This is a genomic window from Pseudomonas sp. Tof1 (assembly GCF_055390395.1).
This window is the reverse complement of record NZ_AP024344.1, coordinates 4,086,809-4,144,479: the sequence shown is the minus strand read 5'-3', so window position 1 is coordinate 4,144,479 and position 57,671 is coordinate 4,086,809. Positions and strand designations below refer to the sequence as shown.

Genomic DNA, 57,671 nt, shown 5'->3' with positions numbered 1-57,671 from the left:
GGTGGTGGTGATCGACCACAACACGCGCAACCGCCTGTTCGGTCCGAATGTCGACCCGCTGGGCCAGGTGATCCTGCTGGACAACCTGCCCTGCACGGTGATCGGGGTCACGGCCGACAACAAGAACATCTTCACCTCCAGCAAGCAGTTGAACGTCTGGGTACCCTACGAGACCGCGGCGGGCCGCCTGCTCGGGCAACGCTACCTGGACAGCATCATGGTGCGGATCAAGGACGGGCAGCCGAGCAAGGTGGTCGAGGACAACGTGATCAAGCTGATGCAGCAGCGCCACGGCACCAAGGACTTCTTCACCAACAACCTCGACAACATCATGCAGACGGTGGACAAGACCAGCCGCTCGCTGGCGCTGCTGCTGTCGCTGATCGCGGTGATTTCCCTGGCGGTGGGCGGCATCGGCGTGATGAACATCATGCTGGTGTCGGTCACCGAGCGTACCCGCGAGATCGGCATCCGCATGGCGGTCGGTGCGCGCCAGTCGGACATTCGCCAGCAGTTCCTGGTGGAAGCGGTGATGGTCTGCCTGATTGGCGGGATGATCGGCATCTCGCTGTCATTCGGGATCGGCTACCTGTTCTCGCTGTTCATCAAGGAATGGCAGATGGTGTTCTCCCTGGGGGCGATCGCCACGGCGGTGATCTGTTCGACGCTGATCGGCATCGTGTTCGGCTTCGTACCGGCGCGCAACGCCTCGCGGCTCGACCCGATCGAGGCGCTGGCGCGCGATTGAGAGAGGCGGGGGGATCGCACGCTGCAATCCCCCGCCGGTCCACTGGCGGGAGACGGTTACACGGGCGCTGCCGGCACCACCGGCGCCGGCGCTTCCTCCGCCGCGTACATCCAGCGCATCAGCGAGTGGCGTCCGCTGATGCCCAGCTTGATGGACGCGCGCTTGAGGTAGCTCTCCACGGTATTGACCTTCAGCTGGAGCATTTCGGCCAGCACCGGTGCCGTGCGCCCGGACAGCAGGCCGACGCAGACGTCCGTTTCACGGTTGGACAGTGTCAGCCCCGACTGCGCCAGGCGGTCGACAAAACGCAGGCGCAAGGCCTGCAGCCCCTGCCTCTCCATGTCGTCGAGTTGGCCGGGCTGGCTGTCCAGCGGGGGCGACAGGGGTTGCAGGGCGCTGATGTGCTTTTCAACCATCGGCAGCAGCAGCGGGGAGAAGTCCTGCAGGATGCTCCTTTCCTGTGCGGAGAACTGCTGCGACTGGTTCGAACGGTACACCGAGAGGGTATAGCTGCAGTCATCCTTGCGCCGGGTCAGGTGCAGGGCCGATTCCTTGGCGTTGGACGCCGGGGAGATCGGTTCGCCATGGGTGATGACCTGGCTGCCGGCATGGGCCGATAGGGGGGTGGTTTGCGGGTGTATCGGCAGCTTGCGGATATGGGTGGCGTCGACTGACAACTGGGTGAGAATGAGGTCGTGCAACATCCGCGGAAAACGGCGACTGCCAGTGCTGGCGATGACCTTGCCAATTTGCGGGAAAAGCTGTTGTGAGTTCATCGATTCATCCATGAGTTTCAAAATCCGGAACATTCGCTTACCAGGAAACGAGCCTGGAGCAGCGGCCTTTACCATAGCCCAATTCCCAGTATTCCGCTCGGGAATACGCCCATGAAAATCGTTGATTTCATTTGTCCGGGCAGATCCCGTAGCGTGTCGCTCTCATTCCAAGGAGAGTCTGCCGTGAACGATGCCCGTCTGCGTTTGTATGTCGATGCCCAGTACACCAGTCCCTATGCCCTGTCGGTATTTGTCGCGCTGCGGGAAAAGGCCCTCGAATTCGATCTTCACCCCCTCGACCTGGACGCCCATGAGCAGCAGTCGCAGGCGTACGCCGGCTTGTCCCTGACCCAGCGGGTGCCGACCCTGGAGCAGGGTGGCTTCGCGCTCTCCGAGTCCTCGGCGATCACCGAGTACCTGGACGAACTGTTCCCGCAGGCACCGCTCTATCCACGCGATACCCAGCAGCGGGCCCGGGCGCGGCAGGTGCAGGCCTGGTTGCGCAGCGACCTGCAGGCGCTGCGCCAGGAGCGTTCGACCCTGGTGATCTTCTATGGGCGCAAGGCTGGCCCGTTGTCGGCCGCCGGCGAGGCGGCGGCGCGCAAGCTGATCGAGGCGGCGCAGGTTCTGCTGGGGGATGGCAGAGAGTACCTGTGCGGCCAATGGTCGATTGCCGATGTCGACCTGGCGCTGATGCTCAACCGGCTGATCCTCAATGGCGACCCGGTGCCCGCCGGGCTGGCCGACTATGCCCGCCGCCAGTGGCAGCACCCGGCGGTGCAGGCGTGGGTGGCGCTGGAACGTCCGGCCCTGGGGTGATACGGGGGCCTCCTGGCTCAACGGCTGGATGGCGCCAGCAGGGTTCTGACGACCTCGATCTCGGGGGCCACATGGCGGGCGCCTGGAAGCGCCAGCAAGGGGTGCTCCGGTCGGCTGGCAGCGGCACGGCCGACGATCAGCGTTTCGCCCCGCCATTGTCGGAACAGTTCGAACAGCGGTATCGATGCACAGGTCTTCGCTGAACGAAATGATGCTGCCGGATAACCGGTCGCCGTTTTTCAGCAGCAGCGTGTCGGCCAGTGCCGGCAGGGTTTCGTAGAGATAGAAAAAGATCACACCGATGCCGCAGAGCAACTTCAGCGGGCTGATCATGCTGGTGTCCTTGCCCCAGGCCGAGGCGGTAGCCAGCCACGCTCAGGGAGCGTGGCCTGGTGAGTGGCCGCGAGGCGATCAGGACAGCGCGATGCCGAGCCGGCCGACATACTCGGCCATCTTCGGATCATTTCTTATGCCTTCGAGGAACTCCTGATGGAGCTTTTCGTTCATCGAGCGGGAGTTGAGGGCGGCGTAGGTGGACTCCTCGTCGACAAGACCGTTTCGTTCGTACAGGGCATCCATGTGGGATTGCAGCAGGTTGAAGTATTCATCTCTTTCCCCAGACGAAAGATTCGAAAACTTTCCATCCATGAACATTGATGTTCCATCTGGCCGGGTTATGACTTGGATCGCGAATTCACCCGACCATCCTGGCATCGCACCCACAGGAACAGGCGGATCCATCGCATCGGACATCTCGGCGCCAGCGGCGCTGATGCTGACCGGGTCAGAAGTGTTTTTCGTATTGCCGGGAGTTTCCAGTGAGAAGCCTTTCTGGCCTTGTTCTTGATGTGTCACTGATTTGGCCGTGGATGGATTGTATGTAGAGAGTGATAAACGGCTGTTGATGTTCATGAGGGTACCTTGCGTAAGAGGTTTTGTGTTCTTTCGGTTTAGGTTGTGCGGTTTTAACTCCAGATGCGGTTTGGCGTCAGGATAAAGAGCGCCCTATCTGCCTGCCGTATTGGGCTGGCGATGGCGTCGCTCTCTCGGTTGCAAGAAAGTTGGTGCTGCTCTTTTGTAAGCGGATATTTAATATCTTTTGCTGGGACTTAATAACTGGCCGAATGGATGGGTTCTTTATTATTTTGAAGTAATAAAGGTTGTTCTGAGGTTGTGCGGGAATATGTGTGGGAAGTGGCTGTAGTCTTGATATTACAAAAGAAGGTTGCACACTGGACGCAGTGGAGGTTTGGCCTGTTTTCCAGGATTGAGGACCTATTCGCGGGCAAGCCCGGCTCCTACGGGAAGGTGTCGTAGGCAAGCTCCGTGAACGACGCCACCTTGGCGCCGGGCATGCTTGTCTTTGATCTACCGGCCCCGTTTCTGACAGGGCCGCGGCGAGAGCCTATGGAGGGGGCCGCCAGACCCGGAAGCAGCGGCCTTGTTGAAAGTCGCTCAAGCCCTGCGCGTGGAGCAATATTCCACAATCAGCCGAGTGACCGCCGCCACGATCGCCTGATCCGCTTCAGGTGAGGTGAACAGCCGAAATTGCACATCCGGCAAATCCGGCAGCCCCTGCTCGGCTCCAAGCACCGCCAGCCCTTGCCCTACCTGGCTGAGTGTCATGGGGGCGATTGCGAAGCCTGCGAGCGCCGCCGCCCGCAACCCGGCAGCGCTGCTGCATAACAGCGCCGTGCGTTGGGCGATGCCCGCCTGGGCCAGCCGCGTCAGTGCGGCCTCTCGATAAGGGCACGGCTCCGGGAACAGCGCCAGCGGCAACGGTGTCGGTAAGGCGGTGGCGGCCTGCGCTGGCCAAGCCCACACCAGTGGTTCCTGCCACAGCAGCAGCCCCGCTTCGCCGGTTTCGCACAGAGAACCGATGACCAGTTCCAGATGGCCTTGTTTCATCAGGCTCAGCAACGTGCCCGGAATGCCCACCTGCACATCGATCTCCAGGCCCGGGTACTGCGCCGCGAAATCCTGAAAGGTGCGCAATAACCGCGATTCGACAAAATCCTCGGACACCCCGATCCGCAGCCGTCCGTGAAACGGCGTACGCGTCAGTTCTGCCCAGGCATCACGGTTCAACACCAGGATCGTACGCGCATAGGAAACCAGGCGTTCGCCATCGGGAGTCAATTGCTGGGAGCGGGTGGTACGCGTCAACAGCGGTTTGCCAATCTGTTCTTCCAGCCGCCGCACGTGGCCACTGACTGCCGACTGCGTGAGGTGCAGCTTCTGGGCGGCACGGCTGAAACCTTCTTCATCGACGACCGTGACAAATGTCTTGAGCAGCAGCGTATCGAACATAGTTGTATTCGTGATGAATGTCGTATTTATTTACGATTTATATTTTAAATCAAGCTATGTTGCAATGCGCGTATCGGTTCTGTTCACCCCCAACCCCCGAGGCGCGCCATGACGACTCTTCTGCATATTGAATGTTCTCCCCGCAAGCAACGTTCGGCTTCCCTTGAGGTGGCCCGCAGGTTCATTGCGCGTTATCAGGAACATGCCCCGGATACCGAACTCATCACGCTCGACCTTTGGCAGATGGCGTTACCGGAGTTCGACGACCTGGCCATGCAGGCCAAATACGCCGGGCTCAGTGGCACGCCCTTGACCCCCGCGCAACAGGACGCCTGGGACACCTTGAAAGCGTTGGCCAGTCACCTGCACCGCGCGGATGTGCTGGTGATGTCCGTGCCGCTGTGGAATTTCAGTATCCCGTACAAACTCAAGCACTTCATCGACCTGGTGTCGCAGAAAGACATCCTGTTCAGTTTTGACGCGGAGCGCGGCCTGCAAGGCATGCTGTTCAACAAGACCGCTGTGGTGATGTACGCCCGAGGCCTGGATTTTTCGGCGCAGTCGATCACGCCGGCCACACGCTTCGATTTTCAGAAGCCTTATGTGGAAGCCTGGCTGAAGTTTGTCGGCGTGATGGATGTGCATTCGGTGATTGTGGAGAAAACCATCCTGGGCGAAGAGGTTGATCGCAGCGCACGCGAAGCCGCGGTCCAGCAGGCCAGGGGTTTGGCAGACAGTCTGTGTCGCTGACGTTTCAGGAGCTTGATGGGCTTCAATTGAAAAAATCCCACTAGGCTGTGTACGAAATTGTTTGAAACGCAGGTTAGGCAAGGCAAAAACCGGCGAGGAAGCGCAGTTGACTGGTTGTCAATGAGCATTCCGAGCCGGTTTTTAACGCCGCATAACCAAGTTTCAAGCGATTTCGTACATAGCCTAGACTCTTTCGTGCGCCTTAACCCGTGCATCCATCTTGTGTCGGACGATTCGTCTGTTGTGACCGGTACGGCTGCGCCGGTCGGTGGTGGCGCCTCGATTGCGCGTATGTGAACCCGTTGGCGGCATCCCGTTGTTCAAGACTCGGTGCCGTCCTGTCTACTTCACCCACGAAAAAGGAGTCACCGATGGACCTGAATCTGAAAGGCAAACTCGCGCTGGTCAGCGGGAGCACGGCCGGCATTGGCCTGGCGATCGCCAGCACGTTGGCGCAGGAGGGCGCCCGTGTCATCGTCAACGGCCGCTCCCAGTCGTCTGTGGACGATGTGGTTGCGCAACTGAAAGCGCAGACCGGTGGCGATGTGCAGGGGTTCGCGGGCGATCTGAGCACGGCCGCCGCAGCCGAAGAGGTCGCACGACGCTATCCGCAGGTGGACATTCTGGTCAACAACCTGGGCATCTTCGAGCCCAAGCTGTTTGAAGAGATCCCTGACGCGGACTGGCAACGTTTCTTCGATGTCAACGTGCTGAGTGGTGTACGCCTGGCTCGCCTGTTTCTGCCGGCGATGAGGCGGGCCGACTGGGGGCGTATTATTTTCATCTCGAGCGAAAGCGGGGTGCAGATTCCGGTCGAAATGATCCACTACGGGGTGACGAAAACGGCGCAGCTTGCCGTCTCGCGTGGCTTGGCCGAGGCCGTTGCCGGCACGGGCATTACCGTCAACAGCGTCCTGCCGGGGCCGACGAAATCGCGCGGAGTGGGCGAATTCGTCGAGACCCTTGCCAAAGCCGAGGGGCAATCGTTCGAAGCGTTCGAAAAGGCCTTTTTCGAGAAGGTTCGCCCCACCTCGCTCATCAAGCGATTTGGCTCACCGCAGGAGATTGCCTCCCTCGTGGCCTATCTGGCCAGTCCGCTTTCGTCGGCCACGACGGGCGCTGCGTTGCGAGCCGATGGGGGCGTGATAAAGAGCGCTTTCTAGACCCACGCCGGCGTTGAGCCGGCGTCTTGCTCCTTGGCTTCGGGACGAGGCGGGCCACGGACTGTTACCCAACCGCCAACCTGCACACTCGCGGTGCACTCCGTGAGCCATTCGGTAGCACTCACCTCTGTTCCCCCTCAACCGTCCATCTCCCATTTGCGAAGCTCTTTCCCTTCCCTATCAGTCCCTTAAACCTCCGCCCTGCAACCTGGCACACAGTTTGCTGTTTTACATCCATGGATAATTGGATACAAAAATACAAAAGGTGCCGTCATGCAATTCGCTCCCGCCTATGTAGACCGTCAGCCCCAGACCGCCGAGGAGGAGGCCTACAACTTCCTGCTGCAGGCCATCTGTAACGGCCGCTACCGCCAGGGTGACCGCCTGATTGCCGAGGACATCGCCACGGAAATCGGCATGAGCCGCATGCCGGTGCGCGAGGCCTTTCGCCGCCTCGATGCCCAGGGCCTGGTGACCCTGCGCCCCAACCGCGGCGCGGTGGTCAGTGGCCTGGATATCGATGAGCTGCATGAGGTATTCGAGATGCGCAGCGCCCTTGAGGGCCTGGCGGTGCGGATCGCTGTCGGCCGTATCGGCGAGCGTCAACTGGCGGCGCTGGAGCGCATGCTCGACGAGATGGACGACTATCGCGATGACGGTGCGCAGTGGGTCAGTCGCCATCGCGCTTTCCACGAACATTTGTGCAGCTTCAGTGGTCGCCCGCGGCTGATGAAGCAGATTTTCGCGCTGTACTCGCTGATCGAGGCGCCCATGCGCCTGTGGCTGCAGCACGGCGAGAAACCCCTCAGCGCCCGCGATGAACACGCGGTGATTCTCGATGCGATCCGCTCCGGTGATGCGGCGAAGGTCGAAGCCGTGGTTCGCGAGCACATCGAGGGCACCGTGCCGGCGCTGATCCAGTTCCTGCAATCGGAAAAATAGAGGCGGGTCCGAACCCGCCCGTGTGTTGACTTTGAATCCTGCCGTTTTCCAACGAAGTGGAGTGTCTGGTCATGCATTTACGCCGTGCCTTGCTGCTGGCTGTTTCCCTCGGGCTGTCCGCGCAATGGGCCGCCGCCGCGCCCCAGGTGCCGGAGCGCCTGAAGTCGGTCGAAAAACTCACTTATTGCTCGGGGATGGATTCGCCACCCCTGGTGTCCTTCGACGAAGCGCAGAAGCCCCGCGGGCTGACCGTCGACCTCGGCCTGGAGATCGCCAGGCGCCTGGGCAATAAACCGGTGCAGTGGCGGGTGATTCCGTTCTCCGGCCTGGTGCCGGCGCTGCTCGCCGGGCAGTGCGACATGATCGTCGACCAACTGTTCGACAAGCCCGAACGGCGCCAGGTGATCGATATCGTCAACTACATGTACTCCAGCCAGGCGGTGGTGGTACCCAAGGGCAATCCCAAGGGGCTCAAGACCCTGGACAGCCTGTCCGGGCACAAGGTTGCGGTGCTCAACGGTTCCACCATCAAGACCCTGCTCGACGCCCAGAACGACAGCCTGACCAAGGCCGGCAAGGCGCCCATGAAGGTGGTGGTCTACAACACCGACACCGACGCCTTCCAGGCCCTGCGCATCAACCAGGTGGATGCCTACGGCACCACGGTCGAGACCGCCGGCTACTACGCCGCGATGGCGCCGGACCTGTTCGAGGAGGGCGTGCCGGCCTTCAGCCGCATCCTTACCGGCCTGGGCATCCGCAAGGACGACGCGCAACTGAGCGCCGCGGTGCAGCAGATCGTCAACGACATGCGCAGCGATGGCAGCTACGCCAAATTGCTGGGCACCTGGCATGTCAGCAGCGACACCCTCGACTGAGGAACAGCATCGATGAACTTCAACTGGGATGTGTTCTGGCAGTACCTGTTGCAGCCCAGCGGGGTGTACCTCACGGGGCTGTGGCTGACCTGCCTGATCGCCGTGCTGGCCATGCTGCTGGGCTGCGTGCTGGGTCTGGCGGCGGCGCTGATGCGCCTGTCCGGCAACCCGCTGCTGCAATGGCCGGTACGCTTTTACGTGTGGCTGATGCGCGGCACGCCGTTGCTGGTGCAGATCGTCTTTCTCTACACGGCACTGGCTGCGGGGGGCGTCTTTCGTTTCGAGGATATCTCGCTGTTCGGCCTGGTGGTGCCCGGCAATATCCAGGCGGCGATCATCGCCCTGGGCCTGAATGAAGGCGCCTACATGGCCGAGATCATCCGCGCCGGCATCGGCGCGGTGGACAAGGGCCAGTACGAGGCCGGGCGGTCCCTGGGCATGACCTTCGGCAAGCTGATGCGCCGCATCGTGTTGCCCCAGGCCTTTCGGGTGATCGTGCCGCCGATCGGCAACGAGTTCAACGTGATGCTGAAGAACACCACCCTGGTCAGCGTGATCGGCGTGCAGGAGCTGTTGCTGAGCACGCAGATGGTCACTTCGGCGACCTTCCGCGTGTTCGAGCTGTACCTGGTGGTGGCCGTCTACTTCCTGCTGCTGACGACCTTGTGGGGCTTCTTCCAGCGCTGGCTGGAAAGCCGTTCCGGTCGCTCCGACCGGCCGGACTCGTCGCCACCGGCCGCCAGCCGGATGTTCGGCCGCGGCTCCCTGAAACTGCTGAGAGGACGTTGAGCATGGCGCACAAAAGCGAAGAGCTGGTGATCGAGGCGCTGGACATTCACAAGTCCTTTGGCAATCTGCCGATTCTCAAGGGCGTGTCGCTGCAGGTCCGGCGCGGTGAAGTGGTGGTGCTGATCGGCGCCTCGGGCTCGGGCAAGACCACCTTCATCCGCTGCATCAACCTGCTCGAAGACATCCAGGGCGGACGCATCCGCGTCAACGGCCATGCCATGGGCTATCGCGAGCGTCCCGACGGCAGCCGGGTGCGCGACTCCGAGCGCAATATCGCTCGCCAGCGCCGGGACATCGGCATGGTCTTCCAGCGCTTCAACCTGTTCCCGCACATGACCGCGCTGGAAAACATCATCGAGGCGCCGATCCAGGTGCTCGGCGTGCCCAAGGCCGAGGCCCTGGAGCAGGCCAGGCAACTGCTGGCCCGGGTCGGCCTGGCGGACAAGGGCGGGCATTACCCGTCGATGCTTTCCGGGGGCCAGCAACAGCGGGTGGCGATTGCACGGGCCCTGGCGATGAAACCCCAGGCGATGCTCTTCGACGAGCCCACCAGCGCCCTCGATCCGGAAATCGTCGGCGAGGTGCTGCAGGTGATGAAGGAGCTGGCCGAGGAGGGCATGACCATGGTCGTGGTCACTCATGAAATGGGTTTTGCCCGGGAAGTCGCCGACCGCGTGGTGGTGCTCGACCAGGGCGAACTGATCGAGCAGGGCCCGCCGGAACAGATCTTCAACCATCCGACCCATGCCCGTACCCGGGCCTTTCTCAGCCGCGTGCTCTGAGTCTGTTCGTCGAATTTGTCCGCGGTGCGTTGCCGCGGCCCATGAATGCCCCTATTTCAAGAGCCTTTGTCATGTTGAATCTCTCTGCCCATGAATATCCCTATCCGTCGCAGCGCCAGAGCGTCTTCGCCCGCCGAGGCATGGTTGCCGCCTCCCAGCCTTTGGCAGCCCAGGCTGGCATTGAAATGCTGCACAAGGGTGGCAATGCGATTGATGCCGCAATCGCCACGGCTGCTGCACTGACCGTGGTCGAACCGACGGGCTGCGGGATTGGCGGCGATGCCTTCGCCCTGGTCTGGACCCGGGGTCAACTGCATGGTCTCAACGCGAACGGCCAGGCGCCTGCCGCGCTCGACAGGGCGTCGGTCAAGGCGGCCGGCCACGCCGAGATGCCGCTCTACGGCTGGACCCCGGTCACCGTCCCCGGCTGCCCCTCGGCCTGGGCGCAGTTGTCGCAGCGCTTCGGCAAGCTGCCGTTTGCCGAGCTGCTGCAACCGGCCATCAGCCTGGCCCGCGACGGCTTTCCGGTGTCGCCGGTGGTCGCCCATCAATGGCAGATCGCGCTGAACGAATTCACCCCGCACCGCGACGGCGTGCTGCAGGCCTGGTTCGACACCTTCCTGATCGACGGCCGCGCCCCCAGGGCCGGTGAGCTGTTCAGCAATCCGGCCCAGGCCGATACCCTGGCGGAACTGGCCGCCACCCGCTGTGAAAGCTTCTACCGCGGGCCGCTGGCCCAGCGCCTCGACGCCCACTCACGCGCCACCGGCGGCTACCTGCGCGCCAGTGACCTGGACGGTTACCGCGCTCAGTGGGTCGACCCGATCCATATCAACTACCGGGGCGTCGACGTCTGGGAAATCCCGCCCAGTGGTCAGGGCCTGGTGGCGCTGATGGCGCTGAAGATCCTCGAAGGCTTCGACTTCGACCATCGCGACAGTCAGCAGACCTGGCACCGGCAGTTGGAGGCGATGAAGCTTGCCTACAGCGACGGCCTGCACTACATCACCGACCCGCAGCACATGCGCGTGGCGGTGCAGCAATTGCTCAGCGACGACTATGCCCGGCGCCGGCGCGGACAGATCACCGAACGGGCCCAGTCGCCCAAACCGGGCGACCCTCATGCCAGCGGCACGGTCTACCTGGCGACAGCGGATGCCGAGGGCAACATGGTCTCGTTCATCCAGAGCAACTATCACGGCTTCGGCTCGGGGGTGGTGCTGCCGGACAGCGGGATCGCCCTGCAGAACCGCGGGCAGGAGTTCAGCCTCGACCCCGCGCACGCGAACTGCCTGGTACCGGGCAAGAAAACCTTTCACACCATCATTCCCGGATTCCTCACCAGGAACGGGCAGGCGCTGGGACCGTTTGGCGTGATGGGCGGCTACATGCAGCCGCAGGGGCATGTGCAGATGGTGATGAACCTGGTGGACTTCGGGCTCAATCCGCAGGCGGCCCTGGATGCTCCACGCTGGCAGTGGCTGGGCGGTAACAAGGTCGGGATCGAGCAGGGCGCGTCGCGGGATCTGATCAATGCCCTGGCGCGCCGGGGGCATGAGGTGGTGGTGGCCAGTGACCTGACCGACTATGGGCGCGGGCAGATCATCTTGCGCGACCCGGTGAGCGGAGTGCTGTGGGGCGGGACGGAGCCGCGGGCGGATTCGGTGGTGGGGGTTTGGTAGAGGCGTCCTCGTTGCCATGGTTCGGGGCATCGTCTGCAGTCTTGCGCCTGGCCATGGGCAACCCCCAGGACCTCATCCTGGGCAGCAGCCATCAGCCGATCGGGAGCGCAAGCCAGCAGATCCCGGGGGCGCTTGCCACCGAGCATGCTGTTGTCGGAGCGGAACCAGTAGGCCATACCCCAGCTGTCCTTATGACCGGCAAACACCTCGAAATACGGCCCGCACAGGGCTGCTTGAGTGGCTGGTCAGCGTTTGCAGCCAAGCCATCAGGCGATGTAGGCGACGGGCGGTAGCAAACCCCTTCGGAAAAAATTCGACAGAGTAATGGCGCTTGGCTATACCCAATCGGCGGGTTGAGCCTTCGCCCCTCGAGGCCGCTTTCAGGCACGTCAGTGTGGGGAGAAATCTTCCTGATCACCAAGCATTTCAGCGTCAAGCAATCGAGCTCTTCAATCGCAACGGTTCCCTGCCAACCGTGCCGGGAATCTGGTTCGTAGCCCCAGGCCATGGAGGCCAATGATGCGTTTGCCAATGACCCGTGTGGACTCGCTCCACTTATTGCCGAATCTGCCAAAAACCGACCGACACCTGCCTGGTGTGCTGGCTGAGCGACACCCCGTCCCCCTGTCCCCTAGATCGGCATGCGTTACTTGCCGTGAGGCTGCGTCGCTAAGCCGCTGCCTTCGCGGATGTCGTGATGACTTCAACTATCACTCGTTCAAAGTGTGAGGACTTCTTATGGCTGTCAAAAATGATTTTCTCGTTCGAAACAATCTGAGTGACACAGGGAAACTGCCGCGTTCGGGGAGCTGGACCGGAAGCCCGGATATTCTGGTCGCCGGCCAGAGTGCCTTGTCGACTCAGGAGATGATTTCCAAGTACGGCCAGGCTTTCGACCAGGACGTGAAGGAGTATTTCACCAACAACTTTTATGTCCGGGCAAAGAACGTCAGCGCTGCAAAAGCCACGCAGAACGTGTACCTGTTCCGGGTGCCGCAGAATCTGTTCCTGGCACCGAACGTCTGGTACAACGAAGACAACCTGATGGTCTACACCTCCGTTGTCCCCGACCCCAACGATCCGACCAAAACCATAGAAGTCCGACAGGACTACCAGACCCTCAGCGCCGCCCCCAACGAGATCGTCGCCACCAATGCCTTCACCTGGAAGCCGCAGACCACCGAACATCATTGCCTGGTCGCGGTGATTGCCGACAGCTTCGATGCGGTCAACGCGCAGTTTCCCTCCGGCGTCAATTCCAGCGTCGACCAGTATGCGGCGTGGATCTATGCCAACCGCAACCTGGGCTGGCACAACGTGAACATCCAGGCGGTCACGGCCTCGGATGTCTATGAGCAGCAGATCAGCCTGAACCAGACCTGGGACGATGCCTTGTTCACCTGCTCGATCCAGGTCACCAATGTTCCGGTGGGGGCGGTGGTGGGGTTCACCTCGAACAACAACACCAAATGGGGCGACTCCATCGCGGTAGGAGACACCACCGTTCCGGAGAAACCGGGGGCCAAGGACCCGAACATCAACCCCAACTTTGTCGTCGGCACCAATGTGAAGATCCAGGGCGGCTATGCCGGGAAAGTCACCTTCTATATCAATTTCAAGGGCAAGCCCAAGCCGGCGAACTTCTCCATGCAGTTCGTGGTCACCAACGCCCCTGAACTGTCTGCCGCCGCGCGCGCCAGCGTGAGCCATCTGCTGGAGCAGGACTCGAATCTGGAAAATCACTACCGGCGTTGCAACTTCGATGAGCACAGCATTTTCGTGGACCCGAAAAACGGTGAGCACTACCTGGGCTATGAGGGCTACAGGACGCTTTTGAGCGTACAGCCGACGCTGGTGACCATCGTCGGCTCCAACGGTGTCATTCCCAACGGCGGTTTCCGCTAGGGCTCAGGTCAATCCAAGGAGGAATGCAAAATGTCCAATGACTACAACTGGCTGTTCATCCGCAACAACCTGGCCCAGACCGCGCCGGGCAAGACACCGCCGACCGATGAGTCGCCCGATTTGATCACTCGCCTTACGCCTGCCAGTGCTGCCGATCTCAGCAGTTTCGTCGAGTGCTACGACCAGAAGTTCTCGCAGGATGTCGACTACCACGCTACCAACTACGTTTATGTCCGGGCCAGGAACCTGGGCAAGGATACGACCAAAACCGCAGTGGGCAGTGTTCAACTGTGGTACTGCAGCGCCAATAACATCAACAGCAAGCCACAGTGGGTCCGGTTGAATACACAGGACCAGAGCAACGTGGTCACCATCAGTGCGCCGGGGCAGGGGGTTGCCGTCACAGAGACGCCTTTTCTGTTCAGCAACGTCTCGCCACCGGCGCAGGGCGCGCCCTACAACCTGATCGCCTTCATCACCGATGCCAACCATCCCGCACCTTCAGGCAGCGCGTTCGTGCCGCTGCAAGAGGCAATCGTGGAAGCCGGCAACGCGGCCTACGTGGCCCTGGCGGTTCCGCCCAAGCCTCCGACTCCCGCCACGGGCTTCGGCTGGTCCAGCACGGTGGCCTTGAACAATGCCCATTCCGTGGATGTGTCCGTGACCCTATCGGCTTCCAGGTTCGATCCGGGTGCCGAAATGTATTTCATATTCGACAAGCCCGATGCCAATGGCGAGGTCATTTCGATCGGCAAGGTGCCGGTGGTCAGCGGTCAGGTCTACAGCACCAACGTGACCTTGCCGGCCAACTACGTCAGCCAGGTGACGGTCTTCTACAACGCCAAGGTGCCTGCCGGTGGACAGCTCGCTTCTGACTTCCAGCTGCAGGTGATTCAGCTTCCACCCCAGCAGGGGGGGGGACTATCCAGCCATCGAAGCTGCTCGAACAGTTCAAGGTGTCGCTGACTCAGGTCCTTTCGGTTGCCAAGTAAGGTCTGGCTCAACGCGGGAGGCCACGCAGGTGGTCTCCCGCCACAGCACTTCCCTCGACGAGCGGCCCGGAGTTCCCATGGCGATATCCTTGAAGGTGAAAAGCAACTATGGCGGCAACCTGGTCAGCCAGAAGTATCAGCCGGTCGAAACGCCGGCGTTGGAGGTGGCCGACAAGGACGATTGCCTGGCCCTGGCCAATGAGCGCATCAATGTACTGAGTGAGTTTTGCAAGCTGCCCAGGGTGCTGGATTTTTTTACCGGTGGCACCGCTGCGGCGATCCTGCACGCAGAAGACCAAGCAACCTCCCTGCCGCCCCTGGTGGTCATTTCAAGCAATCGCAGCAGTTGGATCGCCTGCGGCTTTGCACGCGGTGCCGATCGCTTGAGCGAACTGGGGCTGAACGAATTCACCGATGTCACCGACCTTCGTGCACTGGACCCCAGACCCGGGCCTGATACTCGCCCGGTCCCGGCCTGGTATTACCCCCGCGGGTCAACAGCCCGGGCCGACGCATCTACGTCATGGTTCACGTTCTTGAATACAAGAAGTACCGCAAGGCATTGGGAGCCGTCCCCAACCTGCATGTCATCGGCTGGTCGTTTCATGCCGATGGCACTGATTGGTGGCTGAGCGGCGACTACCCCTATGTCGGTTTCGGCGCCAGCCGCTATGCGGCCATCGAGTTCTGCAAATGGCTGCGCCGCAACTCCAACCACCGCTGGGACTATGCCTGGCTCGTGGATGACAACGTTTACTACCTCAACAGTTTTCGTGGCCTGGCGGAAGCCGAGGCGGCAATGCTGGCGCGAGGCTATGTCGGCCTGGGTTTTGGCAGTGAAACGGCAACGGACACCACCGATGCCATTCTTGCCGATCGCAAGGCCAAGCGCCGTTTCGTGAGCAACCCGGGTGGCACCTACGCAGGTTCCACATTCAGGAAGGACCGGGTCCTGCAGCAGGCCGTGCTGTGGAATATCGACTGGTTGGACCAGCATAACCTGAACTTCAGTCCGTATTTCATCGCCTCGGCCGAAGACACCAGCATCACCAACTACCTGGACACCCACGGACATGCCTTCGGTATCACCACCGAGTCGACGATCCTCAAACAGACCAACAGTTATTTCGATGACGACAAGCTGGGCAAGACCCTCAACAGCATCCGTTACAACTATGAGCGTTGGTATGCGATTACCGAGGGCGCCAGGCGCGTGATCAACAAGGAGGGGGCTGCCACACCGGTCCCGCTCAAGGACTTGATCGTCAACAGTGTCTTTCCGGTTTCACTGATCAAGGACCAGGCCACAAAGAATGAAGCGCGCAATCGTGCCATTTGCCAGCCACGGAGTCGATCCTTGCCGTCGGTGTGAAGCACGACGGTTTTACGCCCGACCAGTTGTTCCAGCCCAACGGTAATCAGCAGCAAGTGACCAGCATCACTTGAGCAGGAGTCAGCAGTGGATATCAACCAACTGGCAAGCGATCTGCGCAAGCAGGCAACGGATGACGGCAAGCTGGTGCTCGACAAGCGCCTGCTCAGCGATGAACAGGTAGCGCAGATTGCCGTCGCCTTCCTGCTCGACAAGGACGCGGCGCTGATCGTGGAGGGCGTCCAGGGCAGTGACATCATTGGTCCGGATGCCGGAGTGGTGCGGGTTACGTCAGGCACTGGCGCCCTGTTCAAGGTCAAGGATGTCGGCCTGCAACTGAGCTTTAGCATCGACGGTGACAAGGTGGCGGTGCTGATCGAGGCGAGCCTGCCTTCGGGTTGGGACTTTGCCTCAAGCTGGCCGGCGATGACGTTCTTTCCCTTCAACCTGCTCAAGCCGGCCAACCCGCGCCTGGTTTACACCTCGCTGGCGCAGGCGGCGTTTCGCTGGTCGAAGGAGGATGCAAGCACCATCGGCCTGGCCCAGGGGCAGAACTTCCTGTCCACGATCGGGCTGCAGAACATTGCCGGTGTCGGGGCGATTCTGGGGGACCTGGTAGGGACTTCGGCCTACAAGTTCTACGGCCCGTTTGCGCCAGTCAGCGATGCCCCGTACCCGGTTGGCCGGATCAGTGCCCCGGTCTCCGATGCGGTGTTTGCCATCGGGATCGGGGACTGGGCATTGAGCTTGTCCGCACCGGCGGTTGGCGTGAGCATCAGCGCCCCGGACGACAGCCCGCAGCAGATCGGTTTCGCGGTGTCCTCGCTGTTCAATGGCAAGCTCGATTGCGGCGTGGAGATCTCCCAGGGCCTCGATTCGCTGGTGATCTTTGCGCAGCCGGCACCCGGCGCGCAGTTCAATGCATCGGACATGATCAGGAGCCTGCCCGGCGGCCAGCATTACGACGACTACATTCCCCAGGCACTCAGCCAGGTGTTTGAAAACATCAGCCTGACGCGGTATCGCATGGTGCTGGTGAACAAGTCCGCGCCGGTCAGTTCGGTGACCCTGGGCATCCATACCCGGAACCCATGGACGCTGATTTCCAATGTCCTGACCCTGGAGTCCCTGACGCTCCTGATCCGGCTGATTGCACCCACCGGGCCAAAGGCCGAGACCAGCGTCGAGATCACCGCGACGGCGCAGTTTCTACCGACGCTGTTCAACACGTCATTCGACTTCACGCTTTCGCTGGCCAAACAGGCCAATGCCTGGAACATCGAGCAGATCAGCGGGCAGATGACCGAGAGTGTATCCCTGGAACACATCGTCAAGGGGTGGTGGGAGCATCCGTACCGGTGCCCGCGGCACTGGGCGAAATCGTCTTCGACAGCTTCGGCATGACCGTGACCGGCGACCAGGGGACCTACGCCTACACGGTGTTCGGATCGGTGCGTACGGCGTTCACCTTGCTGGACACCAGCGTCGATGCGCAACTGTCGGTGTTGTTCAAGAAAACCGGTGCGGATGCCAGTGTGGCCTTGAGCGGCAGTTTCCTGGTCGGGCAGCAGAACTTCAGCTTCGAGCTCAAGTTCGATGCGGCACCCAGCCCGGCGTGAAGCTCCAGGCGCACTGGCAGGCCGAGGACAACGACTATCTGCAGTTCGCGGATATCGCCTCGGCGCTGGGCTTTTCCATCCCCGCCATTCCTCCCGAACTCGACCTGGCCCTGTCACAGGCCAGTTTCGTCTATGACATGGGCAATAACACCGTGTTGCTCTCGGCCACCTCGGCCCATTACGGCACCGGTACCTTCGTCGCGTTGAAGACCCTGGACCCGAAAACCCAGGCAAGCACCTCCAATTATGTGTTTCAGATGTTACTCGGCTTTGAGGTGTCGCTGGCCGATCTGCCCTGGTGGGCAAGATCTTCACCGATGACCGCCTGGGCAGTATCAGGAACGTCCAGGCACTGTTCGCCGCTTCGCCTCTGAGTGCCGACGAGGTGAAGACGCTCAACGCCATGCTGACCCAGGCCAAGGTCCCGGCGCAGTTGCCGCTGCCCAAGGATGCCAAGGGAACGACGATAGCGATCGCCGCGGGCTTCAACTTCTCGGCCGACATCGAGCTGGGAGGCGTGGCGTTGCCGCTCGCCGCGGGGGCGATACCGCCCGGTCAACACCCAGACCGCACCGGCCGTGGCGGCCAGGCCACCGACCGGCAATGCGGCCTGGCTGACAGTGGGCAAATCGATCGGCCCGGTATCGTTGGCGCGTATAGGCGTGCGCTATGAGGACGGCCGGGTCTGGTTGCTGATCGACGCCGGCTTCAGCCTGGCGATGCTGTCGTTCGACCTGCAGGGGCTGGGGCTCGGCTTCAGGATTCCGGACAGCAAAGGCGGTGACCTGGGCGTGGCGGCGCAGTTGGACGGCATGAGCCTGGCGCTGCAGGCCGGCCCCTTGAGCATCGCCGGTGGCTTCCTGCGCTTTGACAATGACTTTCTCGGCGAGGCGCGGGTGAGCGTGGCGACGTTCTCGCTCACAGCCATTGGCGGTTATGCCCCGGATGAAAGCTCGTTCTTCATTTTCGTGCGCCTGCAGCAACCGCTGGGGGGCCTCCCTTCTTCTTCGTCACCGGCCTGGCTGGCGGTTTTGGTATCAACCGCAGCCTGCTGCTGCCCACTATCGATCAATTGACCAGCTACCCGCTGTTGCCACAGAACAACAAGCGCCCGGAGAACAGCTTTCCCACAACGCTGGGCACCAGCAACCCGGGGCAGGTGCTGCAGCAGACCCTGGTCAAGACCCAGTCCTACATCCACCCCAGGCCGGCGAGTACTGGGTGGCCGCCGGTATCGACTTCACGTCGTTCGAAATGGTCGATGCCACGGCCTTGTTGACCGTGTCGTTTGGTGTATCGCTGGAGGTGGCCCTCCTGGGGATCTGCCGGGTGACCGTCCCCAAGGGCGCCCCCAAGCCCATCGTCTACCTGGAGGTGGCGCTGGAGGCCCGCTTCGAGTCGAGCAGCGGGCTGATCGCCGTCGATGGCCGGTTGACCCCGGCGTCGTTCATCTACGCCGGGCTCTGCCATGTCAGTGGCGGCTTTGCGTTCTACACCTGGTATGCCGGCGAGCATGCCGGCGAGTTCCTGGTGTCGATCGGCGGCTACAGCCCGCGATTCAAGAAGCCGGACTATTTCCCGACTGTCCCGCGTCTGCAGATGGTCTACGAGACCGGCCCCCTGGTCCTCAAGGGCGAGTGCTATTTCGCGTTGCTCTCGCACACCCTGATGGCCGGCTTCAACGTCCAAGCTACCTGGGAGTCGGGGCCGATCAGTGCCTGGTTCAGCGTCGGGGTCGATTTCCTGCTGGGCTGGCGACCGTTCCACTACGAGGCCGATGCCTATATCCACCTGGGCGCCTCGTTCAAGGCCAACCTGCTGTTCGTCACCGTGAGGATCACCATTCACGTCGGCGTCGAGCTGAGCGTCTGGGGCCCGAGTTCGGCGGCGTGGCGACGGTCGACCTGGATATCATCAGCTTCAGTGTGCGTTTCGGCAGCGACAGGGCCCAACCGGACCCGGTGAGCTGGGAGGACTTCAAGACCTCCTTCCTGCCTGCAGCCAACGGCGCCACCCGCCAGCAGGGGCTGCAGGCCCGCAGCAATGCCGACAAGGCCGCAGGCGCACAACCGGCCCAACTGGTCATGGGCATGGTTCAACAGGGACTGATCAGCGACCTGAAAGCCAAGGACAGCGCGGCATTCTTTGACTGGGTGCTGGACCCAACCATTTCGCCCTGGCCTCGAGCCTGGTGATCCCAGCAAGACCGCACGGTTCAACGACTTCAAGGTCAACACGCCGTTCACTCCGACCGGTGCGTTCACCTATGTCGGCAGCGGCACGGCCCCGGATGGCCCCAGCGCCTATGGTGCCAGGGATGACGCGGGCTGGGCCGATGACTTTGGCGTTCTGCCCATGGCCCTGGACTCGGCGGATTTCAGTGTCGATCACCAGTTGCAACTGACCCGCCTGCCGGCCGGCGAGGATTACACCAAGCCTGAGAATTATCGGCTGCCGGTCAATGAAGTCGCCGTGGGCATCGTGTTGCAGAACGCCCAGGCGGCGCTCTGGGCGGGAACGGATCCGGGGCTCAACGGTACCCGCATGATCGCCGACACCCTGAGCGGCCTGCAGTTGCTGCCGATGATTCGCCACCCCGCGATAACGGCGGATGCGGACCTCTGGGCGCTGTTGTTCGACACCACGAAGAAGATGCTCTGGCTGCTCGACACCCCGACCATCGCCACCGAAGACAATTTCGCCGCCACCCTCAGCGAGCAGGGCACCGTGCTCAGCTACGAGCGGGCCGGTAACCCTGTGCGCAATGTCGATTTCGAGCTGGCCGACCTGGCCGCTGCGGCGGTCGTTGCCGAGCGCGGCAAGATGGTCGATAGCCTCAATGCCCTGGGCTTCAGCTTTGACAGTGCAGCCCTTGATGTCAGCCGCCTGGCCAGCTTCCCGCTTTGGGACTGGCCGATGATTCGCGTGCTGGGTGAAGAAACCAGCGCAATCTGATCACGACGTGTTGGAGACAAGCAGTGGCGGATAATCGGGAACATCCCATTCAGGGAACGGTGAAATTCATCCAGCACAACCTGCCCGGGCTGGAGGCTGGCGAGTACCAGTTCACGGTCTCCCAGCGTGTCTCGCAGGAGCGGCAGAACTACGCCAGCCAGTATCACTTCGCGGTGCAGGCCCCGCGTTTCAGCCTCGACAGGAATGATATCCAGGCGGTGTTTCCGCCTGACCAGACCCAGGGCGAGTACACCAACACGCTGGCCCATGTGGTGTTCACCAAGCAGACCCTGCCGTGGATGCGTCGCCCCGGCCTGGCTGAGCCCGTGGTGGCTTTTCCCGACCAGGAGCATGACCACGATGTGCCGACCTGGATGGCCGTGTTGATCTTCGATGAAGACGATGAACTGGCGTTCAAGGATCAGGGGTTCAGTGCCAGTCCCCGTGCCGGCAAGTTGCGCGACCTGTTCTTCAAGCGCCCGCAGGGGCAGGGCAGCCAGGGCTATTCGTATTTCTATGCGGCTGCGGACCTGGACAGCTCCAGCGATGCGGCCCAGCTGGAGAAGTACCTGGACCATGGTCAGCAGGCCGAAGACGCCTGCAACTACATCGACATCCCCTGGGCTGTTCTGGAACGTGGCACCATCCCTGGACGACCTGAAGATGATGGCCCATGTCCGTAACGTGGAGATTATCCGCAAGGCGACGCAGAACGGTGTACCGGCCTCGCGTAACGACCTGTCCAGGGTCCCCGGCACTTCCAATTTCGCGATCGTCACCGGCAGTCGCCTGCCGCAGACCGGCAAGCGTTGCATTGCCCACCTGGTGTCGCTGGAGGCCCTGGAACCCTTCCTGCCGATTGACCCGGCCACCAGCGACAACGCCGCCGAGATCACTCGCCCGCGTTCGGTACAGGCGCCGGGTGAGTCGGCATTTGCCATCGACGACCAGGGGTTCATGCGCCTGGTTTCGCTCACCAGCTGGTCTTTCACTTCCACCGGCACGGGCAAGCGTTTCGAGCAACTGTTGCTCGAGCTCAAACCGAAGAACCCACTGCCCGAGCCGGACACGCCTTCGACCGTGGCCGCCAACTTTGCCATGGGCCTGCCGGTGACGGCGGTGCAGGCGGGTGATTCGACGCAAACCCGGCAGGCCAAGAACGCCCTGCAGATGGGCTACACGGCGCTCAGGCATCAAACCCGCGATGCCGGCAACACGGTTTCGTGGTATCGCGGCCCGCTGACGCCCTACCAGATCAAGACTCATACCGTTCCACCCACCTGGACCTCGGCGGACGCGGCAACCCATTACAATCCCGATACCGGGCTGTTTGACATCTCCTACGCGGCGGCCTGGCAGTTGGGCCAGTTGCTGGCGTTGCAGAACAAGCACTTTTCGGTACTGCTCTACAACTGGCGACGGGACAACCTGCGCGATGTGGTCGCGCAGATGGAGGCGATCGTGCTGCAGCAGTCGTTCGATGAAATCCGGCAGCAATTGCACAGTGATCCGCTGATCTACCCGTTGCTCAGGCCCTTCCTGCCGACCCCCGAAGCCACACTCGATACGGGCAACCTGGCGGTGGCCCGCTCGCACCGGGTCCGGCACCAGCGTGAAGTGCTGTCGGACGCCTCGCAGTTTCTGACCGTTGGCGACTCCCGATTGAGCGTGCCGCTGGAGATCTATACCTGGCTGGGCAAGCTCAAGCTGCTCGACGGCGTACCGTTCAATTACCTGGTGCCGGATGAACGGATGCTGCCATCGGAGTCGATACGTTTCTTCTACCTGGATGAGAACTGGATCCAGAGCCTGCTCGACGGCGCGTTGAGTATCGGCCGGGCTGTCACCGGCAATGCCGCCGATCCGTCGTTGGCCCACGATGTGGCGATCAGGGCCAAGGTCAACCGGCGAGCCACTGGCCATGCCTCGACCCTGCGCCGGGTCGCCCTGGGGCTGGAGGATCAGGCCGAGGAAAAAGTCGAAATGGACGTGGTCAGTGGCTTCGTTCTGCGTTCGCAGGTGGTGCAGGGATGGCCGGGGCTTGAGGTCAATGCCTACACCCCCGACGGCAAGGCCATGGACATCGTGCGCTTTGAGCGCCTGGCGCCAGACGTGCTGTTGTGCCTGTTCGAGCTCGATGGGCAGACCCTGGGGTCGCTGGACATTCACGAGCCTGCCGAGGGCTTGCATTTCGGCGTGGCGGACACCGAGCCGAAAAGCATCAACCTTCGCTACAACTTCACCAATGCCACCCAGACCCATACCGCCGGTGAACAGGTGCCGGATGTGTTCCAGAGCGTGCCCTTCCGCGATCAGGCACAGCGGTTGCTGCGACTGTATCGCCTGTCCAGGAACCTGCATGACCCCCGGTACGGTGACTACATCCAGGGTATCTACAGTGGCTTCGACCACCTGCCGTCTTCCGAATTCGCCTTGCAGATGGTCAAGGGCGTGGGCCTTGTTTCGTTCGATCTCAGCGCAGGAACCGACCAATGACCTTGATAATCCCTGTGAACGTACAAGCCCTGCGGGTCAGCACGAATGATGCGAGCCTGGTGACCAAGAGCACCGAGCTGTTCTGCGGTGCCACCACGAACTACGGCGGGTTGCCCTGGCGCGAGCCGGATCCCAATGGGGCCATCGTGCATTCCGGCACCTGGACCAAGGCCAATGTCAGTACCAACACCTACAACCCGATGAACCAGAATGTGATCGAGCAGCTCAAGGCGGGCATTCACCTGCATTGGGCCTTGCCCGATAGCATCGCCCAGGGACGCCAGGCGCCTGATGGTACGGTCGATTACCCGCCGGCGCCCAATCGTTGGCTGGTGACGCGCATCATCCAGCAATCACAGGGCACCCAAGTGAAGCAGTGGGTGGTCGAGAGCGATTATCTGATGACGCCCGAGCAGTACCGCTCGGAGTACTACCCGGCCAGTCAGCGCAACAGCATCTCGCTGCCGGTGGGTTGGGACGTGCCACCCGGCTATGACGTCGAGGGTAATGGCGGGGCGGCCTACTACCCGCCTTCACGGCGCATGGGGCGGGTCTTTGAACTCAGGAACTGGCAGCCCACGCCTGACGCACCGGGGGCGGCGCTGACCGATGTACGCCATCTGCCGGCGTTCGTGCTGTCGCCCGGCAACTTCATGGCCGCCGGGCAGAACCTGGGCTCGATCAGCGCCCTGGGCAACAGTGGGCCGACGTTCAGCGCCTACTATCCCGATTGCGCCAGCGCATTCGGTTTTCACGACACCTTCCTGGACCTGGAGCAAGACAAGCCACAGAAATGGCATCTGGACAATGTACAGTTCCAGGTGTCGTACCAGGTCAGCGGCTGGCACAGCAGCGCGGCCGATGACCCCCTGCAGGGCCAGGCCTTCAGGCAGGCGCTGGCTGTGGCCGAGGCTGACAACGCCAACAGGCCGGCCGATCGGCGACTGACCCCGCGCAAGTGTTCGCCCAGGTGGTGCAGGGCTTCCATGGCTGGCAGTACCAGCCGACAGTTGATGAGCGGCCTTCACGCTGTCTGTACAGCGCACAGGTGGCGGGCATTCCCTGGAACACCACCGGGCAGAATCCGCTGCAGCCCAACACCCGGCCCGGGTTTCCCAAGTGCTACCTGGCGCCTTTGACCACCCGCGACGAGACGGTGCGCGCGGCCATGGGCAGCTCCAGTTCCTCCGCCCTGGCTGCCTTGATCAAGGAGCAGTGGAGTGGCTGGAAACCGCAGGAACCCCAGGGCGACCTGCCGCCGGCGAGTGACGAAATCGAGCACAACCTGGAGTTTCTGCTCGATGCCCTGCAGATGGGCCTTCTGGAGCGGCTGGGCCGCTCCCTGACCCTGGTCCAGCTGGAGCAGGAGGTGCATCAGAATGGCTTTGGCGCGCTGCAGTCCGGGCGTATCTGGATGATTCGCCAGAAACAGACGGGGAGCGGTTCGCCCTACGCTGCGCCGCAGGTGGTGCTGCCTGACGACAGCAACCAACTGGCGGAGAAACTCAACTCACTGAACCTGTACCAGCAGCGCCTGGACGCGCTGCTCAACATCATCGTGTCGTGTCGCCAGCAGATTTTCATGGACTGGTACAAGTACATCACCGGGCTCTACGACGAAACCGGTTCGGTGCCTTTCGACGTCACGCAGTTGAACAGCTACCTGGCCGAACAGATCCTGGACCTGTGGGCCAAGTTCGAAGCGGCCTTTGGCAAGTCTGCCGACGCGTCCCCGGCGACGGGTAACATTCCGGTTTTCCCTTGTGGGCCTCAGGACTTTCTCAGCCAGGCCGCCAATGGTACCTACCTCACCAAGGCTTCGCCGCAGAGCCTGGTCGGGCAACTGGTCTCCCAGGCCAATACGCTGGTGGGCCTGCTGGCCAGCGACTACAGCCAGTTCGAGTTGCAGACCACCAACGCGGCGCGTTTCTGGCAACCCAACGAGCCGGTGCTGGTGGTCACCGGCGACAGCCTGCAACCGGCCCGGCGTAATGGCAACGTCAAGAGCCTGCCATGCCGTCTGGGCGGGCAGTTGTTGAGCCAGGTCGGCACGGCGGCTGGCGCCCGGTTGACGGCCACGGTCCTGCAGGGCTCCCTGGCGCTCGGTGTGCCCCAGGTCAATCCGGGGCAGGGCCCGGAGGCGCGCGACCTGCAACCGATCCTCGCCGACCTGGCGCTTGTGCTGGGAGAAAAGAGTCTGCTCGACCCGCTGCTGGCACCGCAGATTGCCGGGGCACTCAACGGCGCGCCGGTGGCCGATGTACTGGCGGCCCAGCAGGCGCTCATCGGGAAAATCCAGCAGGCCTGGACGGTGAACTCGTCAGCGCCCTGGAAAACCCTGCCGATCATCGAGAACCCCAGCGCAACCGGCAATGGCTTGACGCTGACCTGGAGCGGGCAGGCCCCGCAGGGGTTGGCGCTCAATCATGCGCTGGACTGGCAGGACTCGTTCCTGCCGCTCTTTCTGGTCTGGGAGGCCAGCTACGTACCCTTCGAACACAATCGCAACGGGGTGCCGAACTACAGCACCGACTACATCACCGAACAGTTCCAGCTCGACGAACGCGAGATCGAACTGGTGCAGGGCAAGACCCCGCGCAGCCGGTACAGAGCCAGGTGAAACTGAGCGACAGCATCCTGCTGTCGTCCAGGATTGCCGAGCCGCTGATCGAACAACTGCGCCGCTACCTGCAGGACAACGACAATCCCGAACTGCAGGCGATCGTCCAATACCTGCTGGACAAGCCGCTGCTGGCCCAGGGCCTGAGCGGGGTCAACGCCGGGTTCCTCACGCGGGCGGCGGGTTTGCAGCTCAACCCGTTCAACCCCTTCTACGATGAGGAGTCGACACCGGGCGCGCTGGTCGACGGCTTCGACAACACCCAGTACATCAACAGCCTGACCCACTTCGTGGCCTGGGCGGCAGGCGAGCAGACCGGGCAGGTACCGATCACTCAGCAGAGCCTGTACAACCTGTTGCGCGCAGGCTTTTTCACCCTCTCGAAGTTGCAATTGGTCGATGTGTTCGGGCGCAGGCGGGACCTGATCGATACCGAGCATTTCGAGGACAGCCGGAAGGTCACCGTCTCGTGGCAGATGCAGGCCCCAGACAACACCGCGGGCAAGGCTTACCTGGCGCCACGGGTTGCCCAGCCCAGTCGCCTGCTGTTTCGCTGGCTCAGCGCCGAGAACGACGAGGTGCAGATGAATCCGGTGCCCTCGACCTCGCCACTGTGCGGCTGGATCGTGCCGAACTACCTGGAGAATGCGCTGATGCTGTTCACCGGAACCGGGGAGGTGCTGGGTTCGCTCGGGTGTTTGGCGCCCAGCAGCGTGTCACCTGGCATTCGGCGCCGGGCAATGCCGCCCGCTCGATGCAGCAGGACCTGGCCGATGCCAACCCCCACCTGGTGAAGTTGGCCACGTTCATCCAGGGCAAGCCCAGGGACTTTTTCGCGGCCTTGCTCGGTACCTTCGACAACGCCCATACCTACATCCTGCCGGATGACAAGCAGGCGGCCCAGGCGCAGGCGGTGTTGATGGGCCAGCCGCTGGCGCTGGTGCGGGCCAGCTTGCGCTACGAGATCCAGGGGTTGCCGGCCTCGGTGACCAGCAGCGAAGAACTGGCACGGTTGCTGCCGACCCAGAGCGACAAGACCTACGACTGGACACAGCGTGACAGCGCCGGTATCGGCCAGGTGGATATTCCCGTACGGCTGGGCGATCGTGATCACCTGGAAGACGGCCTGGTGGCCTACCTGCTCGATGGCGAGACGCCCTATACCACCCTATATGCCCCGGCAGCGCCGACCCCGGCGGTGGAGGGGATCGAACGGCCCGCAGCCGACACCATCACGCTCAACCTGCGCGCCAATATCGACCCGCCCGCGCGGCCCTATGCGGACGCCAGGGCGCAGATCGCCGACCTGCGCAACGTTCATGTTCCGTTGCAAAAGACCCTGAGCCTGCTGGTCGACCCTCGTGCGAGGGTGCATGCAACGACCGGCCTGCTGCCGGTCAAGGCCATTGGCATTCCACCCGACATCACGGCTGCGGCCTTGCGCAACATCGAGATGACCTTCTTCACCCACCCGATCCTGCGCAGTCGGCAGGGCCTGAGCCTGCCGGTGCCCCCGAGTCGGGGTTCGTCTGGGAATGGACCACCAGTGTCCTGCGCGATGGCCAGCAGGTGCCGCATGACGAGGCGCTGCCACCCAGCCAGACAGGAGACCGTGCGTCGTTCTCCTATACACCGCAAACGGCTGAGGATGGCTGGCTCAAACTCAAGCCAGCACCGCAAACCGAATAGGGATTGGACAAGAGAGGGACCATGCCATGGCTGTGAGCGCGCAATTGCTGAATGACTCGACGAGCAAGCCCGACATCTATATCGGGCGCACTGACCTGGGGGCGTATACGCTGACGGTGACCAGCAGCGTGGCGGTGACCGCGACGGACATTCGCCTGCAGTTCCCGACCACGATCTTCACGGTATTGGATGTGTCGAAGATCATTGTCAGTAGTGGCGGCTGGAAGCCAACGGTCCAGGGTAACATGCTGGTGCTCAACGGCAGTCAGCCGATCGCTGCCGGGGGCAGCTTGCAGATCAGGCTGGGGGCGGTGCGCTCCAGCCTCCTCAGCCAGACCAACGCCGACCTCGGCGTACGGGTCAACGGACAGAACATTTCTCCTACCTTCAGGATTTTCCTGCTGCGCTACCCGGAGTCCGCCGGCGACCTTCGCCAGAACATGGCCGCAGCGCTGCTGCCGGACAGCAGCGTCTACCGGACGCCGCAGGACAACGACGTTATCCACAACCTGCTGCTGTTGCAGTTGAGCAACCTGCAGCCGGGCGAACCGCTGGTCACCAAGCCCTGGGTGCAGACCCCGACGGTGCTGTTGTCCTTCGTGTATGGCGACAGTATCGGTGCGCTCACGCCAGCCGACCCGCAGGACCAGTACTCGGCCTGGAACATCAAGGCCTCGGTGGAAGCCACCTACCATGATGGCCAGCAGACCTACGAGTGGGATGCCACCAATCCCGATCCGGGGGGCGGGGCCACCGACCCGATCTGGACGTTCAAACCGGTCGAAACCAACCGTGCCGTGCTGGGGGCGGGCAGCGGAGCGACGGCGTCGTTCATCGTCGAGGACATCACCACCCAGGCGCCGCACGGAACTACGCTGGCCTATCTGCAGTACAGCAATTTTCCCGGCTATGACGACGGCTACTTCTCCCTGCCGCTGCGAAAACTCGAGCCGACGCCGAACATCATCTTCTTCAATGCGGTACCGTCCAACCTGGCCAACCTGGGCGATGAAGTCACCTTGCGTTGGCAATGCTTCGACATTCGCCAGGTCAAGTTGCAGTTCGGCAACACCACCCTCGACAGCGCCAAGGGTGAGATTGGTACCGGGGTGAGCAGCATTGCCCAATACAGGATCAAGCTCGACACCACGACCCAGTTCACGCTCAATGCCTACCAGAAACTCAACGCTGGTACTCCGGATTTCACCAGCCAGTTCACCGTGAACGTGCCGCCGGTGGGTATCGATTCCTTTCTCGCCAGTGCCGATAGCGGCACCTTGCCGGCCGAGGTGCAACTGAGCTGGGAGATCCGGGCAGCCTTGTCGGCGACCATCACGGCGCCGGGGCAGAGCGATTACGAGATACCCGGGAAGGATCTGGCGGCAGGCCGTCACCGGTATTTCCACCCAGGCCGTTGACCTACACCCTGACCGTTCAGGGGCAGGGTGGGCCGCTGGTCAGGAAGCTGGACCTGTTCTTTCTCAAGCGAGGTTTCACCACCTTCCACACGGATACCGATTTCAGGGCGTTGAGCGGCGCCATCCTGCTGGGCAATGCCCAGGTCCTGTGGCTGTTCTCACCGGACCAGGGCAAGGCGATTTTCAATACGCGGGACGGGCAGACCTGGACCCAGGTGGCGGTCCTTGCCGACAGCTTTGCGGCACGCTCCAATGCCGGTGGCGTGTTTTGGAAGGGCAAGTTCTGGATCATGGGGGGGGACACCGGGTCCCAGCGCCTCAATGACATCTGGAGCAGCGGCGACGGCATGCAATGGACGCAGGTGACGGCGGGTGCGGCCTGGCCCGGGCGCAGTGATTTCGGGTGCGTGGTTTTCCAGGACAAGCTGTGGGTGATGGGCGGGGTGGACCAGAACTATCAGTTGCTCAACGACGTCTGGTGCACCAGCGATGGCAGCAACTGGCAAAAGGTTGGCACGGCAGGTTGGGTGCCACGCTCGCGTTTTGGCGTCGCGGCTTCGAGTACCACCCTCTATGTCGTGGGTGGCATGATCGACATCAATACGGTCAGTGGTGACCTGTGGACCTGCGAACAGGGCGGAACCTGGAATCAGCAGCCGGGGTTGCCGGCATTGAGCCGTTCGGACCCTATCGTATTCAGCCGTGACGGCGCCTTGTATGTTCTGGGCGGCATCGCGCCGGATGGTACGGCATTGAAGGATCTGCATCGCTATTCCAATAGCAGTTGGAGTGCTTTACCCGGGATCGATTGGACCGTATCGCGTCCGGGGGCCACCTGGTTCCGCGGGGGCCTGTGGATTGCGGCAGGTACCCGTGGGACCCATGACGCCGGTGCCGGGCCGAACAAGGATGTGTTTGTGCTGATGCTCTAGGTTGGGTTGACCAAGGCACAATAATAGCCATGAGCGGGGTGACCATGAACATTCTCCACGATGAGAGCGTCGATGGCGTTCTGCCGCGGGTCGATAAACAACAGTTGTTGTCCGCCCTTGCAGCCGACATCCCGGACCTGACCGTGCTCAGCCGCAGCGAAGACCTCAGGCCTTATGAGTGCGATGGGTTGTCCGCCTATCGCACGATGCCGTTGCTGGTGCTGCTGCCCGAGCGGATCGAGCAGGTCGAGTCGATACTCGTGATCTGCCACCGCTTGCAGGTTCCCGTTGTAGCGCGCGGCAGTGGCACCGGCCTGTCCGGGGGCGCGTTGCCGTTGGAGCAGGGCGTGCTGCTGGTGATGTCGTGCTTCAACCGGATCCTGGAGATCAATGCGCAAGGGCGTTATGCCAGGGTCCAGCCCGGCGTGCGCAACCTGGCCATCTCGCAGGCCGCGGCGCCGTTCAACCTTTACTACGCGCCCGACCCTCGTCCCAGATCGCCTGCTCGATCGGCGGCAATGTCGCCGAGAATGCCGGCGGCGTGCACTGCCTCAAGTACGGGCTGACCGTGCATAACCTGCTGCAAGTGCAGATCCTCACCGTCGAGGGGGAACGGCTGACCCTGGGTGCCGAGAGCCTGGATTGTCCGGGTTTCGATCTGCTGGCGCTGTTCACCGGCTCCGAGGGCATGCTCGGGGTGGTGACGGAGGTGACGGTCAAGCTGCTGCCCAAGCCCCAGGTGGCCAAGGTGCTGCTGGCGGCGTTCGACTCGGTGGAGCAGGCCGGTGCCGCGGTCGGCCGCATCATCGCCGCGGGCATCATTCCCGGCGGGCTGGAGATGATGGACAACCTGGCGATCCGCGCCGCCGAGGACTTCATTCATGCCGGCTACCCAGTGGACGCGGCGGCCATCCTGCTCTGCGAGCTGGACGGGGTGGAGTCCGATGTGCATGACGACTGCACACGGGTTCGCCGGATCCTGGTGGAGGCGGGCGCCACCCAGGTGCGCCAGGCCGAGGATGAGGCCGAGCGGGTGCGCTTCTGGGCCGGGCGCAAGAATGCCTTTCCCGCGGTTGGGCGTATCTCGCCGGACTACTACTGCATGGACGGCACCATCCCCCGGCGGGCGCTGCCGGGGGTGTTGAAAGCGATCGCCGAACTGTCCCGCGAGTACGACCTGCGCGTGGCCAACGTCTTTCATGCCGGTGACGGCAACATGCACCCGCTGATTCTCTTCGATGCCAACACGCCGGGTGAACTGGAGCGGGCCGAGCAGCTTGGCGGGCGGATCCTCGAACTGTGCGTGTCGGTCGGCGGCAGCATCACCGGTGAGCACGGCGTCGGCCGCGAGAAGATCAACCAGATGTGTGTCCAGTTCAACGCCGACGAGCTCACTGCGTTCCATGCCATCAAGGCGGCCTTCGATCCGGCGGGGCTGCTCAACCCGGGCAAGAACATTCCCACCCTGCACCGATGCGCCGAATTCGGCGCCCTGCATGTGCACAACGGTCAATTGCCTTTTCCTGAACTGGAGCGCTTTTGATGCACGAGAGAGCTTTCGACGCCAGTGCCCAACTGCTCGATCAGGTCAAGGCCGCGCTGGCCTCGGGTACCCGTCTCGACATCCGGGGCGGCCAGTCCAAGGCCTGGCTGGGCCGGGCGGTCCAGGGACAGGTTATCGATACCCGTGCCCACCAGGGCATCGTCAACTACGATCCCACCGAATTGATTGTCACGGCACGGGCCGGGACGCCGCTGCGGGTGCTTGAGGCGACCCTGGCCGAGCACGGGCAATGCCTGCCGTGCGAGCCACCGCATTTTGGCCCCGACGCCACCGTCGGCGGCATGGTCGCCGTCGGGCTGTCGGGGCCGCGCCGTCCCTGGGCGGGCTCGGTCCGTGATTTCGTGCTCGGCACGCGGGTGATCAGCGGCGAGGCGAAGCACCTGCGTTTTGGTGCCGAGGTCATGAAGAACGTCGCCGGCTACGATGTCTCGAGGTTGATGGCCGGCAGTTTTGGCTGCCTGGGCCTGATCACCGAAGTGTCGCTGAAGGTCCTCCCCAGGCCACGTGCGGTGGCCAACCTGCGGCTGGACCTGGAACTGCCGCAGGCCATGCGTCTTCTGGCCGAGTGGGGCCGGCAGCCGCTGCCGATCAGCGCGGCCTGTCATGATGGCCGCGTCCTGCACCTTCGCCTGGAAGGGGGAGAGGGCTCGGTCCACGCGGCCCGTGAGCGCCTGGGCTGCGAGACCGTCGAGCCAGGCTTCTGGGAGGACCTGAAGGAGCATCGCCTGGCGTTCTTCGCCGACTCGCGGCCCCTCTGGCGCTTGTCCGTGCCGGCGATGGCCGCGCCACTGGAACTGCCCGGCGATCAATGGGTCGACTGGGGCGGTGCCCAGCGCTGGCTCAAGAGCGAGGCCGAGCCTGAGCGGATTCGGCATGTCGTCAGCCAGGTCGGAGGGCATGCCACCTGTTTTTTCCGGTGGCGATTCGCCCTTCCACCCGCTGCCGCAAGGGCTGCTGCGCTATCACCGCCAGCTCAAGCGCCGGCTCGACCCGCAGGGCATCTTCAACCCGGGCCGCCTGTACAAGGAGCTGTGAGACCATGCAGACCCATCTGAGTGAACAGGCCCGGGCCCTGCCTCGGGCGCAAGAGGCCGAAGCGATCCTGAGGAGCTGCGTGCACTGCGGGTTCTGCAACGCGACCTGCCCGACCTACCAGTTGCTGGGTGACGAACTGGATGGGCCCAGGGGGCGCATCTACCTGATCAAGCAGATGCTGGAAGGGCAGGCCCCCACGGCCAGTACCCGTCAGCATCTGGACCGCTGCCTGAGCTGCCGCAATTGCGAGTCCACCTGCCCTTCGGGGGTGGAGTACCACAACCTGCTGGATATCGGCCGGGCCGTGGTCGAAGAGGCGGTTCCGCGCTCGTTGTCAGAGAGGTCCCTGCGTACCGGCCTGCGCCTGGTGCTGGCCGAGCCTGGGGTATTCAGCCTGTTACTGCGCACGGGGCGTGCATTACGCCCGGTACTGCCGCAGGCACTGAGGGACAAGATTCCGAGCGAGGTACGGCCCGCCGGCAATCGGCCGCCGGTACGGCATGCGCGCCAGGTGCTGATGCTCGAGGGCTGCGTCCAGCCGAGCCTGTCGCCCAATACCAATGCAGCGGCGGCAAGGGTTCTGGATCGGCTGGGCATCAGCGCGCTGCCCGTCCGCGAGGCCGGCTGTTGCGGTGCGCTGGACTACCACCTCAATGCCCAGGAAAAGGGCCTGGAGCGTGCTCGCCGCAACATCGATGCCTGGTGGCCGGCCGTGGAGGCCGGGGCCGAGGCGATCATCACCACGGCCAGCGGTTGTGGGGCCTTCGTCAAGGAGTACGGCCAACTGCTCCAGCGTGATCCCCGGTATGCCGACAAGGCTGGGCGAATCAGCTCCCTGGCCGTCGACCTGGTCGAAGTGCTGCGTGCAGAGCCGTTGCAGGAGCTGGCGTCGGGGATTGACCTCAAGGTCGCGTTCCATTGTCCCTGCACGCTGCAGCATGCCCAGCGCCTGGGCGGAGCGGTCGAGCAGGTGCTGGCACGACTGGGTTTCAATCTCACCGCAGTACCCGACGGCCACCTTTGTTGTGGCTCGGCGGGCACCTACTCCCTGACCCAGCCCGAACTCGCCCGGCAATTGCGGGACAACAGGCTCAATGCGCTCGAAAGCGCGAACCCGCAGGTCATCGCGACGGCCAATATCGGCTGTCAGATCCATTTGAATGGGGCCGGCCGCACCCCTGTACGCCATTGGATAGAGCTGGTGGATGAGGCGTTGGCCCCGGCAACCAGCCCCGGATGAGTACAGGGGATGCAGGCACGGGAAGCCACCGGAAGGGGACCAGGGCGCAAATAAACCCATTCATGCCCCTTAAGGCTGCCCAGGCACGGTCGATAGGATGACTATACTCGCGCGACCGTGCGGTCACCGCTCATCCCCTCTCTAGTACAGGTTTGCCCATGAACTGGTTCTACAACGCCAAGATATCCACCAAGCTTTATCTCGCCTTCGCCCTTTGCGCTTCCATCACGTTGGTGGTCGGTATTCTCGGCAGCCTGGGAATCGGCTCGTTGTCTTCAAGCCTGCAACTGGTGTTTTCCAACAACCTCGTGTCGGTCGCCAAGACCGCCGAGGCCCGCTCCTTTGCCATTACCCAGAGCCGTGAACTGTATCGTCTGCTCTCAATCGCCGCTGCGGGCGGTACGGCGTCCGAACGTAGCCCCATTGTTGCGGCCATGAAGGACAGTCGCGAGAAGAGCGAGCGTGCTTTCGCCCTCTACCGCGCCACGCCACTGGCCGATGACGAGCGCGCCGCCGGCGATCGCATGGTGAAGGATTGGCCCGCCTATCAGGCACTGATCGACCGCGCGGTGGCGACGATCGACGGGGGTGATCTGTCGGCGGCCAGGCGGCTCATATCCGGTGAGGTGCACGAGGCCTTCCGTACCATCAACGATGAATTGACCATCATGGTCGAATCCAACAACCGCCAGATCGGTGAGGGCGGCGACGAGGCGCGCGCTACGGAAGCCTCCGCCAAATTCAACTTGTACATCGGTATCGGCCTGGCCTTTGTGGCGGCCGTCGTGTTGGGCATGTTCATCAGTCGGGTGATCAGCGCCCCGCTCGTATCCGCTGTTCGCAATGCCCAGCGTATCGCCGGCGGCGATCTCACCCAACCGATCGAAAGCGGTCACCGGGATGAGGCTGGTCAACTGTTGACGGCGCTCGGGGAGATGCAGGGCGGTCTGAAGGGTACCATTCAGCAGATTGCCAGCGCCGCGGATCAACTGGCGTCGGCCGCTGAAGAACTCAATGCCGTGACCGAGGAGAGCAGCCGTGGCCTGACCCGGCAGAACGACGAGATCCAGCTGGCCGCCACCGCCGTCACCGAGATGAGCGCGGCGGTCGAAGAGGTGGCGCGCAATGCCACTTCGGCCTCGGAAGCGTCCGGGCAGACCAGCAAGGAGGCTGCCAGCGGTCGCGATCAGGCCCGCGAAGCGGTCAAGGCCATCACCAGTGTGAACAACGAGATTGGCCAGTCGACGGTGATCGTCGATGAGTTGGCCGGCAGTGTGCGCGATATCGCCAAGGTGCTCGATGTGATCCGCGGTATCGCCGAGCAGACCAACCTGCTGGCGCTCAACGCGGCCATCGAGGCGGCCCGGGCCGGTGAACAGGGGCGCGGCTTTGCGGTGGTGGCTGACGAAGTGCGGGCCCTGGCGGCCCGTACCCAGGCCTCGACCGGTGAGATCGAGGCGATGATCGCCAGCGTGCAGTCGCGCGCCGACGACGCGGTCAAGGCCATGGGCAACAGCCGGACCCTGGCCAGCAGCACCCAGGAGCTGGCCCAGGCGACGGGCGAATCCCTCGAACGCATCGCCCAGAACATCGCCGCGATCAACGACCGCAACCTGCTGATCGCCACGGCCTCGGAAGAGCAGGCCAACGTCGCGCGCGAAGTGGACCGCAACCTGGTCAACATCCAGGACCTGTCCACCCAGACGGCGGCCGGCGCCAACCAGACCAGCGCCTCCAGCCAGGAACTGTCGCGTCTGGCTATCTCGTTCAACCACCTGGTGGGCACCTTCAAGCTGTAAGGAGCCGGTGTCGGGCTGCCGAGGCGACTACCCTGCAGCCCGCCGGGCGGCGTCGCTTTCGGTGGCCTGGAACCAGGCCTCGCGCTGGCTGTCCAGCAACTGGCGCTGCCAGGCCTGCATCTGGCTGTTGGGCTGCTGCTGACGGATGAACGCCAGCAGCGGGTCCACCACCGCGGTACGCACGCCCGACAGGGCCTCCAGCGTCGCCAGGCCACAGAACGGCACGTACGCTTCGGCATAGCCGCCTTCATGCACCAGCACCAGACGACCACCGCACAGGCGATCAGCCACTTCGCGCACCTTGGCGGTCATCAGGCGGAACGACTCGCTGTGCAGCAGCATCCGCGCCAGGGGATCGACCGCGTTGGCGTCGTAGCCGCAGGCGACGAGGATGAGTTCCGGTTCGAAGCGCTCCAGCGCGGGAATGACCAGCGTGTCCATGGCGTACTGATAGGCGTCGTCGCCGCTGCCCGGCAGCAGGGGGATATTCAGGTTGGTACCGACGGCAGGCCCCTCGCCGCGGTCTTCGGCACCGCTGTAGCCCGGTGGGAAGCAGCCTTCCTGATGCAGCGAAATGGTCAGGACGTCACTGCGCTCGGCATAGATCGCCTGCGTGCCGTTGCCGTGATGCACATCCCAGTCGAGCACCGCGACCTTGCCCAGACCGTGGCGGGCCTTGGCCGCTTCGATGGCCACCGCGATGTTGTTGAAGAAGCAGAAGCCCATGGCCTGGTCGGCCGAGCAGTGATGCCCCGGCGGGCGCGACAGCGAGTAGGCGTTGCTGGCCTCGCCGAGCAGTACCGCCTCGACGGCGGCAATGGCCAGGCCGGCCGACAGCCTGGCGATCTCGAAGCTGCCCGGCCCGATGGGCGCGTCGTTGCCCAGGCTGCCGCCGCCAGCGTCGCTCAAGGCCTGGAAGCGCTGCAGATAGTGGGCCGGATGCACCCTGAGCAGGTCGGTGTCGGAGGCCGGCTCGGCGCTGCGCACTGCCAACTGGCGGGTCAGGCCGCTGACATCCATGAGGTTCTTCAGGCGTCGTTTGGTTTCCGGCGACTCGGCGTGTCCGGCCGCCGACGGCGGTTGCACCCAGCCGCCCACCGGCAAGGTCAGGGCGTGCAGCCCGGCGCTGTGCCACAGGCTGAGTTCGTCGAAGAAAAAGGCGGTCTTGTGCATGTTATCGGTCTCTTTCAAGGGTGTACTGTAGCAGCGGCACCTGGGCGCCGGCCCGCGAGGATCAACAGCAGCGACAGCAGCGTCAGGGCCGCCGCGCCCAGGAGTGTGGTGCGGTAGTCGCCGCTGGCCTGGATCAGGTGCCCGGCGATCCCGGGGCCGATGGCCAGGCCGGCGCCGATCACCAGGTTGCTGAGGTTCATCAGCCGGCCGCTGGGGTCGAGTTCGGCCAGGCAGGCCAGGATCAGCGGCAGGACGAAGGTCCAGGTGAACTTGAAGATCAGCGCCGCGCAGGCGAAGCGCAGGGCGGCCGGTTCGTTCTGCAGGAGCAGCACGGCGCCGAGCATCAGTGCGTAACCCAGGATCAGCAGCGGGGTACGCGGCAGGCGGCCACCGATCAGGGCGGTGCACGCCGCGCCGACGATGCCCATCAGGGTGGCGATGGCCAGGATCTGGCCGCTGTCCTGGGGGCTGATCGAGGCATGGCTGGCGATGCCGCCGATGAAGGTCCAGACGCCGCTCAGGCTCACGTAGAAGCACAGGATGGCCAGGATCCCCAGGAGCGCGCGGCCCTTGGCGATCGGTGCCCGGGGCTGATCCGCGGCGCTGCTGAGGGCAATCGGGAAGGTGCGCACCAGGGGCAAGGCCACGGCCATCAGGGCGGCGAGGCTCAGGTAGCAGGCCGCCAGGCCATGGCGGGCAAACAGCAGGGGCAGTACCTGCAGACCGATGGCGCCGAGGACCAGTTGTCCCAGCACCCAGAAGCCATACACGCGGCTGCCATTGCCCATCAGGGCGGCACTGACCATGCACAGGATCATCAGCGACCCGCCGCCCAGGCCCGCGGTGATGCGCATCAGCATCAGCAGGGAGTAGTCGCTGACCAGCGCCGAGAGCAGGTTGCCGACGACGAACAGGGCACCGGCGAGCAACCCGGCCTTGCGCAGGTCGACCCGCTTGAGCCACCAGAAGGCGGGCACTGTCGCCAGGCTCATGGCGCCCAGCTCGGCCATGAACAGGTTGCCGATCCGGGCCGGTGCCAGTCCCCACTGGCTGGCGAGCTGCGCCGCCACGGCCGGGGCCGTCATCAGCAGGGAAGGGGTGATGGCCGCCAGCACCACCAGGGCGATCATCAGGGGCCGTTGGCGGGTGATTGCCGGGGCGGATACCTGAGTGTTATCGATGGAAAGGCTCATGAAGGAACGCTCCGGTGCGGGTTAAAACACATGGACCAGACGCAGCAGCGCCTGACTGCCGTGGTAGCCGTTGTCGGTGTCGACATTGCGGGTCAGGGCCAGCAGCCCCTGGTTCCGCTTGTCGAACCAGTGGCCCAGCTCGAAGCCGACCTGGGTGTAGCGCTGGTGGGTGTCGGCCAGGCGGTTGTCATTGAGGCGCAGTTCCCCGCCGTCGGCGTGGATCAGGCGCAGTGCGCCGTAGGTGGCGGGGGTGAAGTCGTAGGAGGCGAAGGCCTGCAGGCGATAGAGCGGGTCCTGCTTGAGCGTCGAGCCGTAGTAGTCATCGTTCTTGCCGTAGACCTGGGCCTCGAGGTTGGCCTCGAGCAGCCACTTTTCGCCGATGCCCTGGGTGAAGTTGTAGACGAAGTGCCCGGCCCAGCGATTGGCGCCGGGCGAGACGTCCGGGTTCTGGCTGTGGTATTCGCCCACCGGCAGGCTGATCAGGCTCAGGAAGCCGCTGTAGGTGCGGCTGGCCGGGTTGTTGATCAGGTACAGGGTGCCGCCGACCTGTGGATCGCCGAACCCGCTCTCGTGGCTGCGCGAGGTGGCGCCGGGCAGGCGGGCGTCGATGTCGGCGAACGGTACGATGAACTGCGGCGTGCACAAGGTGCCGCAGATGTCGGTGAAGATCAGCTGGCGCCAGGCCAGGGCGTTGACGTTCAGGTCCGCCCGGCCGGTGCTGTTGGCGCGGCCGTGGTAGTCATTGTCGCGGGTCATGGGCAGGTAGAAGACGCCCAGGGTCGTGCCCACGGGAGCGCTGACGAAGTCGCGGGCGTTGAGGTCGGCGGCCTGGGTGCCCGTCGAACCAAGGGCGGTGGTCAGTGCCAGTGCTGCGGTAAAGCCGGGTGCGTGGGGCGATTTCATCGATCAGGCTCACTTCTGTCGGGAGAGGGGAAGGGCAGATTTCAGGCATGAGGGCGCCCAGGCCGCCGGTGGGGCGGCAGGATTGCTCAGCATGGAAGGCGTGGCCGGGTGGTCAGTCGGGTGTGGCGCGCAGCAACTGGGCGATGCGCGCCTTGTCCTTGACCCCGAGCTTCGTATAGATCGTGCGTATGTGATGGCGCACGGTGTTCGGCGCCAGGCCCAGCTCGCGGGCCACTTCCTTGTAGGTCTTGCCTTCGCCGAAGCCCTGGGCGACGTCGTACTCCCGTGGGCTCAAGCGTTGCAGTGGCGTGCGCGGACGGGCCGCGAGCACGAACAGGTCTCCGGTGCGGGAAATGCTCAGTTGCAGCGTGCCCAGTGTCTGTTCGCCCTCGGTGATGGCAATGGGCAGGTTCGGCCCGCTCCAGTCGGCAAAGCAGCCCAGCCAGCGCTCGATGAAGCCGCGTTCGGCGCACTGCAGGGTGCCTTTGCGATCACACACGGCCAGGGCCAGGTTGTGCGGGGAGTCGAGGCTCTCGCGCTGGGCGATCAGGGTGCGGATCTGGTTGGCGGAAATGGCCGCCGCCAGGTGCGGCATCACGTGGTCCAGCAGCAGCCGGTCGGTGTCGCTGAAGCGCGGCTGGCCAGGGCTGCGGTACAGCGCCAGGTGTTCACTCAGTTGTGTCAGCGGGTCGATGACCATCACGCACAGCAGCTCCTGGATGCTGTGCCGCGCTCCCAGCCAGCGCAACCCTTCAGTGCTGTGCATGTCGATGATCACGGCCTGGCCCGGGTGCGAGTGGGTCATGGCAAGGGTGATGTCATCCTCGTGGATGCAACGCCAGTCCTGCAGGTAGTCCGCGGGCAGGTGAAACAGGTGATTGCGGTGCTCTTCAAGCATGCCGTCAATCAGGGCGGCGCGCCCCCACCAGGCCTTGTCGAAGGAGACCAGCCCCTGCAACCGGGCCAGCATCGCGTCATGAAAGTGCTCGACGCTCCGGTCATTGGCCAGGCGCTGGATATCCAGAAGGGCGCTGCTGAATAGGCTCAGCAGCATGTTGCCGGTAGGGCTGCTCATGGGCGGTACCTCGGTGCGACCTGTTATTTTTATTGGCACGCGATCGGTTGGACCAGACGCCGGGGACGGCGTGGGCAGGGCCAGTGGGGCAGTATCCGCCGGGGGATGGGGATGGCTATCCTACAGATGCAGGATGCGGAACCCCCAGGGTGTCGTGCGCCGGCCCTGGGGATCGACGACAGGCCCGACTGGCCGCTCTAAAAAAACGTGGCGGGTGGTTTTGAGGGAAGTCATTACCCAAATGGCTTTCTTTATGATTCGCCCATGGAGGAGGCTGTACCCGCTGACGCCATGTACTGCTCGGCCTCTGCCAGCAGCCACGCTGCAAAGGCATCTCGCCGTGCTGCCGAGCGCGACTGCAGAGGTTGTACCAGCCAGTAGGGGTAGGGATACGGCACGACATGCTCGGACAACTGCACCAGTTCTCCCCGCTGGATGGCGTCATGCACCAGGCTGCGACGCTCCAGGGCGATCCCCTGGCCCAGTGTCACGGCGCGCAGGACGAGGTTGGAGTCATTGCTGCGCAGGCCTCTTCGAGGCGCCTCGATATCCAGGCCCGCGGCCTGGCACCACGGCTGCCAGGACTCCATGCTGAAGATGATCGGGCTGTCGACGATTTCTGCGGGTGTTCCTGGAAGGCGCCCGCCATTGAAATGCGGGGCGGCCACCACGACCGACTCATCCTGGAACAGCAGGCGGCTCTGCACGCCCTCCCAGTCGCCACGGCCCATGCGAATGCCGATGTCCATGTTTTCCTTGGGCGAGCGGGACACCGCCAGGCTCGCCTGCAGACGGACATTCACGTCCGGGTGCAAGGCCTGGAACCCGGGCAATCGGGGTACCAGCCAGTGGGCGCCGAACGAGGGTACGACGGCCACGACCAGTTCGCTGGCGGCGGGCTGGGTTTTGACCGAGCGCGTGGCTTCAACGATGTGGCCGAGGGCTTCGCGAATCTGCAGGGCGTACAGCCGTGCATCCTCGGTGACCCGCACCCCGCGACCCTCACGAGCCAGCAAGGTGACGCCCAGGGTCTCTTCCAGCAGTTTGATCTGCTGGCTGACCGCCGAATGGGTGACGTGCAGTTCCCTGGCGGCCGCGGTCACGCTGCCCAGGCGGGCCACGGCCTCGAAGCTGCGCAGGCAACTCGTGGGAGGGATATCGAACATGTAAGTCAGGCTTACCAAAAGTGACAGTATTTACCGATATTACGCCGATTTTCAGTCAGGTAGTGTAAGTGGGAGTGAAATAACCCCTGATGCAAGGAGCTGGAATCGTGAAACTACTGGGTATGCTGGATTCACCTTACGTGCGCCGCGTTGCCATCTCGCTTGACCTGCTCGGTGTCGAGTTCGAGCATGCGTCGCTGTCGGTCTTCAGCCAATTCGATGCCTTCGCCGCGATCAATCCGGTAGTCAAGGCGCCGACGCTGGTACTCGACGACGGCACGGTGCTGATGGACTCCTCGCTGATCATCGATTACCTCGAAGCGTCCCAGGCTCACGACCATGGCTTGTGGCCCCGGCAGCCTCAGGCGCTCGCCAGTGCATTGCGCACCACCGGCCTGGCATTGGCCGCCTGCGAGAAGGCGGTTCAACTGGTCTACGAGCGCAAGTTGCGCCCGGCCGAAAAGCAGCACCAGCCGTGGATCGATCGTGTCATCGGTCAACTGGTTGCCGCCTGCCGGGCGCTGGATCAGCAAATCGCATCGATGGCACGGGATTCAAGCGGGCGGCCGGATCAGGCCGCGCTCTCTACGGCGGTGGCGGGGTCGTTCATCGAGCTGATGCTACCCGACCTCATCAGACTGGAGGACTTTCCGGCCTTTCATGCACACACGCAGCGCCTGGAGCAGACCGAGCTGTTCAAGCGCTACCCAGTGCAGTAGTTCTGGCTGGCGGAGATATCCTCCCAGAGATCCACAGACTCGATCTGCCGGTGCGTGGTGTCCGTGTCGATCTTATAAGTCGACAAAACGATCAGCCTGGGTCAGTAGCAGGGCAAAGAGACGCGGCATTTTCTGGCAGGGCAGGCGCATTGGCTCGATCAGTCGCCTGCATAGCGTTGGCTTGGGTAGTCAGTGGGGAAGGGCGGGTCTGGCGGCGTTGAGGAGGGCAAGTTGTTCAGGCCTGGTGCGAGCAGCCAAGGGAGCGGCAGTTCAGCTCACTTGGGCATAACGCTCGATGGGGGGTTGCCCGCGTCGTTACTCGAACAGCTCCGTCATCCCTCCGCCCCCGGCGCATAACCAAAATACGCCTTGTACGCATGATTGAAATTCGCCGGATTGGCGTACCCCAACCGATACGCAATCTGCGCCACCTGCCATTTCTTCTGCTGCAACAACGTCCGCGCCAACTCCATCCGCTGCTGCCGCACATACTCCAGCATCGACTGCCCGAACACCTGCCCGAACGCTCGTCGCAAGGTGGTTTCGCCGACTCCCAACTGCTGCGCCAAAGCCAGGCTGCCAGGCGGGTCGAGCAGATGAGCATCCAATTGTCGGCGTGCCTCATGCGCCAGGTCCCGATGCCCGCGTACCGCTGGTGCCTGCTTGGCCACCTGGCCCTTGAGATGCGCCGCCAGTTCCACCAGCACCGCCAAACTGAGGCTCTCCTGGTGCAGGCGTTCCAGCGCACCTTCGTACGGCGAATGATAAAGCCGCTCCAGCAGACTCCCCAGTGCCCGGCAACGATTGAGCGCCGAGAACTGCATGCCCTTGTCGAGCAGCCCGAGCAAGGGTTGCAAGGTTGAATCCTCTTCGGCCAGTTCCCGCAGGTAGTCACCGGCGATCCGTAGCCCGGCCATGCGCGCATGGCTGCCGGCCGGCAACTGGTCCACCGCCTCCATGCTTTCGCTCAGTCCCAGCGTATGGGGCGCGCCGGTGGTGTACTGGTTGAGCCGGCCGTCGACCCGATGCTGCCACTGCCCGTGCAGCACCTGGACGATGCACAGGCTGCCGGGCAGTACCTTGTCGATGCGCAGGGGCTCGGGGAACTGCAGGTCGCAGTCGAAGTACTGCAGGTGCGGGCGCACGGTCCGTGCACGATAGTGACCGCTGGCGCTGCCCAGCACCTGGCCGATCGCGGGATCGAGCACGCCGGTGTGGGCCAGCGAGGCGGGGCGGTCGAAGCAGAATTGTGTATCCAGATAGGCGTTCCAGCGTTCCATCGACACGGCGTTTCCATGAAAACTTGGCTACATGGTCACAAATGTTAACGCGATCACGGGCACGGCGTCAGCGCTTGTGATCGACGGCGTGATTGTTGTGGGTGGCGGCCATGGCGGTTGGCAGTACGCCGGGGGCGGACTTCAATAGTCGCCCCTCCCACCTTCAAGGAACCTGAACGATGCTCGATTTTCGCAAGTGGGCGCTGCTGTTCGTCACCACGCTGGCCCTGCTGGCCGGCTTCGCCCAGGCCGAGGAACGCCCGCCGGTGGCGGACAAGGTCCTGGCCTATTCCGGCCAGCAAGGCGTCAAGGTCTGGACCCTGCGTATCGGTGAGCGCAGCGATAACCAGGCGCTGGTACAAGTGGAAGACGTGGACCATGACTGGAACCTGCGCATCCAGAAAATGAATGTGGAGAAAACCGCGAAGGACACCCGCTATTCCACCACCGTCGATGGCCAGAAGTTCGTCGTGCTGATCCTCCAGGAAGGCTGGGGCGAGCTGTATCTGCCGGGCGAGTCCAAAGCCCTGACCGTCGGCTATGACGAGAACCTGTCCAGCCGCGGCGATGCTCAGGCGTTTCTCACCGAATACCTCAAGAAGCAGTAAGTGATGAGCCAAGAGAGCGAGACTCCGATGACCAATCCTCAACAACCCGACCTGTCGGCCAGTCTCGGCGGTGAGTACGACCGCTTCAGCGCCACCCAGCGCGAGCAGACGATCGCCGAACTCAAGCAGGTGATCGAGCGTGTACCCGAGCAGTCCGAGTTCACCAACACCGGCCGCTACAAGTTGCTCGGCCCGCTGTTCACGGTGATTGCGCTGGGCATGCTGGCCCTGGGCGTGCATCATGGCAAGACCGGCCTGATGGTCTGTGGCGGGTTCCTGGCCCTGCTTTTCCTGCTGGTCACCTGGCAGCACCGCAACGCCGGTCAACACGCGTTCATGCGCCTGACCCGTCGCCAGTTGTTCGTCGACACCCTCAGTGCGCCGGTCAACCTGGCGGACGTCGTTGACATCTTCGTCAAGGACGAGGGCCTGGTGACGCTGCAGAAGCTGACCCTGCGTCCCGGCAGCCCACTGCCGACCCACCGTGCCGTTCGGCAGTTGTTCGGCAACCAGGCCATGGCGTTGAAGAAACCGGAACCGCACATCCGCATTCATTCGGCAGGGCTGATGAGCAATGGCCGCAAGCTGGACTGCGACGAGATCGACGCGCTGCTCAATGCCTATTGGCAGGCCGCACATGCTCAGCAGGAACTGGATGCGTTGCAGCGCAACGGTTGAGAAAGCGGGCACGGCTTCGACTCGTGCCAACCGCGTGAATGCTTGCTGAATCAAGCCCGGCTCCGGGCAACCCCTGCCCGGAGCCGGGTCACCGTTACTCGAGCAGTTGTTCCAGGCTCGGGTCGCGAATCACGCGCTGCAATGGCAGTTGAGGCGCGCTGCCGGACTTGAGCATTTTCAGCTTCGGACTGGCCACTTTCGTGCAGGCATTGCCGCCGTTGGCGTAGATCCCGCCCATGGCGCATTTCCACTCGTAGAAGTTCGCCAACCCATTGGACATCTGCAGGCTGAAGTCCGTGCTCTGGGTGCCTGGCGTGAACGGATGACCGGCCTGGATGTTCTGGAACCACTTCATCCATTCAGGCGAGCCCACCGGTGGCACCTTGTCCGGACTCTGGAACGTCGGGTTCATGAGCGCAACTTGCGGTGACTCGGCCGTCATGTGGCAGCTCTGGCAGGAACTGACGGGGTTGTCCACCGGGCCATTGAGGCGCCCGTTCCAGCCCAGGTGGGTCGGTGGCAGCTCCTGGGTGTTGGCGTTGATGGCGGTCTGTTTCAGCGCGGTGTTGATCTTGGTGACGGTCGGCTGCTTGTTGGTGAAGTCATCGCCTGTCTGTTGCGGATCGTTGCCCCACATGATCCCCACCGGTACCAGGTTGTCCCAGCCGGCCTTGCCGGTCTTGGCCCCGTTGTACTGGAAGGTGCCGAAGATCCAGCCGGTGTCTTTCATGCGCGTGTCGCGCACGGCGATGTCCATCTGGATCAGCGCGACGTCGCGGACCACACGGTTGGTCGACTTGAAGGTATCGGTGATGTATGCCTGCCACAGGACCGGGTTGGCCAGAAATGGCACGGTGCTGCGATCGATGTCGGCGAACAGCGCCTTGCACACCACTGTCCCGTTGGGGAAGCTGTTGGGTTGCGAGGTGTAGCTCGGGTCGGGGTTCTGCGGGTCTTTCCAGACCTGGCCGACGGTGTAGGCGCCGATGTCGTTGTAAATGCCCACGGCATAGGTCTGGCCGGTGGCGGTCTGCGTCGGTGCCAGTTGCTTGACCTGGATCTGCGCTTCCTTGGTCAGGCCATGGATGCCCTCACGCCCCAGCGGACCATAGTGCTGCCACGGCATGTGGTACCACTGGCGCACCTTGTTCTTCTGCACGTCCCAATTGACCTCGATGTTGCCCTCCAGGCAGTAGTTCTTCACCTCGTTCATGTAGACGCGCCAGGTTTCGAAGTTGTTGTCCGGCTTGGCCGGCAGTTTCTTGAAGAACGCCGGTGGCGAGCCGGTCGGCGGCTGGGTGGGGTAGTTCTGACTGAGCACGAATTTGGGGCCGGTGTAGCTGTCCGGCGGCGCATAGCCGTAGTCGGGGTAGGTTCCGGCCTGTGCCGCGACGCTGAACAAGGCGGCCGCCACCGCGAATCCTGTGAGTGTTGTCTGGTGCTGGTTCATCGATTATCTCCTTGATGGGGAATACGCCGGGCACGTTTCGAGTCTGTGCTCGTGCTCAGCCGGGCTTTCCTTTTTTTCTTGGTCTGGGTCTCGGTTTGGCCATCGAGACGGGCTTCACGGGTCAGCAGGGTCTGGGGCAGTTCACCTCCTCGGCGGCGCCGGACAAACGAGTGCCATCCCCGGCAACTGCCGGAAAGGCGGAAAAAAGGGGAGACGGAGTGTGCGCAACGGATGCGAGAGGAAATTGCCTATCGACTCCTTGTCGATCGCGTGCCGTTCTTCCTTGCTACAGGTGTAGGCGACTTCCGCAAAAGTGCCATGCCCGGGATGAAAAATAGCGGGCTTTCGATTGCCGGGGATTCTCCGATCGAGTCTGCGGCTCTCCACCACACTGGCGCGTTCGACTTGGCTGATCTTAACTCTTCGGGGCCGACGGCTCGTCGGCGAGTCAGGCGGTGCTGGAACCGACCGTCTGTGAGTGCCCGTCAAGACCGACTGTACCCTCGACCAGGGACAGGGAACGTTCGATTATTAACCTTAGGAAGTTGCAAATGAAGAAAGTACTGTTGGCCGTGTTCCTGCTCTGTGGCGTCTCTCTGACTGCCCAAGCCGCCTGCCCGGTGTTCGGCCCGTCCAAGGATCCGTGCAGCGGACCGGTGTTCGGTCCGTCGACTTGCGAATGCCCTTGAGGTAGGTCGCATGGCGGATCCGGTGCGCCGGGTCCGTCAAGGATTCTCTGATCAAGTCACCACAGGCCATCCGAACGCTTGGGCAGCAGGATCGTTTTGTATTGGAACCGGACTTGAATGCGTTATTTAGCCAGGAGGGCTAAGGATATGTCTGCGCAACCGCTTACACATGTGCTCGTGGATACCGATGTCGATTTCGACGACTACATGGCCATCTCGTATTTGCTCAAGCACCATGCGATCAAGGTTGACGGCATCACCGTGACCGGAGTGGGGGCTGTTCACCTGAGTCACGGCGTGGAAAATATCAGCAACTTCCTCACGCTGTTCAATGACAAGACCATCGAGCAGACGCCGGTCGTGGCGGGCTTCCAGCGTCCGCTGCTGTATAGCAACACCTTTGCCTTCGATACACGCCAGGCGGCGGATAAACATTACGACGCCGCATTTCCCCGCAAGAATGCCAACCCGACGCGCACCGGCGCGGTCGAGTTCATCAGGGAAACCCTGGAAAGCGCTGACCACAAGTTCACCGTGCTGCTGATCGGCGGCGGCACGACCTGGGGCCACCTGTTCCGGCAGGCCAGGACGGACGCGGTCTTGCAGAAACTCTTGCGCAGCAAGGTCGAGCGCATCGTGGTGATGGGCGGCAACCTGCTGCCGCAGTACGTCAAGCCCGGTGCGGGCGGCAACATCAAGGACGCGCTGGGGTCTACGCCGTACTACACCAACGAGGTGGCCGAATGGAACATCTTCCTGGACCCACTGGGCGCCCAACTGGTCTTCGACAGCGGGATTCCCGTGCAACTGGTGGCGCTCAATGCGTCCAATGATATTCCCATCACCCAGGATTTCGTGCGCCAGCTCTCGCAGATCAAAGATCCGGTCGCACAGTTTCTCACCCAGGTGCTGGGCAGCTCGACCATCGTCCACGGCATCGGCAACTACCTGTATTTCTGGGACCCGCTGGCGGCCGTCGCCATCACCGATCCGCAACTGATCACATTCAAGCCCTACAAGCTGCGGGTGGAGCAGGAACTGAACGAGGAGCAGGACACCAGCGGGCAACTGATCCCGGACGAAGCCAAGTCTGCGGTCGACGTTGCTCTGGACGCCGCCAGCGGGTTTGTCCTGTCGCTGTATCTGGCCACTCTCGCAGGTCGATCGACCGAGGCCACGGTAGAAAACACGCGATGATCGTCAGGGGCTGCGTGGCCCCACAAACGGCAACGCCAGGGAGCACCGGTCTCGTCGAGTCTGACCCTGCGTTGCCCATCCCCCTCTTGCAGACAATGGAAATGCTGTTGCTTCAGGACACTCCACGGCCTGGAGCAGCGGTCACTTCAACGGAGTGAAAACATGAACCTCAGAACGGTGCTTGGCCGCTCGATCGTGTGCCTGTGTGGTTTATTGGCGACCTTTTCGATCCATGCGGAAAATTTCATTGTGGCGACACCGCAACAGGGTGTCGGCATTGCAGTCGATGTTTTCGATAAACCCGACGCCGCCAGTGGCACGCCTGCCTTTTCGAGTACCGTCAGATTTACGCTGCCGGCCTATTTCGTGCCTTCAGTCAATTCGTTCAAGGGCAAGGTGTATATGTTCTGGTCGAACAACTATGACCAGAAACATGTCTACTTCTCCAGTTCGCCCGATGGGCGCAACTGGTCCAGGGCGCAAGCCATCGACGTGGGCAGTGTACTGGGCAATGTCTCCGTCAGTGCCTTCAACCAGAAGCTGGTACTGACCTTCACCGACGCCCAGAGGCGGCTCAAAACCGTCAGTTCCGAGGATGGAACGGCCTGGTCCACGGCTCAGCCGATCGATACGAATCACACTGCCGTCACCAATAAGCCTGTGGTGTATAATGGCAAGTTGTTCGTGCTGTACAGCGAGAACTCGGGCAAGGCCGTGTACTCGGTCAGCTCCCGCGACGGGATCGCCTGGAGCCGCGAAAGCCTGGCCTTCCAGGAGACCGCCGATTCGATTCTGACGATGGTCCCGGTGGTCTACAACGGCCAGTTGTGGGCTTACTACGCCTTTGAAAATGGCGCCACGTTCGCGCGTACCTACGACCGGGCTGGCCAGTGGGGCGCCCGGCGTGACCTGCAGGGGATTGCCGGCCAGGGTGGGCTCAAGGGGTTTCTGAACAGCGCCGCGATGATTGACGATCGGGTGTTCATCAGCAGCAGTTCCACCACGTTCTATTCGACCGATGGGTTGAACTGGCATCCGTACTTCTCCAAGCGCTTCTCCGGCAATTCGGCCTACCCCTCCGGGCTGGGTGTGTCCTATGCGATCAGCGCAAACGACCTGACCCGCAGCAACCCACCATTGCCATCGGACCTGGCGACCGGCATCAGCCATACCGACTATGCCACCTTTGCCTGGCGCAGCTTCATCGCCCTGAACAACACCGCCAACACCCCGTTGCCGGCCAACCGCGGGGTGGGCAACCCGAACGGCAGCTTCGCCGATTCGGGCAAGGCCGCCCAAACGGCCAACCCCCTGCTGTGGCAGACCTTCGCCCACCGCACCGAGCTGTTTCCGGCGGTAGGCAAGAGCGCTGTCGGCGGCCCAACCCGTCCGTTCGGCTCCAGCCCGCAGTACAGCTACGTCCAGTTCCCCGATGGGGCGCCGTTGGCGCCGGGGGCCAGCTATGCCCATTACAACAACCTCGATGAGGCGACCCAGATCGGGCAGAACGCGATATTTTTCCCGGTCAATCCGCCGAAGGCGGCGATGAAGGGGAACGATTACGCGCCTTCGAACGACAGCCAGATCCTGTTCGAGGCCAAGGCCAACCCGGTGGTCTACGAGTATGCGAAGAGCCTCAGGAGCTACCCGGATCACATCGTCCTGCCCAACGGTGCCGTGGAAGTCAAGGCCGCCTGGCGCAAGCTGGCGGACATCCCGGTGGGGCAGCGTTCGCGCTACCACACGGCAACCGTGGTGACCTACCACGGCGATGACAGCAAACCGGTGGCCTATAACGAGGAGTACGCACTGGTCGCCTTGCACATCATCCACAAGACGCCCAACTACCCGACTTTCATCTTCGCCACCTTCGAGCATGAAGATGCGCTGAACCTGCCCGACAACTCGCCGACCGGGCTCTACTACATCGCCAACTACGACAGGATCGCCTACGCCTCGCCGCCGGATGACACGCCGCCGCCGGTGGCGACCTTCTCGGACGGCAAGGGCATTCACCGGGTGACCTTGCCCAAGGGTTACCTGGCCGATGCGAAGCATACGCCGCCGATCTACTCCGGCAGCAACGGGATTCCCAAGGGACAGGCCGGTCCGATCACGGTGGTGCAGCCGCAGACCACCCATGCTGAAGTCGCCGCAGTGAACGAGCAGGTCAGGCAGCTGATGGACGCCAGTGGCCAGTTCGGCAATTCAGTCTGGAAGCACTACCGGCTCAAGGGCGTGCAGGCCATCCCGTCGAGCAACGAGACTGACCCGGACTACTACCTGGCCAACATCATGGTCGAGAGCAGCCAGCCGGGGATTCAGCTGTTTCGGGGGACCAACATTTTCCCGGTTCCGCAGAACAACACCCTGACCAACATGCGCAACGTGGCCAACATCAAGGTGCCGGACTATGACCACAGCAGCCAGAGCCTGACCATGGGCGGTTGCATGGGCTGTCACGGTGTGGCCCAGTCTGCACTGAAGCAGGGTTTCAGCTTCCTGTTCGATGCCATCAATATTCCGGCTGGCTCCGGTACCCCCACCGGTTTCGCCAACCCGGAAACCATTGGCCTGCCGGATGTACGTGTCCAGCAGCAGCGGGCCCTGAAGTACTCGCTGAGCGTCAAGGACCGGGGCGCGGCCCAGTAAGCCAAGGCCGGGCCATCCCTTGTGGGTGAGGGGATGGCCACGGCCAGGGCATCATGGGCCTTAAACCCTCCGGGCGTCCTGTACAGTGCCACCGGCCGGTGGCCTGGGTGATGCCGACTTATCTGTCCGCAGATCCGCCAGGCGTACGCAGCGAGTCGCCGAGAAAGCTGCACAGGGCTTGCAGTTTGCCAGAACGCTGCTTGCGCGTTGGCACCAGCAACAGGATCGGTGCGGACTCGAACTGCCAGTCGGCCAGCACCCGCAGCAATGACCCGCTGGCCAGGGATTCGGCGACATCCCACTGCGATCTGAGCACCAGCCCCAGATCCTGTTCCGCCCAGCGACGGGCCACGCCGCCATCGTTGGTCACCATCGCCGGTGTGATAGGCAGGGTTGCCTGAAGCTGCCCTTTGCGCAGTTGCCAGACCGTCGCCGGTTCATGGTTTTCCCGAATCGAAATGCAGCGGTGCCGGTCCAGTTCGTCGGGATGTCGAGGCACACCGTACTGCTTCAGGTAGCCGGGGGAAGCGCAGAGCCAGCGCTCGTTGCTGGCCAGGGTCTGCGCCGTCCACGAGCTGTCGCTGATGGGGCCGATATGGATCACGGCATCGCAGTTGTGTCGAGCCGCCCAGGGTGCTTCGCGCAGATCGAGTTCGAGCCTGAGCCGCGGGTGCAATTTGGCAAAGCGCGCGATGATGGGGGCGATGCGCAAGCGACCGAACCCGAAAGGGGCTGCCAGTTTGAGGTGGCCCCTCAGTCCCCCGTCGGGTGACACCATCGAATCGGACAACTCCTCCAGTTGCCGCAGCAACTGCAGGCCTTCCTGCGCCAGCCGCTCACCTTCCTCGGTCAGCCTCAGGCAGCGGGCATCCCGGTTCGCCAGACGTACTCCCAGGTCCGCCTCGAGCTTGCGCAGGCGCATCGAGAGTGCTGGCGCAGTCACCTGCAGATGGCGAGCCGCCTCGCTCAGCGATCTGGAGCGGGCGAGGGTGGTCATCAACTGCAGGTCGGGGATGCTGATCATGTAGCTGAGCTTAACGTATGGATAATGGGACGTTAACCAGGGAATGGGGTGTCTGTATTAGTTTTCAGCGCTCACCATCCCCCTGGAGATCAGCCATGAGTGCGTCGCTCGAAACCCTGAACACCCCCGCCGCGATCATCGATGTCGCCCGCATGCACCGCAACATTGCGCGCATGCAGGCCCGGGCGGACAGGCTGGGTGTGCGTTTGCGGCCTCACGTCAAAACCTCCAAGTGTCTGCAGGTGGCTCGGGCACAGATCGCTGCCGGAGCCAGCGGGATTACCGTGTCGACGCTCAGGGAGGCCGAGGCCTTTTTCGCGGACGGCATCACGGACATTCTCTACGCCGTGGCCATGGCCCCGAGCAAGCTCGACCAGGCCTGGGCACTTCGCCGTCGGGGCTGCTCGCTGAAAATCATCACCGACAGCGTGCTGGGCGCCCAGGCCATGGTGGACTTTGCCCGTAGCCACCGCGCCAGCTTCGAGGTCTACATCGAAATCGACAGCGATCATCATCGCTCGGGAGTGCGCAGCGACGATCCGTTGCTGATAGAGATCGCCAAGGTCCTGCACGACGGCGGCGTGACTCTGGTTGGGGTTCTGACCCATGCCGGCGAAAGCTACAAGCTCGACACCCCGCAGGCCTTGCAGGCCCTGGCCGAAGTCGAGCGTCGCGAGTGCGTGGCGGCGGCACAAGCCATTCGCGCGGCAGGGTTGCCATGCCCCGAGGTGAGTGTGGGGTCCACGCCGACGGCATTGAGTGCCGCGGATCTGGCGGGTGTCACCGAACTGCGTGCGGGTGTCTATGTGTTCTTCGATCTGGTGATGCTCAACATCGGGGTCTGCGCGATGCCTGAGCTGGCGTTGAGTGTGTTGACCACCGTCATCGGTCATCAGCCGCAGAAGGGTTGGATCATCACCGACTCGGGGTGGATGGCCATGAGTCGCGACCGTGGTACCCAGTCCCAGGCCCGGGACTTTGGCTATGGGCAGGTCTGTGCCGCTGATGGGACGCCTATCGAAGGCCTGCTGCTGAGCAGTACCAACCAGGAGCACGGCGTCGCGTCCCATGAGTCGGTCGAGTGCGATGTGCTGGAGCGCTACCCGATCGGTACCCGTTTGCGCATCCTGCCGAACCATGCCTGCGCCACGGGTGCCCAGTTCCCCGGCTATGAGGCCCTGGAAGAGGACGGGAGCCTGCGGCGGTGGGGACGCTTGCACGGTTGGTGATCGGCCCGGCGGGCCACGCACTCGCTGGCATCAACCCAGCGGCGTCAGTTCCTGTAACTGCTCGCTGGTGGGAAAGCCGGTCGTGCGATAGCGCGGAGGATAGACACTGGCCGGTGTCAGCAGCGTTGCGACCCTGGGCACCAGCTCATCCCATGCGAACACCTGGGTCCGGGCGCTGCCATCCTCCTGCGGCTCGACCAGGACCACCCGGTCGGTCTGGGGCAGCAGGCTGTCGACGCTCTGTGTCCAACTGCACATCGAGAAGGTCCGGCTGTCGTCCTCCGAGCGCTGGTAGAGCATGTAGGAGGCCACGAACACGTCTTCCTGCTGCTCTTCATGGATCTTGTCGAGCAGTTCCTTCTGCGTGTGGTAGGTACCCTGCAGCAGCAGGTGTTCCAGGGTGGCAAGACGCGCCTTGAGCGCTTCGTTCCCGGCCTGGAAGGGGACGATGTCCTGCTCCTGGTAGGTGTAGATCTGGCTGGAGACGGCCCGGCCGTTTTCCATCGCCTTGAAGCTGACCTCGACCATCTGGGCCATGCCTTGCTCGTCCTTGTCGCCGGTCACCATCAGCACGTCGTTGGTGGGGATCATGAACACCGGGCGGCCCTTGATCGGGGCACGCTGCAGGACATCCGGCAGCAGCACCCGGCTGATGTCGTAACCGTCGCCCCAGCGACCCAGATACAGCCCCGGGATGATGGGTTCGAAGGCCTCCGGCGTCGTTTCCCGCAGGTTCTGCACCGCGCTCGACAAGGCTTCGTCGAAGGTCACGCCCCAGCTTTCCTCCGGCCCCTTGGTCAAGGTGGCCGTGGATTCGGGGGAATCGACCGCCAGCAGCATCACGCAGTCCTTGCCCAGGGCGCGGTGGACCACCGTGTAGGGGGCTGCCCAGCCTTCGCTGCGAACATGATGCAGGCGCACTTCATCCAGCATGCCGAGGTTGCGAATGACCGGCCGCAGCGCGGGGCGGACCTGTGCGAAGGTTTGCGGGGTCTTGCTCTTGGTGTTGAGCAGCGTGGCCACGTAGCCGTCGAGTACGGCGGCCTTCTTCGGCTTCTCAGCCTTCTGGTAGTCGCGAAACGCGTTGTGAAGGTTGAAGTAGCCACCGTTGCCGTGCAGCAGCCGAAACTCATCGGGCACGTATTCGAGGTGGTCGCCATAGCCGGCCTGACGAGCGGCCTGGATGAACTTCCGGGCGAACTCTTCTTCGGTCAGCGGGCGATTGAAGAGTTTGCCGAGTAGGGTGCCGAACATGCGCGACGTTCTCCTTGAGTGCGAAGGCGTTATGGTGCGGGGTGAACAGGGCGGGGGTAAAGCACCTGCACGCAGCGCCGTGTGCCGCTCACGGCCCGGCAGCCGCCCTGTAGCGATTCTGGATGCGCTCCAGCTCGCCTGACTGACGCATGTGTTCCAGTGCGCGAGCCCAGTTGGCGACCACCTGGTCGTCGGAGTCGAGGCTGAAGGCGATGTAGAGTGAGGACCGGTACAGCTCGATGGGAACCTGCCGCAGTGTGCCGGGCTCGATGCCCAACTGGCGGCAGTAGTAGGCCACGCCGGCATCGGTGTCGCCGACGACGATCTCGGTGCGTCCGGCCAGCAGCATGCGATAGAGCTGCTGGCTCCCGGTGGCGCTTTTCTCGAGGTTCTGGAAGCCCTGCGCCTGCAGGGTGTCGGGGATCAGGCCGGCATGCCGGGTGGTGATGCGTGGAGCCTGCATCAGTTGCTCCAGGGTAGTCACCGGCTGCCGCGTATTGGCCAACTGGTAGGGATGAATGGATTCCTCCGCGATGGGCCCGACCCATTTGTACAAGGGCTCGCGCTCCGCCGTGCGAAACAGCGAATACATGATGGTCCTGGGCTGGTTCTGCAAGGAACGGGTGGCGCGCATGCTGGGCACCATCATCATGTCGAACTCGTCGCCGGTCATTGCCATGATGCCCCGTACCACCTCCGTGGCCATGCCGGTGAGTTGGCCGTTCTCCAGATAGTTGTACGGCGCCCACTCCTCGGTGACGACCTGATAGTGCTCGGCCCTGGCGGGAGTGCCGGGCAGCAGGCAGAACAGCACTGCAACAAGTACCGAATACTTCACGTCTTGGGCCTGGTGAGCTGTGGGGTGATCAAGGAAGGGTATGGTTCAACGGCTAGCGTGAGTATAGACACTAAACCCCTGAGAACGGTTCTCATGGGCTGCGGATGTTCAATTCTGTTAAGGCTGGAGGAAGGGCTATACGGCAAAGTGTGTGGCAATCGTTAGGGGTGAGGTGCTCGTGCATCAGCACTGTCACGTTGATGGAGCTGATCTACGGCGCTGAAAAATCCTCGAACCCTGAGCGCAACCTGGCTGATGTCGAGGGCTTTGCAGCACGCCTGGAGGTGCTGGCTTATGATCAGGCCGCAGCGGTACACACTGGCCAGCTTCGTGCAGAGTTGGCCAGGGTTGGACAGCCCATTGGTCCCTATGACCAGATGATTGCAGGGCATGCCCGCTCCCAGGGACTTATTGTCGTCACTAACAACGCCATTTGAGTCGGGTTGGGTGGTGTTACTGGCACCACCCTCGGAAAACCAACAGTCAGTAGACCCCACCCCCCGACGTTGCGGGTTGTCCGGTTTCCTTGAAACGCGCCGCCAGCGTCTGCAATCCACGCATCAGCACCGTGGTGTCGACGCCCACCGCGACGAACAGTGCGCCCAGTGCCAGGTAGCGTCGAGCCAGTGTCTCGTCCGCACTCAGAATCCCCGCCGCCTTGCCAGCCTTGCCCACCCGCAGGATGGCATCCTCGATCGCCGCCTGCACTTGCGGATGGCCCGGATTGCCGCGATGGCCCATCGACGCCGACAGGTCGGCCGGGCCGATGAACACCCCGTCCACGCCCTCGACCGCAGCGATTTCGTCGAGGTTGGCCAGGCCCTCGCGGTTCTCGATCTGCACCAGCAGGCACATCTGCTCATCGGCCTTGTCCAGGTAGCCGGGCAGCGTGTTCCAGCGCGAGGCCCGGGCCAGGGCGCTGCCCACGCCGCGAATGCCCTTGGGCGGGTAGCTGATGGCGCGGACCAGTTCCCGTGCCTGCTCCGCGGTCTCGACCATCGGCACCAGCAGGGTCTGCGCGCCGATGTCCAGCACCTGCTTGATCAGCGCGGTGTCGCCGATGACCGGGCGGATGATCGGCTGTGACGGGTAGGGCGCCATCGCCTGCAACTGGCCGAGCAGGCTGCGCAGGTCGTTCGGGGCGTGTTCGCCGTCGATCAGCAGCCAGTCGAAACCGGCATTGGCCGCCAGTTCCGCGCAGTAGGCATCGGCCAGCCCCAGCCAGAGGCCGATCTGTGGCTCCCTGGCTTTGAGGCGAGCCTTGAAGGTATTGATCAGCATGAGCGTGTCCTCCGGTTCAGACGAAGCGGCAGGCGATGCTGCCGAGCAGGTCGTAGTCGACGTGGAAGGTATCGCCAGGGTTGGCGGCGACCGGACGGGTGAACGAGCCACCGAGGATGATCTGTCCAGGCAGCAGAGTGACGTCGTACGGTGCCAGCTTGTTCGCCAGCCACGCCACGCCCTTGGCCGGGTGGTTGAGCACCGCGGCGCTGACGCCGGATTCCTCGATCACGCCATTGCGGTACAGCACCGCCGGCACCTTGCGCAGATCGATGTCGGTCGGTCGTACGGCGCGGCCACCCATGACCACGCCGGCGTTGGCGGCGTTGTCGGAGATGGTGTCGAAGACCTTGCGCGTGGCCTTGGTCTGCGGGTCGATCTGCTGGATGCGCGCATCGATGATTTCCAGGGCGGGGATCACCCACTCGGTGGCGTCGAGCACGTCGAACACTGTGCAGTTGGGGCCCTTGAGCGGCTTGCCGAGGATGAACGCCAGCTCCACTTCGACCCGCGGGACGATGAAGCGCTCGAAGGGAATGTCGCTGCCTTCGTCGAAGAACATGTCGTCGAGCAACGCGCCGTAGTCCGGCTCGGTGATGTTCGACGACACCTGCATGGCACGCGAGGTCAGGCCGATCTTGTGGCCGACCAGCTTGCGGCCGCCTTCGATCTTTTTCGCGACCCAGGCGCGCTGGATCGCGTAGGCGTCCTCGATGGTGATGCCGGGGTGGTCGAGCGAGAACTGGCGGACCTGTTCGCGCGAACGTTCGGCCTGGTCGAGGCGGGCGGCGGCTTGCTGGATCAAGGTGGAGTCGAGCATGGAGGCAATCTCTTTCAAGGGTTGACGGTGGCGGCCCGGGTGCGCAGCACCAGCAGGCCGCCGAAGACGATGAACAGGGCCAGGATGTGCAGGGCCAGGCTCGGGCTGTGGGTGGTGTCGCGCATCCAGCCGATGAAGTAGGGGGTGAGGAACGAGGCGATGCTGCCCAGGGAACTGATCAGGGCGATGCCGGTGCCTTGGGTCCGGTCATTGAGGTAGGCCGGCGGCAGTTGCCAGAACATCGGCAGAGCGGCGCTGGCGCCCATGCCGGCGATGATCAGCCCGGCCATCACCGGTAGCGGCTGCTCCGGTGCGAGGCCGGCCAGGGCGATGCCGAAGGCGGCCATCAGCAGCGGCACGCACAGGTGCCAGCGGCGCTCCCGGCGACGGTCCGAAGAGCGGCCGCAGGCGAGCATGAACACGCAGCCGATCAGGTACGGCAGTGCGCTGAGCAGGCCGACGCTGGCGTCGTTGCCGATGCCGGCGCCATGGATCAGGCTCGGCATCCAGAACGCCAGGGTGTTGACCGCCAGCATCACCGCGCAATAGATCGCCACCAGCAGCCAGATCGCCCGGTTCGCCAGCAGGCCGGCGAAGGAGGTGACCACCTTGCGCTGTTCCTCGCGGCCGAATGCCTCGCGCAGGGCGGCTTTCTGCCCGTCGTCGAGCCAGGCCACGCTTTCGAAATGCTCCGGCAGCACCGCCAGCACCAGCAGGCCGAGCAGGATCACCGGCGCGCCCTCAAGCAGGAACATCCATTGCCAGCCGGCCAGGCCGGCGGTGTTGTGCATGAGGCTGAGAATGGCACCGGACAGCGGTCCGCCGACCACGCCCGCCAGGGGCACGGCAATCGCGAACAGCGCGGTCACCTGCGCCCGGCGCCCGGCCGGATACCAACGGTTGAGGTACACCAGAATGCCTGGGAAGAAGCCGGCCTCGGCCGCCCCCAGGGCAAAGCGCAACAGGTAGAACACGCCGCTGCTGTCGATCAGCAGCATGCTGGTCGACAGCGCGCCCCACACCACCATCAGCGTGGCGATCCAGCGCCGTGGCCCGATCCGCTCCAGCGCCAGGTTGCTCGGCACGCCGAACAGCGCGTAGGCAATGAAGAACAGCCCGGCACCCAGGCCGTAGACCGTATCGCTCAGGTGCAGGTCGGCGGCCATC

50 protein-coding genes and 6 pseudogenes (2 of these 56 running past the window's edge) are annotated in these 57,671 nt (G+C 63.3%); 40 read left to right on the top strand and 16 right to left on the bottom strand.

What is annotated here, in order from left to right:
- A protein-coding gene (locus ACZ5KU_RS18795; RefSeq protein ID WP_054064277.1) for a MacB family efflux pump subunit crosses the window boundary here: on the top strand, window positions 1-748 show its 3' portion. Its footprint begins 1,211 nt before the window's first position; only the last 748 of its 1,959 coding nucleotides appear in the window; its start codon lies off the left edge, out of view; its stop codon occupies window positions 746-748.
- A 56-nt stretch (window positions 749-804) separates the two neighbouring features.
- Here the strand turns inward: ACZ5KU_RS18795 and ACZ5KU_RS18790 are convergent, their stop codons facing one another.
- Window positions 805-1,524 carry a helix-turn-helix transcriptional regulator gene (locus ACZ5KU_RS18790; RefSeq protein WP_464735996.1) on the bottom strand — a complete coding sequence of 240 codons (720 nt, stop codon included), beginning with the start codon at window positions 1,522-1,524 and terminating at the stop codon, window positions 805-807.
- Window positions 1,525-1,707: 183 nt separating this feature from the next.
- Here ACZ5KU_RS18790 and yfcF point away from each other — a divergent pair, with 183 nt between their 5' ends.
- Window positions 1,708-2,343 carry a glutathione transferase gene (yfcF, locus tag ACZ5KU_RS18785; protein ID WP_464735995.1) on the top strand — a complete coding sequence of 212 codons (636 nt, stop codon included), beginning with the start codon at window positions 1,708-1,710 and terminating at the stop codon, window positions 2,341-2,343.
- 411 nt (window positions 2,344-2,754) lie between these two features.
- Here yfcF and ACZ5KU_RS18780 read toward each other — a convergent pair whose 3' ends face one another.
- Both ACZ5KU_RS18780 and ACZ5KU_RS18775 read right to left on the bottom strand, forming a co-directional pair.
- Complete coding sequence (locus ACZ5KU_RS18780; protein WP_054060647.1) at window positions 2,755-3,255, bottom strand: hypothetical protein; 501 nt, start codon at window positions 3,253-3,255, stop codon at window positions 2,755-2,757.
- A gap of 543 nt (window positions 3,256-3,798) precedes the next feature.
- On the bottom strand, window positions 3,799-4,653 hold the full coding sequence (locus ACZ5KU_RS18775) for a LysR family transcriptional regulator (protein WP_054060648.1): 855 nt from the start codon (window positions 4,651-4,653) through the stop codon (window positions 3,799-3,801).
- A gap of 108 nt (window positions 4,654-4,761) precedes the next feature.
- Between ACZ5KU_RS18775 and ACZ5KU_RS18770 the strand changes: the two genes are divergently transcribed.
- The 30 genes and pseudogenes from ACZ5KU_RS18770 to ACZ5KU_RS18625 all read left to right on the top strand — a co-directional run bounded on the left by ACZ5KU_RS18770 (window position 4,762) and on the right by ACZ5KU_RS18625 (window position 35,275).
- Entirely contained in the window at window positions 4,762-5,403 is a 642-nt protein-coding gene (locus tag ACZ5KU_RS18770; protein WP_054064275.1) for an FMN-dependent NADH-azoreductase, read from the top strand.
- A 371-nt stretch (window positions 5,404-5,774) separates the two neighbouring features.
- Window positions 5,775-6,566, top strand: coding sequence for an SDR family NAD(P)-dependent oxidoreductase (locus ACZ5KU_RS18765; protein WP_054064274.1), 792 nt, complete (start codon window positions 5,775-5,777; stop codon window positions 6,564-6,566).
- A 273-nt stretch (window positions 6,567-6,839) separates the two neighbouring features.
- Entirely contained in the window at window positions 6,840-7,508 is a 669-nt protein-coding gene (locus ACZ5KU_RS18760; RefSeq protein ID WP_054060653.1) for a GntR family transcriptional regulator, read from the top strand.
- A gap of 71 nt (window positions 7,509-7,579) precedes the next feature.
- Window positions 7,580-8,386, top strand: a complete 807-nt coding sequence (locus tag ACZ5KU_RS18755; RefSeq protein ID WP_054060652.1) for an ABC transporter substrate-binding protein — start codon at window positions 7,580-7,582, stop codon at window positions 8,384-8,386.
- 12 nt (window positions 8,387-8,398) lie between these two features.
- Window positions 8,399-9,175: an amino acid ABC transporter permease gene (locus ACZ5KU_RS18750; RefSeq protein WP_054060651.1), complete on the top strand. Its 777-nt coding sequence runs from the start codon at window positions 8,399-8,401 to the stop codon at window positions 9,173-9,175.
- A 2-nt stretch (window positions 9,176-9,177) separates the two neighbouring features.
- Window positions 9,178-9,957, top strand: coding sequence for an amino acid ABC transporter ATP-binding protein (locus ACZ5KU_RS18745; RefSeq protein ID WP_054064272.1), 780 nt, complete (start codon window positions 9,178-9,180; stop codon window positions 9,955-9,957).
- A gap of 71 nt (window positions 9,958-10,028) precedes the next feature.
- Entirely contained in the window at window positions 10,029-11,639 is a 1,611-nt protein-coding gene (locus ACZ5KU_RS18740; protein WP_273820921.1) for a gamma-glutamyltransferase family protein, read from the top strand.
- Between the two features lie 867 nt (window positions 11,640-12,506).
- Complete coding sequence (locus ACZ5KU_RS18735) at window positions 12,507-13,544, top strand: hypothetical protein (RefSeq protein ID WP_054057641.1); 1,038 nt, start codon at window positions 12,507-12,509, stop codon at window positions 13,542-13,544.
- Between the two features lie 30 nt (window positions 13,545-13,574).
- Window positions 13,575-14,510, top strand: a complete 936-nt coding sequence (locus tag ACZ5KU_RS18730) for a hypothetical protein (protein WP_464735994.1) — start codon at window positions 13,575-13,577, stop codon at window positions 14,508-14,510.
- Between the two features lie 103 nt (window positions 14,511-14,613).
- Window positions 14,614-15,168 (top strand): hypothetical protein, encoded by a 555-nt coding sequence (locus ACZ5KU_RS18725; protein WP_464735993.1) that lies wholly within the window; start codon window positions 14,614-14,616, stop codon window positions 15,166-15,168.
- A complete protein-coding gene (locus ACZ5KU_RS18720) occupies window positions 15,060-15,908 on the top strand; it encodes a hypothetical protein (RefSeq protein ID WP_464735992.1) in 849 nt (282 codons plus the stop codon). Before ACZ5KU_RS18725 ends, ACZ5KU_RS18720 begins: the two co-directional genes overlap by 109 nt.
- Window positions 15,909-15,995: 87 nt before the next feature.
- A complete protein-coding gene (locus ACZ5KU_RS18715) occupies window positions 15,996-17,312 on the top strand; it encodes a hypothetical protein (protein WP_464735991.1) in 1,317 nt (438 codons plus the stop codon).
- On the top strand, window positions 17,267-17,527 hold the full coding sequence (locus ACZ5KU_RS18710; protein WP_464735990.1) for a hypothetical protein: 261 nt from the start codon (window positions 17,267-17,269) through the stop codon (window positions 17,525-17,527). The genes ACZ5KU_RS18715 and ACZ5KU_RS18710 overlap by 46 nt, the downstream gene beginning before the upstream one ends.
- A complete protein-coding gene (locus tag ACZ5KU_RS18705; protein WP_464735989.1) occupies window positions 17,524-17,901 on the top strand; it encodes a hypothetical protein in 378 nt (125 codons plus the stop codon). The genes ACZ5KU_RS18710 and ACZ5KU_RS18705 overlap by 4 nt, the downstream gene beginning before the upstream one ends.
- Entirely contained in the window at window positions 17,826-18,200 is a 375-nt protein-coding gene (locus ACZ5KU_RS18700) for a hypothetical protein (protein WP_464735988.1), read from the top strand. The genes ACZ5KU_RS18705 and ACZ5KU_RS18700 overlap by 76 nt, the downstream gene beginning before the upstream one ends.
- A pseudogene (locus tag ACZ5KU_RS18695) lies at window positions 18,106-18,806 on the top strand (DUF6603 domain-containing protein). The gene ACZ5KU_RS18700 and the pseudogene ACZ5KU_RS18695 overlap by 95 nt, the downstream one beginning before the upstream one ends.
- Window positions 18,782-19,722, top strand: a pseudogene (locus ACZ5KU_RS18690) (DUF6603 domain-containing protein). The pseudogenes ACZ5KU_RS18695 and ACZ5KU_RS18690 overlap by 25 nt, the downstream one beginning before the upstream one ends.
- A complete protein-coding gene (locus ACZ5KU_RS18685; protein ID WP_464735987.1) occupies window positions 19,673-20,482 on the top strand; it encodes a hypothetical protein in 810 nt (269 codons plus the stop codon). Before ACZ5KU_RS18690 ends, ACZ5KU_RS18685 begins: the two are co-directional and overlap by 50 nt.
- Before the next feature lie 59 nt (window positions 20,483-20,541).
- Window positions 20,542-21,165: a hypothetical protein gene (locus tag ACZ5KU_RS18680; RefSeq protein WP_464735986.1), complete on the top strand. Its 624-nt coding sequence runs from the start codon at window positions 20,542-20,544 to the stop codon at window positions 21,163-21,165.
- Window positions 21,119-22,978 (top strand): hypothetical protein, encoded by a 1,860-nt coding sequence (locus ACZ5KU_RS18675; RefSeq protein ID WP_464735985.1) that lies wholly within the window; start codon window positions 21,119-21,121, stop codon window positions 22,976-22,978. The genes ACZ5KU_RS18680 and ACZ5KU_RS18675 overlap by 47 nt, the downstream gene beginning before the upstream one ends.
- Before the next feature lie 958 nt (window positions 22,979-23,936).
- Window positions 23,937-25,598 (top strand): hypothetical protein, encoded by a 1,662-nt coding sequence (locus ACZ5KU_RS18670; RefSeq protein WP_464735984.1) that lies wholly within the window; start codon window positions 23,937-23,939, stop codon window positions 25,596-25,598.
- Window positions 25,595-26,392, top strand: a complete 798-nt coding sequence (locus ACZ5KU_RS18665; RefSeq protein WP_464735983.1) for a hypothetical protein — start codon at window positions 25,595-25,597, stop codon at window positions 26,390-26,392. The genes ACZ5KU_RS18670 and ACZ5KU_RS18665 overlap by 4 nt, the downstream gene beginning before the upstream one ends.
- Entirely contained in the window at window positions 26,293-27,342 is a 1,050-nt protein-coding gene (locus tag ACZ5KU_RS18660; RefSeq protein WP_464735982.1) for a hypothetical protein, read from the top strand. Before ACZ5KU_RS18665 ends, ACZ5KU_RS18660 begins: the two co-directional genes overlap by 100 nt.
- Window positions 27,314-28,705 carry a hypothetical protein gene (locus ACZ5KU_RS18655; RefSeq protein WP_464735981.1) on the top strand — a complete coding sequence of 464 codons (1,392 nt, stop codon included), beginning with the start codon at window positions 27,314-27,316 and terminating at the stop codon, window positions 28,703-28,705. The genes ACZ5KU_RS18660 and ACZ5KU_RS18655 overlap by 29 nt, the downstream gene beginning before the upstream one ends.
- On the top strand, window positions 28,702-29,637 hold the full coding sequence (locus ACZ5KU_RS18650) for a Kelch repeat-containing protein (RefSeq protein WP_464735980.1): 936 nt from the start codon (window positions 28,702-28,704) through the stop codon (window positions 29,635-29,637). The genes ACZ5KU_RS18655 and ACZ5KU_RS18650 overlap by 4 nt, the downstream gene beginning before the upstream one ends.
- Before the next feature lie 44 nt (window positions 29,638-29,681).
- Window positions 29,682-31,180: pseudogene (glcD, locus tag ACZ5KU_RS18645) on the top strand (glycolate oxidase subunit GlcD).
- Window positions 31,180-32,236 (top strand): annotated as a pseudogene (gene glcE, locus ACZ5KU_RS18640) (glycolate oxidase subunit GlcE). Before glcD ends, glcE begins: the two co-directional pseudogenes overlap by 1 nt.
- Window positions 32,237-32,240: 4 nt before the next feature.
- Window positions 32,241-33,476 (top strand): glycolate oxidase subunit GlcF, encoded by a 1,236-nt coding sequence (glcF, locus tag ACZ5KU_RS18635; RefSeq protein ID WP_464735979.1) that lies wholly within the window; start codon window positions 32,241-32,243, stop codon window positions 33,474-33,476.
- Window positions 33,477-33,634: 158 nt separating this feature from the next.
- Window positions 33,635-34,417 (top strand): annotated as a pseudogene (locus tag ACZ5KU_RS18630) (MCP four helix bundle domain-containing protein); the annotation flags it as partial.
- Window positions 34,412-35,275: a methyl-accepting chemotaxis protein gene (locus tag ACZ5KU_RS18625; protein ID WP_464737420.1), complete on the top strand. Its 864-nt coding sequence runs from the start codon at window positions 34,412-34,414 to the stop codon at window positions 35,273-35,275. The pseudogene ACZ5KU_RS18630 and the gene ACZ5KU_RS18625, both read left to right, overlap by 6 nt.
- A 27-nt stretch (window positions 35,276-35,302) precedes the next feature.
- On the opposite strand, the gene ACZ5KU_RS18620 is transcribed toward ACZ5KU_RS18625, so the two are convergent.
- The 5 genes from ACZ5KU_RS18620 to ACZ5KU_RS18600 all read right to left on the bottom strand — a co-directional run bounded on the left by ACZ5KU_RS18620 (window position 35,303) and on the right by ACZ5KU_RS18600 (window position 40,785).
- Window positions 35,303-36,448, bottom strand: coding sequence for a class II histone deacetylase (locus ACZ5KU_RS18620; RefSeq protein ID WP_464735978.1), 1,146 nt, complete (start codon window positions 36,446-36,448; stop codon window positions 35,303-35,305).
- Window positions 36,449-36,462: 14 nt separating this feature from the next.
- Window positions 36,463-37,641: an MFS transporter gene (locus ACZ5KU_RS18615; protein ID WP_464735977.1), complete on the bottom strand. Its 1,179-nt coding sequence runs from the start codon at window positions 37,639-37,641 to the stop codon at window positions 36,463-36,465.
- A 21-nt stretch (window positions 37,642-37,662) separates the two neighbouring features.
- Window positions 37,663-38,544, bottom strand: coding sequence for a transporter (locus tag ACZ5KU_RS18610; protein ID WP_054057349.1), 882 nt, complete (start codon window positions 38,542-38,544; stop codon window positions 37,663-37,665).
- A gap of 112 nt (window positions 38,545-38,656) precedes the next feature.
- A complete protein-coding gene (locus ACZ5KU_RS18605; RefSeq protein WP_054057348.1) occupies window positions 38,657-39,619 on the bottom strand; it encodes a helix-turn-helix transcriptional regulator in 963 nt (320 codons plus the stop codon).
- Between the two features lie 251 nt (window positions 39,620-39,870).
- On the bottom strand, window positions 39,871-40,785 hold the full coding sequence (locus tag ACZ5KU_RS18600) for a LysR substrate-binding domain-containing protein (protein WP_464735976.1): 915 nt from the start codon (window positions 40,783-40,785) through the stop codon (window positions 39,871-39,873).
- A gap of 107 nt (window positions 40,786-40,892) precedes the next feature.
- Here ACZ5KU_RS18600 and ACZ5KU_RS18595 point away from each other — a divergent pair, with 107 nt between their 5' ends.
- Window positions 40,893-41,504, top strand: a complete 612-nt coding sequence (locus ACZ5KU_RS18595) for a glutathione S-transferase (RefSeq protein ID WP_464735975.1) — start codon at window positions 40,893-40,895, stop codon at window positions 41,502-41,504.
- A 332-nt stretch (window positions 41,505-41,836) separates the two neighbouring features.
- Here the strand turns inward: ACZ5KU_RS18595 and ACZ5KU_RS18590 are convergent, their stop codons facing one another.
- Complete coding sequence (locus tag ACZ5KU_RS18590) at window positions 41,837-42,784, bottom strand: AraC family transcriptional regulator (protein ID WP_464737419.1); 948 nt, start codon at window positions 42,782-42,784, stop codon at window positions 41,837-41,839.
- Between the two features lie 179 nt (window positions 42,785-42,963).
- Between ACZ5KU_RS18590 and ACZ5KU_RS18585 the strand changes: the two genes are divergently transcribed.
- Together ACZ5KU_RS18585 and ACZ5KU_RS18580 are read left to right on the top strand one after the other, a co-directional pair.
- Complete coding sequence (locus tag ACZ5KU_RS18585; RefSeq protein WP_054064259.1) at window positions 42,964-43,392, top strand: hypothetical protein; 429 nt, start codon at window positions 42,964-42,966, stop codon at window positions 43,390-43,392.
- A 27-nt stretch (window positions 43,393-43,419) separates the two neighbouring features.
- The gene (locus tag ACZ5KU_RS18580) at window positions 43,420-44,070 is read left to right on the top strand and encodes a hypothetical protein (RefSeq protein ID WP_464735974.1); all 651 of its coding nucleotides are present in this window, start codon (window positions 43,420-43,422) and stop codon (window positions 44,068-44,070) included.
- 94 nt (window positions 44,071-44,164) lie between these two features.
- Here ACZ5KU_RS18580 and ACZ5KU_RS18575 read toward each other — a convergent pair whose 3' ends face one another.
- Window positions 44,165-45,520, bottom strand: a complete 1,356-nt coding sequence (locus ACZ5KU_RS18575; protein WP_464735973.1) for a hypothetical protein — start codon at window positions 45,518-45,520, stop codon at window positions 44,165-44,167.
- A gap of 551 nt (window positions 45,521-46,071) precedes the next feature.
- Here ACZ5KU_RS18575 and ACZ5KU_RS18570 point away from each other — a divergent pair.
- The 3 genes from ACZ5KU_RS18570 to ACZ5KU_RS18560 all read left to right on the top strand — a co-directional run bounded on the left by ACZ5KU_RS18570 (window position 46,072) and on the right by ACZ5KU_RS18560 (window position 50,058).
- Window positions 46,072-46,209, top strand: a complete 138-nt coding sequence (locus ACZ5KU_RS18570) for a PA0050 family protein (protein ID WP_017904532.1) — start codon at window positions 46,072-46,074, stop codon at window positions 46,207-46,209.
- Between the two features lie 147 nt (window positions 46,210-46,356).
- Window positions 46,357-47,406 (top strand): nucleoside hydrolase, encoded by a 1,050-nt coding sequence (locus ACZ5KU_RS18565; protein WP_464735972.1) that lies wholly within the window; start codon window positions 46,357-46,359, stop codon window positions 47,404-47,406.
- A gap of 366 nt (window positions 47,407-47,772) precedes the next feature.
- A complete protein-coding gene (locus tag ACZ5KU_RS18560) occupies window positions 47,773-50,058 on the top strand; it encodes a sialidase family protein (RefSeq protein ID WP_464735971.1) in 2,286 nt (761 codons plus the stop codon).
- A gap of 118 nt (window positions 50,059-50,176) precedes the next feature.
- Here the strand turns inward: ACZ5KU_RS18560 and ACZ5KU_RS18555 are convergent, their stop codons facing one another.
- Entirely contained in the window at window positions 50,177-51,082 is a 906-nt protein-coding gene (locus ACZ5KU_RS18555) for a LysR family transcriptional regulator (protein ID WP_464735970.1), read from the bottom strand.
- A 95-nt stretch (window positions 51,083-51,177) separates the two neighbouring features.
- Between ACZ5KU_RS18555 and ACZ5KU_RS18550 the strand changes: the two genes are divergently transcribed.
- On the top strand, window positions 51,178-52,311 hold the full coding sequence (locus ACZ5KU_RS18550; RefSeq protein WP_054064257.1) for an alanine racemase: 1,134 nt from the start codon (window positions 51,178-51,180) through the stop codon (window positions 52,309-52,311).
- A gap of 30 nt (window positions 52,312-52,341) precedes the next feature.
- On the opposite strand, the gene ACZ5KU_RS18545 is transcribed toward ACZ5KU_RS18550, so the two are convergent.
- Window positions 52,342-53,565: a DUF1444 domain-containing protein gene (locus ACZ5KU_RS18545; RefSeq protein ID WP_054057338.1), complete on the bottom strand. Its 1,224-nt coding sequence runs from the start codon at window positions 53,563-53,565 to the stop codon at window positions 52,342-52,344.
- 88 nt (window positions 53,566-53,653) lie between these two features.
- Window positions 53,654-54,403, bottom strand: a complete 750-nt coding sequence (locus tag ACZ5KU_RS18540; protein WP_054057337.1) for a substrate-binding periplasmic protein — start codon at window positions 54,401-54,403, stop codon at window positions 53,654-53,656.
- Window positions 54,404-54,582: 179 nt separating this feature from the next.
- Between ACZ5KU_RS18540 and vapC the strand changes: the two are divergent.
- Window positions 54,583-54,840 (top strand): annotated as a pseudogene (vapC, locus tag ACZ5KU_RS18535) (tRNA(fMet)-specific endonuclease VapC); the annotation flags it as partial.
- 46 nt (window positions 54,841-54,886) lie between these two features.
- Here the strand turns inward: vapC and hpaI are convergent.
- The 3 genes in view from hpaI to ACZ5KU_RS18520 are tightly spaced (at most 16 nt apart) and all read right to left on the bottom strand, a layout consistent with a single transcriptional unit that may run on beyond the window.
- Window positions 54,887-55,684 (bottom strand): 4-hydroxy-2-oxoheptanedioate aldolase, encoded by a 798-nt coding sequence (gene hpaI, locus ACZ5KU_RS18530; RefSeq protein WP_054057335.1) that lies wholly within the window; start codon window positions 55,682-55,684, stop codon window positions 54,887-54,889.
- A 16-nt stretch (window positions 55,685-55,700) separates the two neighbouring features.
- Complete coding sequence (gene hpaH / locus ACZ5KU_RS18525; protein WP_054057334.1) at window positions 55,701-56,504, bottom strand: 2-oxo-hept-4-ene-1,7-dioate hydratase; 804 nt, start codon at window positions 56,502-56,504, stop codon at window positions 55,701-55,703.
- A 14-nt stretch (window positions 56,505-56,518) separates the two neighbouring features.
- A protein-coding gene (locus tag ACZ5KU_RS18520) for an MFS transporter (protein WP_054064256.1) crosses the window boundary here: on the bottom strand, window positions 56,519-57,671 show its 3' portion. 155 nt of this gene lie beyond the right edge of the window; 1,153 of the gene's 1,308 nt are visible here — the last part of the coding sequence; its start codon lies off the right edge, out of view; its stop codon occupies window positions 56,519-56,521.

Coding starts and splice junctions, on each gene's coding strand:
- ACZ5KU_RS18790 (WP_464735996.1), bottom strand. CDS start 1,524: ATGAACTCACAACAGCTTTTCCCGCAAATTGGCAAGGTCATCGCCAGC.
- ACZ5KU_RS18780 (WP_054060647.1), bottom strand. CDS start 3,255: ATGAACATCAACAGCCGTTTATCACTCTCTACATACAATCCATCCACG.
- ACZ5KU_RS18775 (WP_054060648.1), bottom strand. CDS start 4,653: ATGTTCGATACGCTGCTGCTCAAGACATTTGTCACGGTCGTCGATGAA.
- ACZ5KU_RS18770 (WP_054064275.1), top strand. CDS start 4,762: ATGACGACTCTTCTGCATATTGAATGTTCTCCCCGCAAGCAACGTTCG.
- ACZ5KU_RS18765 (WP_054064274.1), top strand. CDS start 5,775: ATGGACCTGAATCTGAAAGGCAAACTCGCGCTGGTCAGCGGGAGCACG.
- ACZ5KU_RS18760 (WP_054060653.1), top strand. CDS start 6,840: ATGCAATTCGCTCCCGCCTATGTAGACCGTCAGCCCCAGACCGCCGAG.
- ACZ5KU_RS18755 (WP_054060652.1), top strand. CDS start 7,580: ATGCATTTACGCCGTGCCTTGCTGCTGGCTGTTTCCCTCGGGCTGTCC.
- ACZ5KU_RS18750 (WP_054060651.1), top strand. CDS start 8,399: ATGAACTTCAACTGGGATGTGTTCTGGCAGTACCTGTTGCAGCCCAGC.
- ACZ5KU_RS18745 (WP_054064272.1), top strand. CDS start 9,178: ATGGCGCACAAAAGCGAAGAGCTGGTGATCGAGGCGCTGGACATTCAC.
- ACZ5KU_RS18740 (WP_273820921.1), top strand. CDS start 10,029: ATGTTGAATCTCTCTGCCCATGAATATCCCTATCCGTCGCAGCGCCAG.
- ACZ5KU_RS18735 (WP_054057641.1), top strand. CDS start 12,507: ATGATTTCCAAGTACGGCCAGGCTTTCGACCAGGACGTGAAGGAGTAT.
- ACZ5KU_RS18730 (WP_464735994.1), top strand. CDS start 13,575: ATGTCCAATGACTACAACTGGCTGTTCATCCGCAACAACCTGGCCCAG.
- ACZ5KU_RS18725 (WP_464735993.1), top strand. CDS start 14,614: ATGGCGATATCCTTGAAGGTGAAAAGCAACTATGGCGGCAACCTGGTC.
- ACZ5KU_RS18720 (WP_464735992.1), top strand. CDS start 15,060: ATGGTTCACGTTCTTGAATACAAGAAGTACCGCAAGGCATTGGGAGCC.
- ACZ5KU_RS18655 (WP_464735981.1), top strand. CDS start 27,314: ATGGCTGTGAGCGCGCAATTGCTGAATGACTCGACGAGCAAGCCCGAC.
- glcF (WP_464735979.1), top strand. CDS start 32,241: ATGCAGACCCATCTGAGTGAACAGGCCCGGGCCCTGCCTCGGGCGCAA.
- ACZ5KU_RS18625 (WP_464737420.1), top strand. CDS start 34,412: ATGCAGGGCGGTCTGAAGGGTACCATTCAGCAGATTGCCAGCGCCGCG.
- ACZ5KU_RS18620 (WP_464735978.1), bottom strand. CDS start 36,448: ATGCACAAGACCGCCTTTTTCTTCGACGAACTCAGCCTGTGGCACAGC.
- ACZ5KU_RS18615 (WP_464735977.1), bottom strand. CDS start 37,641: ATGAGCCTTTCCATCGATAACACTCAGGTATCCGCCCCGGCAATCACC.
- ACZ5KU_RS18610 (WP_054057349.1), bottom strand. CDS start 38,544: ATGAAATCGCCCCACGCACCCGGCTTTACCGCAGCACTGGCACTGACC.
- ACZ5KU_RS18605 (WP_054057348.1), bottom strand. CDS start 39,619: ATGAGCAGCCCTACCGGCAACATGCTGCTGAGCCTATTCAGCAGCGCC.
- ACZ5KU_RS18600 (WP_464735976.1), bottom strand. CDS start 40,785: ATGTTCGATATCCCTCCCACGAGTTGCCTGCGCAGCTTCGAGGCCGTG.
- ACZ5KU_RS18590 (WP_464737419.1), bottom strand. CDS start 42,784: ATGGAACGCTGGAACGCCTATCTGGATACACAATTCTGCTTCGACCGC.
- ACZ5KU_RS18585 (WP_054064259.1), top strand. CDS start 42,964: ATGCTCGATTTTCGCAAGTGGGCGCTGCTGTTCGTCACCACGCTGGCC.
- ACZ5KU_RS18580 (WP_464735974.1), top strand. CDS start 43,420: ATGACCAATCCTCAACAACCCGACCTGTCGGCCAGTCTCGGCGGTGAG.
- ACZ5KU_RS18575 (WP_464735973.1), bottom strand. CDS start 45,520: ATGAACCAGCACCAGACAACACTCACAGGATTCGCGGTGGCGGCCGCC.
- ACZ5KU_RS18570 (WP_017904532.1), top strand. CDS start 46,072: ATGAAGAAAGTACTGTTGGCCGTGTTCCTGCTCTGTGGCGTCTCTCTG.
- ACZ5KU_RS18565 (WP_464735972.1), top strand. CDS start 46,357: ATGTCTGCGCAACCGCTTACACATGTGCTCGTGGATACCGATGTCGAT.
- ACZ5KU_RS18555 (WP_464735970.1), bottom strand. CDS start 51,082: ATGATCAGCATCCCCGACCTGCAGTTGATGACCACCCTCGCCCGCTCC.
- ACZ5KU_RS18550 (WP_054064257.1), top strand. CDS start 51,178: ATGAGTGCGTCGCTCGAAACCCTGAACACCCCCGCCGCGATCATCGAT.
- ACZ5KU_RS18545 (WP_054057338.1), bottom strand. CDS start 53,565: ATGTTCGGCACCCTACTCGGCAAACTCTTCAATCGCCCGCTGACCGAA.
- hpaI (WP_054057335.1), bottom strand. CDS start 55,684: ATGCTGATCAATACCTTCAAGGCTCGCCTCAAAGCCAGGGAGCCACAG.
- hpaH (WP_054057334.1), bottom strand. CDS start 56,504: ATGCTCGACTCCACCTTGATCCAGCAAGCCGCCGCCCGCCTCGACCAG.